At 70.7% G+C, this 45067-nt stretch carries 30 protein-coding genes and 1 pseudogene; 13 read left to right on the top strand and 18 right to left on the bottom strand.

Annotated features, from left to right (window positions below; all coding sequences use genetic code 11):
• Positions 1–30: 30 nt before the first annotated feature.
• Positions 31–2427 carry a heavy metal translocating P-type ATPase gene (locus ACFOGJ_RS27650; protein ID WP_379906520.1) on the bottom strand — a complete coding sequence of 799 codons (2397 nt, stop codon included), beginning with the start codon at positions 2425–2427 and terminating at the stop codon, positions 31–33.
• A gap of 79 nt (positions 2428–2506) precedes the next feature.
• The gene (gene cueR / locus ACFOGJ_RS27645) at positions 2507–2911 is read right to left on the bottom strand and encodes a Cu(I)-responsive transcriptional regulator (RefSeq protein ID WP_379906519.1); all 405 of its coding nucleotides are present in this window, start codon (positions 2909–2911) and stop codon (positions 2507–2509) included.
• A gap of 173 nt (positions 2912–3084) precedes the next feature.
• Here cueR and ACFOGJ_RS27640 point away from each other — a divergent pair, with 173 nt between their 5' ends.
• From ACFOGJ_RS27640 to ACFOGJ_RS27625, 4 genes are all read left to right on the top strand, one after another.
• On the top strand, positions 3085–4398 hold the full coding sequence (locus ACFOGJ_RS27640) for an acyl-CoA dehydrogenase family protein (protein ID WP_379906518.1): 1314 nt from the start codon (positions 3085–3087) through the stop codon (positions 4396–4398).
• Entirely contained in the window at positions 4398–5495 is a 1098-nt protein-coding gene (locus ACFOGJ_RS27635) for a phosphotransferase family protein (protein ID WP_379906517.1), read from the top strand. Before ACFOGJ_RS27640 ends, ACFOGJ_RS27635 begins: the two co-directional genes overlap by 1 nt.
• A gap of 35 nt (positions 5496–5530) precedes the next feature.
• Positions 5531–6355: an SDR family NAD(P)-dependent oxidoreductase gene (locus tag ACFOGJ_RS27630; protein WP_379906516.1), complete on the top strand. Its 825-nt coding sequence runs from the start codon at positions 5531–5533 to the stop codon at positions 6353–6355.
• 80 nt (positions 6356–6435) lie between these two features.
• Positions 6436–7452: a methionine synthase gene (locus tag ACFOGJ_RS27625; RefSeq protein WP_379906515.1), complete on the top strand. Its 1017-nt coding sequence runs from the start codon at positions 6436–6438 to the stop codon at positions 7450–7452.
• A 13-nt stretch (positions 7453–7465) separates the two neighbouring features.
• Here ACFOGJ_RS27625 and ACFOGJ_RS27620 read toward each other — a convergent pair whose 3' ends face one another.
• From ACFOGJ_RS27620 to ACFOGJ_RS27585, 8 genes are all read right to left on the bottom strand, one after another.
• Positions 7466–9283 carry an ATP-binding protein gene (locus ACFOGJ_RS27620; protein WP_379906514.1) on the bottom strand — a complete coding sequence of 606 codons (1818 nt, stop codon included), beginning with the start codon at positions 9281–9283 and terminating at the stop codon, positions 7466–7468.
• A 58-nt stretch (positions 9284–9341) separates the two neighbouring features.
• Complete coding sequence (locus ACFOGJ_RS27615) at positions 9342–11225, bottom strand: ATP-binding protein (RefSeq protein WP_379906513.1); 1884 nt, start codon at positions 11223–11225, stop codon at positions 9342–9344.
• Between the two features lie 39 nt (positions 11226–11264).
• Entirely contained in the window at positions 11265–12989 is a 1725-nt protein-coding gene (locus tag ACFOGJ_RS27610) for an ATP-binding protein (RefSeq protein ID WP_379906512.1), read from the bottom strand.
• A gap of 107 nt (positions 12990–13096) precedes the next feature.
• Positions 13097–14902, bottom strand: a complete 1806-nt coding sequence (locus ACFOGJ_RS27605) for an ATP-binding protein (RefSeq protein ID WP_379906511.1) — start codon at positions 14900–14902, stop codon at positions 13097–13099.
• A gap of 105 nt (positions 14903–15007) precedes the next feature.
• Positions 15008–15559: a cyclic nucleotide-binding domain-containing protein gene (locus tag ACFOGJ_RS27600; protein ID WP_379906510.1), complete on the bottom strand. Its 552-nt coding sequence runs from the start codon at positions 15557–15559 to the stop codon at positions 15008–15010.
• A gap of 17 nt (positions 15560–15576) precedes the next feature.
• Entirely contained in the window at positions 15577–18279 is a 2703-nt protein-coding gene (locus tag ACFOGJ_RS27595; RefSeq protein ID WP_379906509.1) for an NHLP bacteriocin export ABC transporter permease/ATPase subunit, read from the bottom strand.
• 101 nt (positions 18280–18380) lie between these two features.
• Positions 18381–20582, bottom strand: a complete 2202-nt coding sequence (locus ACFOGJ_RS27590; protein WP_379906508.1) for an NHLP family bacteriocin export ABC transporter peptidase/permease/ATPase subunit — start codon at positions 20580–20582, stop codon at positions 18381–18383.
• 1 nt (position 20583) lies between these two features.
• Positions 20584–21975 carry an NHLP bacteriocin system secretion protein gene (locus tag ACFOGJ_RS27585; RefSeq protein WP_379906507.1) on the bottom strand — a complete coding sequence of 464 codons (1392 nt, stop codon included), beginning with the start codon at positions 21973–21975 and terminating at the stop codon, positions 20584–20586.
• Positions 21976–22334: 359 nt separating this feature from the next.
• On the opposite strand from ACFOGJ_RS27585, the gene ACFOGJ_RS27580 reads away from it, so the two are divergent.
• A complete protein-coding gene (locus tag ACFOGJ_RS27580; protein WP_379906506.1) occupies positions 22335–23252 on the top strand; it encodes a hypothetical protein in 918 nt (305 codons plus the stop codon).
• Positions 23253–23355: 103 nt separating this feature from the next.
• Here the strand turns inward: ACFOGJ_RS27580 and ACFOGJ_RS27575 are convergent, their stop codons facing one another.
• The 3 genes from ACFOGJ_RS27575 to ACFOGJ_RS27565 all read right to left on the bottom strand — a co-directional run bounded on the left by ACFOGJ_RS27575 (position 23356) and on the right by ACFOGJ_RS27565 (position 29126).
• A complete protein-coding gene (locus tag ACFOGJ_RS27575; protein ID WP_379906505.1) occupies positions 23356–25203 on the bottom strand; it encodes an ATP-binding protein in 1848 nt (615 codons plus the stop codon).
• 83 nt (positions 25204–25286) lie between these two features.
• Positions 25287–27923 carry an HWE histidine kinase domain-containing protein gene (locus ACFOGJ_RS27570; protein ID WP_379906504.1) on the bottom strand — a complete coding sequence of 879 codons (2637 nt, stop codon included), beginning with the start codon at positions 27921–27923 and terminating at the stop codon, positions 25287–25289.
• Positions 27924–28235: 312 nt separating this feature from the next.
• Positions 28236–29126 carry an AraC family transcriptional regulator gene (locus ACFOGJ_RS27565; RefSeq protein ID WP_379906503.1) on the bottom strand — a complete coding sequence of 297 codons (891 nt, stop codon included), beginning with the start codon at positions 29124–29126 and terminating at the stop codon, positions 28236–28238.
• Between the two features lie 223 nt (positions 29127–29349).
• Here ACFOGJ_RS27565 and ACFOGJ_RS27560 point away from each other — a divergent pair, with 223 nt between their 5' ends.
• Positions 29350–31512, top strand: coding sequence for a molybdopterin-containing oxidoreductase family protein (locus tag ACFOGJ_RS27560; protein ID WP_379906502.1), 2163 nt, complete (start codon positions 29350–29352; stop codon positions 31510–31512).
• 34 nt (positions 31513–31546) lie between these two features.
• On the opposite strand, the gene ACFOGJ_RS27555 is transcribed toward ACFOGJ_RS27560, so the two are convergent.
• Entirely contained in the window at positions 31547–32482 is a 936-nt protein-coding gene (locus ACFOGJ_RS27555; protein ID WP_379906501.1) for a calcium/sodium antiporter, read from the bottom strand.
• Between the two features lie 170 nt (positions 32483–32652).
• Between ACFOGJ_RS27555 and ACFOGJ_RS27550 the strand changes: the two genes are divergently transcribed.
• The 5 genes and pseudogenes from ACFOGJ_RS27550 to ACFOGJ_RS30360 all read left to right on the top strand — a co-directional run bounded on the left by ACFOGJ_RS27550 (position 32653) and on the right by ACFOGJ_RS30360 (position 36810).
• Complete coding sequence (locus ACFOGJ_RS27550; RefSeq protein ID WP_379906500.1) at positions 32653–33090, top strand: VOC family protein; 438 nt, start codon at positions 32653–32655, stop codon at positions 33088–33090.
• Between the two features lie 234 nt (positions 33091–33324).
• Positions 33325–33765, top strand: a complete 441-nt coding sequence (locus tag ACFOGJ_RS27545; RefSeq protein WP_379906499.1) for a tellurite resistance TerB family protein — start codon at positions 33325–33327, stop codon at positions 33763–33765.
• 156 nt (positions 33766–33921) lie between these two features.
• Positions 33922–34917: a calcium/sodium antiporter gene (locus ACFOGJ_RS27540; protein ID WP_379906498.1), complete on the top strand. Its 996-nt coding sequence runs from the start codon at positions 33922–33924 to the stop codon at positions 34915–34917.
• 285 nt (positions 34918–35202) lie between these two features.
• Positions 35203–36273, top strand: a pseudogene (locus ACFOGJ_RS27535) (DEAD/DEAH box helicase); the annotation flags it as partial.
• A 342-nt stretch (positions 36274–36615) separates the two neighbouring features.
• Entirely contained in the window at positions 36616–36810 is a 195-nt protein-coding gene (locus ACFOGJ_RS30360) for a cold-shock protein (protein ID WP_449288615.1), read from the top strand.
• An 82-nt stretch (positions 36811–36892) separates the two neighbouring features.
• Here the strand turns inward: ACFOGJ_RS30360 and ACFOGJ_RS27530 are convergent, their stop codons facing one another.
• Positions 36893–38287, bottom strand: a complete 1395-nt coding sequence (locus ACFOGJ_RS27530) for an adenylate/guanylate cyclase domain-containing protein (protein WP_379906496.1) — start codon at positions 38285–38287, stop codon at positions 36893–36895.
• Between the two features lie 35 nt (positions 38288–38322).
• Between ACFOGJ_RS27530 and ACFOGJ_RS27525 the strand changes: the two genes are divergently transcribed.
• A complete protein-coding gene (locus ACFOGJ_RS27525) occupies positions 38323–39210 on the top strand; it encodes an SPFH domain-containing protein (RefSeq protein ID WP_379906495.1) in 888 nt (295 codons plus the stop codon).
• A gap of 16 nt (positions 39211–39226) precedes the next feature.
• Positions 39227–39544: an NfeD family protein gene (locus ACFOGJ_RS27520; RefSeq protein ID WP_379906494.1), complete on the top strand. Its 318-nt coding sequence runs from the start codon at positions 39227–39229 to the stop codon at positions 39542–39544.
• 346 nt (positions 39545–39890) lie between these two features.
• On the opposite strand, the gene ACFOGJ_RS27515 is transcribed toward ACFOGJ_RS27520, so the two are convergent.
• The 3 genes from ACFOGJ_RS27515 to ACFOGJ_RS27505 all read right to left on the bottom strand — a co-directional run.
• Positions 39891–43010, bottom strand: a complete 3120-nt coding sequence (locus tag ACFOGJ_RS27515; protein WP_379906493.1) for a bifunctional diguanylate cyclase/phosphodiesterase — start codon at positions 43008–43010, stop codon at positions 39891–39893.
• Between the two features lie 83 nt (positions 43011–43093).
• On the bottom strand, positions 43094–44599 hold the full coding sequence (gene cysG / locus ACFOGJ_RS27510) for a siroheme synthase CysG (protein ID WP_379906492.1): 1506 nt from the start codon (positions 44597–44599) through the stop codon (positions 43094–43096).
• Positions 44586–45067 (bottom strand): (2Fe-2S)-binding protein (locus ACFOGJ_RS27505; protein WP_379906491.1); only part of this gene is annotated, 482 nt, incomplete at its 5' end. The genes cysG and ACFOGJ_RS27505, both read right to left, overlap by 14 nt.

The raw sequence follows: 45067 nt of genomic DNA, 5'->3' as shown, positions 1-45067 counted from the left end.
GCGCCCCCCCGCTGACAGGGGCCGAACCCGTCAGTCGCGCAGCTTCAGGCCGCGCAGCCGCAGCGCATTGCCGATCACGGAGACAGAGCTGAAGCTCATCGCCAGGGCGGCGATCATCGGGCTCAGCAGCAGGCCGAAGACCGGGTACAGGATGCCGGCGGCGATCGGCACGCCGATCGTGTTGTAGCCGAAGGCGAAGACCAGGTTCTGGCGGATGTTGCGCAGGGTCGCGATGCTCAGCTGCCGCGCCCGCAGGATGCCGTGCAGGTCGCCCTTCAACAGGGTGATGCCGGCGCTCTCGATCGCCACATCGGTGCCGGAGCCCATGGCGATGCCGACATCCGCCTGCGCCAGGGCCGGCGCGTCGTTCACCCCGTCGCCGGCCATCGCCACCACCCGGCCCTGCGCCTGCAGCGCCTTCACCACCGCCTGCTTCTCGTCCGGCAGGACCTCCGCCTCCACCCGGTCGATGCCCAGGCGGCGGGCGACCGCTTCCGCCGTGCGGCGGCTGTCGCCGGTCAGCATGACGACCTCCACCCCGGCCTGCTGCAGCGCCTTCACCGCCGCGGCGGCATTCTCCTTCGCCGGGTCGGAGACCGCGATCAGGCCGGCGGGCGCGCCGTCGACAGCGGCGAACATGGCGGTCGCGCCCTCGTCCCGCAGCCGGTCGGCCTCCGCTTCCATGGCGGCGGTGCCGACCCCTTCGTCCGCCATCAGGCGGGCATTGCCGAAGGCGACCCGCCGTCCGTCCACCCGGCCGGTGATGCCCTTGCCGGTGACCGCCTCGGTGCCTTCCGCCGCCGGCAGGGTCAGGCCGCGGGCCTGCGCGCCGTCCAGGATGGCAGCGGCCAGCGGGTGCTCGCTGCCGCGCTCCAGGGCGGCGACCATCGCCAGCAGCTCGTCCTCCGCCAGGTCGCCGGCAGGCACCACCCGGTTCAGCACCGGCCGGCCCAGGGTCAGGGTGCCGGTCTTGTCCACCACGATGGTGTCGACCTTCTCCAGCCGCTCCAGCGCGGCGGCATCCTTGATCAGCACGCCGGCCTGCGCGCCCCGGCCGACGCCGACCATGATCGACATCGGGGTGGCCAGGCCCAGGGCGCAGGGGCAGGCGATGATCAGCACCGAGACCGCCGCGACCAGAGCGAAGGGGAAGGCCGGCGCCGGGGCGAACAGCATCCAGGCCACGAAGGCGATCACCGCGACGGCGATCACGATCGGCACGAACCAGGCGGCGACCCTGTCGGCCAGGCCCTGGATCGGCGCGCGGCTGCGCTGCGCCTGCGCCACCATCTGCACGATCCGCGACAGCATGGTGTCGGCGCCGACCTGGTCGGCCCGCATCACCAGCGCGCCGGTGCCGTTGATGGTGCCGCCGATCAGGCGTTGGCCGACCGCCTTCTCCACCGGCACTGGCTCGCCGGTGACCATGCTCTCGTCGACGGAGCTGTGGCCCTCCACCACCTCGCCGTCGACCGGCACGCTCTCGCCCGGCCGCACCCGCAGGCGGTCGCCGACAGCGACCTGGTCCAGCGGCACATCCTCGTCGTCGGCCCCTTCGGCGGCGCCCTCACGGATCCGCCGCGCGGTCTTCGGCGCCAGGTTCAGCAGCGCCCGCAGGGCGGCGCCGGTGCGGTGCCGCGCGCGCAGTTCCAGCACCTGGCCCAGCAGGACCAGGGCGATGATCACCGCGGCGGCCTCGAAATAGAGGCCGACTCGGCCATGATGGCCCTGCATGGCGGCGGGGAAGATCCCGGGCGCGATCACCGCCACCACCGAATAGAGGTAGGCGGCCGCCACGCCGACGGCGATCAGGCTGAACATGTTCAGGTTCAGGCTGCGGAAGCTGTCCAGCCCGCGCTGGAAGAACGGCAGGCCGCACCACAGCACCACCGGGGTGGCCAGCGCGAACTCGATCCAGTCCAGCCAGACGGTCGGGACTCCCTCCAGCACGCCGGGCAGGAAATGGCGGCTCATCGCGATCACGAAGACGGGCGCGGTGAAGACCAGGCTGGTCCAGAAGCGCCGGGTCATGTCGACCAGCTCCTCGTTCGGGAGCTCCTCGGCGGTGACGGTCATCGGCTCCAGCGCCATGCCGCATTTCGGGCAGGAACCGGGTCCCTCCTGCACGATCTCCGGATGCATCGGGCAGGTGTACAAGGCGCCCGGCGGTGCCTCGGCCGGGGCCTGGGGCACCGCCGTGCCGCTGGCATCGACATAGCGCGACGGCTCCGCGGCGAACCGGTCCGCACAGCGGCCGGAGCAGAAATGGTAGGTCCGGCCGTCATGCTCCAGGCTGTGCTTCGCCGTCTGCGGGTCCACATCCATGCCGCAGACGGGATCCTTCACCGTTCCGCCGACGCCATGGTCATGGCCATGCCCGTGTCCGTGGTGCTGGTGGCCGCAGCCCTGCGTCTCTGTGCCGGCCATGTCGCTGGCTCCCTCTGTTCCACCCGGATCCGGGCGATGCTCCGTCGGACGGGATGTAGGTCTTCCAGTTACTGGAACTTCAAGAGGTTCGTGCCGGCTTTTTTCCCGCCAGTTCGTCGATGATCGGGCAGTCGGGGCGCGCGTCGCCGTGGCAGGCTTCGACCAGGTGGGTCAGCTCGGCGCGCAGCAGCCGCAGCTCCTGCAGCTTCGCCTCGATCTCCGCCAGCCGTTCGGTGGCCAGCGCCTTCACGTCGGCGCTTGACCGGTCGCGATCCTCGTAGAGGGAGAGCAGGCTGCGGCAATCGTCGATCGAGAAGCCCAGGCTGCGGGCGCGCTGGACGAAGCGGAGCTTGCGCACCGCCTGGTCGTCATAGTCGCGGAAGCCGTTCGGCCGCCGCTCGGCAGCAACGAGGCCGATCTCCTCGTAGAACCGGATCGTCTTCGCCGGCAGGCCGCTGGCCCGTGCCGCTGCGCCGATGTTCATGTCCCCCACCTCCGGTCGCAGCCCGGATCTTCCCCCAGGCCCGCGAGTATAGCGGCCTTTGCCTCGATCCGGCAGCGATGCGGCCGGTGATGAATGGTCTGGCCAAACCCCGGGGGTCCTGCGCTACAGTGCGCATCAAAATTGTCGGACAATCCTGGTGAGGAGGAAGCGCCATGGCATGGGATTTCGAAACCGATCCCGAATTCCAGAAGGAACTGGACTGGATCGAGGATTTCGTGCGGCGGGAGGTGGAGCCGCTGGACCATGTCCTGGGCAGCGCCTGGGACGTCCATGACGACAACCGCAACCGGCTGGTGCGCCCGCTGCAGCAGCAGGTGAAGGAGCGCAAGCTCTGGGCCTGCCATCTGGGCCCCGACCTGGGCGGCCAGGGCTATGGCCAGGTGAAGCTCGCCCTGATGAACGAGATCCTGGGCCGGTCGCGCTTCGGGCCGTCGGTGTTCGGCTGCCAGGCGCCCGACAGCGGCAATGGCGAGATCCTGGCCCATTACGGCACCGCGGCGCAGAAGGAGCGCTACCTCTTCCCGCTGCTGAACAACGAGATCGTCTCCTGCTTCTCGATGACGGAGCCGCAGGGCGGCGCCGACCCGAAGGTGTTCACCACCCGGGCGGAGAAGCATGGCGGCGAGTGGGTGATCAACGGCGAGAAGTGGTTCTCCTCCAACGCCCGCTTCGCCTCCTTCTTCATCGTGATGGCGGTGACCGATCCCGACCATCCGGATCCCTATCGCCGGCAGTCGATGTTCATCGTGCCGGCGGAGACGTCGGGTGTGAACATCATCCGCAACACCGGCATCGGCTCGGAGCGGATCGGCTCCCACGCCTATATGCGCTACGAGAATGTGCGGGTGCCCGAGGACCATATGCTGGGCGGCCGCGGCGACGGCTTCGTGGTGGCGCAGACCCGGCTGGGCGGCGGCCGCATCCACCATGCGATGCGCACCATGGGCCAGGTGCGCAAGGCCTTCGACATGATGTGCGAGCGCGCGCTGAGCCGCGAGAGCCAGGGCCAGCGGCTCTCCGAGATGCAGATGACGCAGGAGAAGATCGCCGACAGCTGGATCGAGATGGAGCAGTTCCGCCTGCTGGTGCTGCGCTCCGCCTGGCGGATCGACAAGTACAAGGACTATCGCAAGGTGCGGAAGGACATCGCCGCCGTGAAGGTGATGATGTCCAGGGTGCTGCGCGACGTCGCCTCACGGGCGCTGCAGCTGCACGGTTCCCTGGGCCTGTCGACGGAGATGCCGTTCGGCGACCAGGTGCTGGAAAGCTTCCACATGGCGCTGGCCGACGGCCCGACCGAGGTGCACAAGATCACCGTCGCCCGCCAGGTGCTGCGCGACTACCAGCCGTCGAACGAGATGTTCCCCGCCTATCACCTGATCAACCAGCGCCAGCAGGCGGTGGAGCGCTTCGGCGGCCTGATCGACCCGGTGGAGGCGGAGTTCGAGATCGGCGAGGCGGTCTGATGAGCGCCTCCGCTTCTGCCGGCGCGGACCGCGACCGCCTGGAGGATCTGGGCGAGGTCCGCGCCGACGAACAGATGGACTGGCCGAAGGTGGAGGCGCTCTTGCGGGCGGAGGTGCCGGACCTGCCGCCTGCGCCGATGCAGGTGCGCCAGTTTCGCGGCGGTTCCGCCAACCTGACCTACCTCCTTCTGTTTGGGGAGCGGCAAATGGTGCTGCGGCGGCCGCCGCTGGGGCCGGTGGGCAAGGGCGCACACGACATGAAGCGGGAGCATCGGGTGCTGTCGCGCCTGCACCGGGCGCTGGCGACTGCGCCGCGCGCCTTCCTGTTCTGTGACGATCCGGCGGTGATCGGCGCCGACTTCTTCGTCATGGAACGGCGCACCGGCGTGGTGGTGCGCGATGCCTTCCCGCCGGAGATGACCGGCTTCGCCGACCTGGAACGGCGGATCAGCCTGGCGGTGGTTCGGGCGATGGCCGACCTGCACCTGGTCGATCCCGACGCGGTCGACCTGGGCAGCCTGGGCCGGCCGGAAGGCTTCATGGAGCGCCAGCTGTCCGGCTGGAAGATGCGCTGGGAGGATGCCAAGGATGCCGACATCCCCCTGTTCTACGACCTGCACGACCGGCTGGCGGCGGAAATCCCGGCGCTGCAGCGGGTCAGCCTGGTGCATAACGACCTGAAGATCGACAACTGCCAGTTCCAGGCCGACGACCCTGATACCGTCACCTCTATCTTCGACTGGGACATGACCACCCGCGGCGATCCGCTGGCGGACCTGGGCACCCTGCTGGGCTACTGGAACGAGCCAGGCGACCCGGCGCAGCGGATGGTGATGCCGCCGCCGGTGGGCGGCTCCTATCCCAGCCGCCAGGAGATCGCGGCGGAATATGCCGACCGGATGGGCGGCTTCGACCTGTCGCGGCTGCACTGGTACGAGGCCTTCGCGATGTGGAAGACCGCGACCGTCGTGCAGCAGATCTACATCCGCTATGCGCGCGGCCAGACGAAGGACGAGCGCTTCCGCGACATGAACGGCCGCATCCCGCCGCTGCTGCAGATGGCGGAACAGACACTGGACGCGGTTCGCTACGGCTGAACCCGCCGGAAGACCGAATCCCGGGAGGAAGAAAGATGGACTTCAAGGGCAAGACCGCCGTCATCACCGGCGGTGCCAGCGGCATCGGCTTCGCCACCGCGGCGGCGCTGGGCCGGCGCGGCATGAACCTGGTGATCGCCGATATCGAGCAGGGCGCGCTGGACACCGCCAAGGGGGAACTGGAGCGCACCGGCGTGAAGGTCGCCGTGCAGCGCTGCGACGTGTCGAAGCGCGACGAGGTGGCGGCGCTCGCCGACATGGCGTTCGGCGATTTCGGCGGCGTGCATGTCGTGTTCAACAATGCCGGGGTCGCGGTCGGCGGGCCGATCGCGGAGATGAAGCATTCCGACTGGAAATGGATCATCGACGTCGACCTCTGGGGGCCGATCCACGGCACCGAGCTGTTCCTGCAGCGCATGCTGGACCAGGACGAGGACGGCCACATGCTCTACACCGCCTCCTTCGCCGGCCTGGCGCCGAACAAGGGGCTGGGCCCCTATTGCGTGGCCAAGTACGGCGTCGTCGCGATGGCGGAGGTGCTGCAGAAGGAGCTGCGCGGCACCAAGCTCGGCGTCTCCGTCTTCTGCCCGATGCGGATCGCCACCAATATCGAGAAATCGCAGCGCAACCGTCCCCAGGACTTGGGCGGGCCGGACGCCTCGCCGCCGGTGCTGGACCAGGGCGAGGGCAACCAGGACCTCGCCGGCCGGGTGCTGAAGGTGGAGGATATGGGCGAGCGGGTCGCCGCGGCCGTCGGCACCGACCAGCTCTACATCCTCAGCCATCCGGAAAGCCGCACACCCGTCCAGCGCCGCTTCGCCCGCATCGAGAAGGCGTTCGACGCGCTCGGTGACGGCTGACCCTGGGGGAAGGCTGACGTCCTTGCCGTGCTATCCTGCCCGGGCCGCCGGAAGAGCGGCCTGGAAGGGAGGATCCTCGCATGCTTGAGACCGCGATCGCCGGCAGCCTGCCAAAGCCGGCCTGGCTGGCGGAGCCGGAGAAGCTCTGGGCGCCGTGGCGCCTGTCGGGTGCCGACCTGGAGCAGGGCAAGCGCGACGCCGCCCTGGTCTGGCTGAAGGAGCAGGAGGATGCGGGCATCGACATCGTCGGCGATGGCGAACAGTTCCGGACCCATTTCGTCCACGGCTTCCTGGAGCGCATCGCCGGCATCGACTGGAACCTGAAGACCCCGATGGGGATCCGGAACAACCGCTACACCGTGGAAGTGCCGACGGTGACCGAGGCGGTGCGGCGCACCGGCCCGGTGCACGGGCCGGAGGCCGCCTTCGTGCGCGGCCATACCAGGCACGCCGTCAAATGGACCCTGCCCGGACCGATGACGATCTGCGACACCATCGCCGATGGCCATTACGGCCGCCGCGCCGACATGGCGATGGCCTTCGCCGAGGTGCTGAACGAGGAGGCGCGCGAGCTGCAGGCCGCCGGGGTCGACGTGATCCAGTTCGACGAGCCCGCCTTCAACGTCTTCATGGACGAGGTCGCCGAATGGGGCGTGCCGGCCCTGCACAAGGCGATCGAGGGACTGACCTGCAAGACCGCGGTGCATATCTGCTATGGCTATGGCATCGAGGCGAACATCAGGTGGAAGGAGACCCTGGGCGGCGAATGGCGGCAGTACGAGGCGATCTTCCCCGCCCTCAACGCCAGCCGGATCGACCAGGTGTCGCTGGAATGCGCACGCAGCCATGTGCCGCTCGAGCTGCTGGGCCTCCTGAAGGACAAGCAGGTGATGGTGGGTGCGGTGGACGTCGCTGGCCAGGACATCGAGAGCGCCGAGGAGGTTGCCGGCACCATCCGGGCGGCGCTGAAACATGTCGATGCGGACCGGCTGCTGCCGTGCAGCAATTGCGGCATGGCCCCGCTGCCGCGCAGCGTCGCGGAGGGCAAGCTGCGGGCGCTGGCCGCCGGCGCGGCGCTGGTGCGCGACGGCCTCTGACGGGGGAGTCGGGTCAGCCCTTCGGCGGCTCCTCCTCGGCCGTCCCGGAGGGGATCGTCGCCGGCACCCGGCGGCCCATCCACAGGTCGACCTTCGCCAGCATGCGCTGCGGTTCCACCGGCTTTGCCAGCTGGTCGTTCATGCCGGCCTTGCGGTAGCCGCCATTTTCCACCGACAGGGCGTCGGCGGTGATGGCGATGATCGGCAGGCTGGCATAGTCGCGGCCGGAGCCGCGGATCGCGCGGGTCGTGTCATGCCCGCCCATCACCGGCATCTGCCCGTCCATCAGCACCAGGTCGAAGGGCCGGCTGTCCAGGGCGTCCAGGGCCGCGCGGCCGTTCGGCGCGATCTCCACCACATGGCCGGCGCCGGTCAGCACCGCACGGAACAGCTCCTGGTTGGTCTCGCTGTCCTCGACCAGCAGGATCCGGCCCGGATGCTCCGCCCGCCGCCGCAATGCCTGCGGCGCAGCGGCCGCGGGCAGGCCCTGCGCTTCCGGCAGGGTCAGCAGCACCGTGAAGCGGCTGCCCCGGCCGGGCTCGGACTCTACCGTGACGCTGCCGCCCATCAGCTCGACCAGAGCATGCACGATGGCCAGGCCCAGGCCCGACCCGCCATAGCGGCGGGTGGTCGAGCTGTCGGCCTGGGTGAAGCGCTCGAAGATCCTGGCGAGGGCCTCCGGCGGGATGCCCGGCCCGGTATCGCTGACCGTGAAGGACAGGCGGTGGGTGCCGTCGGCCGTCTTCGTCGCCCCGACGGCGAGGTCCACCCGCCCTGCCTCGGTGAACTTGACGGCGTTGTCGAGGAGGTTGCCGATCACCTGGCGCAGGCGGAGCGGATCGCCGCGCAGGGCCCGGGGCACCTCCGGCGCGACCGCGATGTCCAGGGCGATCCCCTTCTGCTCGGCACGGAAGCCGACCCGGCCGCGCAGTTCCTCCAGCAATTCGCGCGGGTCGAAGGCCACCGCCTCAAGGGTCATCGCGCCATGTGCGGCGCGGGTGAAATCGAGCACGTCGTTGACCAGCAGCAGCAGGTCGCCGCCGGCCGTGCGGATGTGGCGGAGATAGGCTGCCGCCTCCGGCGGCAGGTTCATGGCCGACAGCAGGTCGGCGAAGCCGAGAATGCCGTTGAGCGGCGTGCGCAGCTCGTGGCTCATGTTCGCAAGGAACTGCGTCTTGGCCTCGTTCGCAGCCTCGGCCTCGTCGCGGGCCCGCTTCAGCGCCCGGTTCGTCGCCTCCACCACGCCGTGGAAGGCGCCGACCGCCACGGTGAGGCCCAGCACCAGGATCGCCAGCGCATAGCCGATCGAATAGGCCATCGCGTCCGGGTCCATGGCATGGACGGGAAGGCCGGTGCGGGCGCGCCAGAAATAGAGGCCCAGGACGGCGAGGAACACCACCGCCCCCACCCCGAGGGCGGGGCGGAGGCCCAGCAGCATGCCGGTAATCACCGGCGCCGCCAGAAGGTAGAGGGCGGACCCGGCCAGCAGCCCGCCGGTCGGCAGGATCGTGACGAGGATCGGCGCCACATAGAGCAGGATCAGGAGCCAGGCACAGCGCCTGAAACCCAGCCCCAGATGGAAGCAGACCGGCACCGTGAACAGCAGCAGCGCGCCGGCCAGGCCGCCGGCGCTGATCAGCGGCTGCTGCGGAAAGAGATGGAGCGACGACAGGGCGGTCGTGGTGCCGCCGATGCCGGCGATCAGGGCGAAAAGGATCAGCAGGCGTTCCCGCGCGGCGCGCAGCAGGTCGCCGCCGCGCGGCGCGGGCCAGAGAAAGGCGCGCAGTGCGGCGGCAGTGCGGCGGGGCAGGGTGAAATGGCGGTCGGACAAGGTCGCGATCCGGACTCTGGCAATGGGGCCGTAGTCTAGCAGACCCGGAATGCCCGGATCAGTCCCTGCGACGTTGCAGCCATTCCGCGACCTTTTCCTGCAGCTGCCGCAGGCTCACCGGCTTGGCGAGGAAATCGTCCATGCCGGCGGCTCGGAACGCGGCCGCATCCCGCGCCATGGCATTCGCCGTCAACGCGATGATCGGGATGCCGGCATGGGGCGCGCCAGAGGCGCGGATCGCGCGTGCCGCGTCCGTGCCGTTCATGACCGGCATCTCGCCATCCATCAGGACCAGGTCGAAAGGCTCCTGCTGCAGGGCCTCCAGGGCGGCCCGCCCGTCGCCCGCGATCCGGACCTCGTGGCCCGCCCGTTGCAGCCCCGTGGCGAAGAGATGCTGGTTCGCCTCGCTGTCCTCCACCAGGAGGATGCGGCCGGGGCGGGCTGCGGCAGCGGCCGCCGCCGGCGCCGCATGCGCGGCCGGCATGGCCATGGCCGGTTCCGGGGCGGTCCGCGCGATCGCCGCCCGCCCCGGCATCGCATCCGCCGCCTGAGGTGCCGCCGCCGGCTGCACGACAAGGGTCACCCGGAAGCGGCTGCCCTCACCCGGCCGGCTGGCCACCTCGACCTGGCCGCCCATCCGGTCCGCCAGGGTCCGCACGATGGCCAGTCCCAGGCCGGATCCGCCAAAGCGGCGGGTGGTGGAGGCGTCGGCCTGGGTGAAGCGGTCGAACAATGTGGGCAGCGCGGCTTCTGGGATGCCGATGCCGGTGTCGGTGACGTCGAACTGCAGTCGCAGGGGGACCGTCTGCGGGTCGGGGCAGGCGATGTCGAGGGCGATGTGGCCCCGTTCGGTGAACTTCACCGCATTGGCCAGCAGGTTGCCCAGCAGCTGCCGCAGGCGCAGCGCGTCGCCGTGGATCCAGCGCGGCGCCTCCGGCGCCACCGTCACCTGCAGGGCCAGCTGCTTGTGGTCGGCGAGAGGCTGGAAGCGTTCGCGCAGGTCGTCCGCCACCGCCAGCAAATCGAAGGGCTGCACCTCCAGGACCAGGCCGCCCGCCTCCGCGCGGCCATAGTCCAGCACGTCATTGACCATGGCGAGCAGGTCGCTGCTGGCGTTCCGGATCTGCTTCAGATGCGCCTGCGTCCGCGGCGGCAGGCCTTCCTCGTCCATCAGTTCGGCGAAGCCCAGGACCACGTTGATCGGTGTCCGCAGCTCGTGGCTCATATTGGCCAGGAAGCGGGACTTGGCCTCGTTCGCGGCCTCTGCCGCGTCGCGCGCCTCCTTCAGCTGGCGGCTGGTCCGGTCGATCACCCGGTGGAAGGCGCCGACCGCCAGGGCCAGGCCCAGCGCCATCATCACCATCACGAAGGCGAGGTTGCCCTGCCAGGGCTGGGGCTGTGGTCCCGGCGGCAGGATGCCGGCCTGCGGCAGCAGGACGGCGTGCAGGACCACGATGCCGGTCACGGCGGCGCCCACCGCCAGGGCCGGACGCATGCCCAGCAGCAGGCCGGTTCCGACCGGCGCGGCCAGCAGGTAAACGGAATAGACGGTCAGCAGCCCGCCGTTGAGGCTGTTGATCAGGACCACCGTGCCCATCTGCAGGGTCAGGGCGATCCAGACGCTGCGCCGGAAGGCGCCGGTCCGGTGGAAATAGACCGGCACGGCCAGGATCGCCAGGGAGCCCGCCAGGCCGACGGCGGTCGAGACCGGGAAGCGGTCGATCGTGGCCAGGCCGTTCAGGGCGCTCAGCGTTCCGCCGAGACCGGTGATCAGCGCGAACAGGACCAGCAGCCGTTCCCGTGCGGCCCGCACGATGTCGCCGTCGCGTACCGCCGGCCAGACGAATGCCTGCGCGCGCCGGCGCAGGTGCCGCCAGCCGACCGGCCGCCCGTCGGCGGCGCGCTTCCGGGCTTCCGCCCCCGGAGCTGTGACTCCGCCCATGTCCTGCCGGTTTCCGTAGCGGCCTGCGCGTGATCGCCGCTAAGCCTGCCGGCGACCGATCCAGCTGTCCACCTTCTCGAGCAGATGCTTCAGGTCGACGGGCTTGCCCAGGAAGTCGTCCATGCCGGCCGCGTCGAAGCTCGCGCTGTCGCGGTCCAGAAGGTTGGCCGTCAGGGCGATGATCGTCACATCCGCGAACGGCGCGCCGGAGGCGCGGATCGCGCGGGCCGCATCCAGGCCACCCATTACCGGCATCTGCCCGTCCATCAGCACCAGGTCGAAGGGCGACCGCTGCAGCGCCTCGAGCGCGATGCGGCCGTTCTCCGCCACTTCCACCCGATGCCCGGCGCCCGCCAGGACGGTGCGGAACAGGATCTGGTTGGTCTCGCTGTCCTCCACCAGCAGCACCCGGCCGGGATGGCGGGCGCGCGGCAGGCCCTCGGCTGCGCCGGGCGGCGGCGGCGCCGTTGTCGCCGGCTCGGCCGGTGTGGCGGAGACGGCAGTTTCGTCTTCAGCGGCCTGCAGCGGCAATCGCACCTGGAAGCGGCTGCCCCGGCCCGGCTCGCTGCTGACGGTCACCTCTCCGCCCATGCGATGCACCAGCGCCCGGACGATGGCGAGGCCCAGGCCGGAGCCGCCATAGCGGCGGGTGGTGGAGCTGTCGGCCTGGGTGAAGCGGTCGAACAGGGTGGGCAGCGCCGCGGCCGGTATGCCGATGCCGGAATCCGCGACTTCGAGCAGCAGCTGCGTCGGCCGGTCCGCATCGTCGCAGGCCACCGACAGCCGGATTGTACCGCGGTCGGTGAACTTTACCGCGTTCTCCAGCAGGTTGCCCAGCACCTGCCGCAGGCGCAGGGGGTCGCCCATGACCTGCCGCGGCACCTGCTGGGCGATCGCCGTTTCCAGGCGGAGCCCCTTTGCCCGGATGCGGGGCGCGAACCGCTGCCGCAGATCCTCCACGAGTTCGGCCAGGTCGAGCGCCAGCCGCTCCAGCGGCAGGGCGCCGGTTTCCGCCCGGCTGAAGTCCAGCACATCGTTCACCAGCGCCAGCAGGTCCGCCCCGGAGTTCCGGATCTGCCGCAGGTGCAGGCGGCCGTCGGCGGTCAGCGGCTGGTCGCCCAGCAGGTCCGCGAAGCCGAGGATGCCGTTCAGCGGCGTCCGCAGCTCGTGGCTCATGTTCGCCAGGAACTGGGACTTGGCCTCGTTGGCCGCCTCCGCCTCGTCGCGCGCCTGGCGCAGGCGGCGGTTGGTGCTGTCCATCACCGCATGGAAGGCGCCGGCAACCAGGGTGAGGGCGATGGTCAGCAGCGCCAGCACGAAGGCCAGGTCCCGGCTCCACAGGTCCGGGTCCAGCCCATGTGCCGGCAGGCCGAGATGATCGCGCAGGCGGTCGAAGGCCAGGAAGATCGCGATCGTTGCCGCCCCGACACCAAGCGCGGGCCGCATGCCCAGCAGCAGGGCGGTGCCGATCGGCGCCGATAGCAGGTAGAGTGCCGGCGCGGCCAGCAGCCCGCCCGAGAGGGCGGCGGCGGTGGCGATGGTCGCCAGGTAGACGGCGACCAGAATCCAGGCGCTGCGCGCGAACGCCCCGGTCAGGTGGAAGTGCAGCGGCACGACAAGCATGGCCAGGGAGCCGATGACGGCGACGGCGGCGACCTCCGGGATCTCGCGCCAGCGGTCCAGCTGTCCCAGCGCGGTGATCAGGCCGCCGCCGCCGGCGAACAGCGAAAACAGCACGAGCAGCCGCTCGCGGGCAGCGCGCACCAGGTCGCCATCGCGGACCGGGGGCCAGGTGAAGCGCAGCAGCGCCGCGGCCGCGCGCCGTCGGGCACCGCCTTTGGCGCCCTGCGGCGGAGGCGGTCCGCCGGCGCTCAGTTCTGCCCCCAGTCGATCCAGTCCTCGACCATGTCGAGCAGCCGGTTCAGGTCGACCGGCTTGGCGAGATAATCGTTCATTCCCGCCTCGCGAAAGTCGGCTACGTCGCGATCCAGGGCATTGGCGGTGAGGGCGATGATCGGCACGTCGGCAAAGGTCTCCCCCGAGCCGCGGATGGCCCGCGCTGTCTCCATGCCGCCCATCACCGGCATCTGCCCGTCCATCAGCACCAGGTCGAAGCGCTGGTCGCGCAGGCAGTCCAGCGCGGCCTGGCCGTTGGCGGCGATGCGAACCCGGTGGCCGGCCCCGGTCAGGACGGTGCGGAACAGGTTCTGGTTGGTGATGCTGTCCTCCACCAGAAGGACCTCGCCCGGCTGCCGGGCCCGTCGCCGGGCCGGGGCGACCGGCGCCGGCTCTGCCGCTGCGACGGCCGGGTGCAGGCCGGCCGCCGGCGGCAGGCTGGCGGTGAACCAGAAGCGGCTGCCGGCGCCGACCTCGCTGCTGACCCCGACCGCGCCGTCCATCAGCTCGACCAGGGCCTTGACGATGGCGAGGCCCAGGCCTGAGCCGCCGTAGCGCCGGGTGGTGGAGCTGTCGGCCTGGGTGAAGCGGTCGAACAGGCTGGGCAGCGCGGCCTCCGCTATCCCGCTGCCGGTGTCGGTGACCTCGAAGCGGATCAGGGCCGCGTCCGCCGGTGGGCCGTCGCCGCCTGCTGCCGGAACGGCCCTGACCGCAAGGGTGACGGCGCCGCGGTCGGTGAACTTCAGCGCATTGTCCAGCAGGTTGCCGATCACCTGCCGCAGCCGCAGCGGGTCGCCGCGCACCAGCCGAGGCACCTGCGGGTCGATCACGGTGGCGAAATCCAGCTGCTTGGTCGCCATGCGCGGCCGGAACCGGTCGCGCAGGTCGTCCACCAGGTCGTACAGGTCGAAGGAAGCCTGCTCCAGCCGTAGCGAGCCGGCCTCTGCCCGGGTGAAGTCCAGCACGTCGTTCACCAGCGCAAGGAGGTCGTGCCCCGCCGCCCGGATGTGCCGCAGATGGTCGCGGGACTCGGCGTCCAGCGCGCGCCCGGCAAGCAGGTCGGCGAAGCCCAGGATGCCGTTCAGGGGGGTGCGCAGCTCATGGCTCATATTGGCCAGGAAGCGGGACTTCGCCTCGTTGGCGGCCTCCGCCTGGTCGCGCGCCCGCTTCAGGTCCAGGTTCGTCGCCTCGATCACCCGCTGGAAGGTGCCGATGATGACCGTCAGGCCCGCCGTGAGCAGGATCAGCACGAAGCCCATGGAATAGTTCATGTGGGCGGGGTCCATGCCGTGCACCGGCACGCCGACACGATCCTGCAGCGCGTAGAACAGGGCAAAGACCAGGATCAGCAGGCCGCCGACCCCGATCGCGGCGTGGAGGCCCAGGAGCAGGCCGCCGACGATCGGCGCGGCCAGCAGGTAGATCGAGCCCGCGGCCAGCAGGCCGCCGGTCATCGCCATCGCCATCACGATCGGCAGGATGTACAGGACGACCAGCGCCCAGGCGCTGCGGCGATAGGCGCGGGTGAGATGGAAATGCACCGGCACCGCGAACAGCAGCAGGGCGCCGGCCAGGCTGCTGCTGATCGTCGCCGGCAACTGCGCGAAGCTGCCGATGGAGGCCAGGGTGGTGATCAGCCCGCCGGTGCCGGCGGTCAGCGAGAACAGCACCAGCAACCGTTCGCGTGCCGCCTGCACGAGGTCGCCATCGCGCGCCGCGGGCCAGGCGAAGGCACGCAGTCCCGCGATGCAGCGTCTGGGCAGGCGACGGCTTTGCGTCACGAAAGGCTCCGGGCGTCTTTTTGAGGTCGCCAGTCTAGCAGAGGCCCGCGCATCGGACATGCGGGACTGGGCCTGTTGCCGGGCGGCGTGCCCCTGGGCGGGGGGTCAGCGCCGCGCCGGAGCCATGACCCGCTTCAGCAGCCTGTCGAACCGCGCGCCCGCCTTGCTGACGGTGTCCAGTAGGTTGATGTCCACCTCGTCGGCCTGCGAGGCCATGTCGTCGATGGACGGTTCGCCGCCGCGCGCATAGCCCAGGGTCTGCACGGTGTAGCGCATGCGATGCGACAGGAAGGTGGCCACCGCCTTGTAGAAGCGTGCGGCGAAGGCGATGTCGCGCTCCAGCCGGGACAGCACCGCGGCCTTCGGCACGGCCAGCACGGTGGTGGGCTGCACGGCATGCACGGACGCCGACGGTGCGCGCGCGTCGACCAGCGACATCTCGCCGACGATCTCGCCTGCGCCGAGCCGGGCCAGCTCGCCGGCACCGGACACGCTGACCACCACCTGGCCGTCGAGGACGAAGAAGATCCACTCGATCGCCTCGCCCTCGCGCACCAGCGGTTCCTGCGGGGCGACGGACCGGCGTTCGCCGGCCTCGGCGAGCCAGTCGACATCCTCGTCGCTGAGCTGTCCCAGGACGTAGAGGACCTTGCGCATCCGGTTTCTCCTGCCGTTCAGATCATCTGCCGCCGCACAAGGTCGGCGAACACGCCGTCCCTGCGGATCAGCTCCGCGTAGGTGCCGCGCTCCGCCACGCGGCCGCGCGCCAGGACGTGGATGCGGTCGGCATTGACGATGGTGCTCAGCCGGTGGGCGATGACGATGCGGGTGACCTGGAGGCGGTCGAGGCTTTCCGTGACCACCGACTGGGTGCGGTTGTCGAGCGCCGAGGTCGCCTCGTCGAACAGCAGGATGCGCGGCCTGCCGATCAGCGCGCGGGCGATCAGCAGGCGTTGGATCTGGCCGCCGGACAGGGCGGCCGACCCCTCTGTCAGCACGGTGTGCAGGCCCATCGGCATGGCCCGGACATCCGCCTCGACCCCGGCCTGCCGCAGCGCCTCCCAGACGTCCGCCTCGCCGGCCTCGCTGACGCCGCGGACATTCTCGAAGATCGAGCCGGCCATCAGCCGGCTGGTCTGCAGCACCACGCCGATCTGCCGCCGCAGGGCTGGCAGGTCGAGGCCCTGCAGGTCCTTGCCGTCGTAGAAGATGGCGCCGTTCTCGGGCGTCTCGAAACCCAGCAGAAGGCGAACCAGGGTGGACTTGCCGCTGCCCGAGGCGCCCACAATGGCGACGAACTCGCCCGGCCGCACAGACAGCGAGAGGCCGGACAGCACAAGGGGGCCGCGGGAATTGTAGCGGAAGTCGACGCCGTTGATCTCGATGCCGCCCGAAAGCCGCCCGGGATCGCCCTTGTTCTCGTCCGCCTCCGGCACAGTGGCCAGGACGGGGCGGACCCGCACCGCCAGCGGCGCAACCCGGAAGGCGGCGATCAGGGCGCCCGAGACCTGGCTGCCCGAGGCGAGGAACGAGGCGAAGGCCATGACGAAGGCGAGGAAGCCGCCAGGCGACAGCGCCTCGGTGTCGATGGTGGCCAGCAGCCAGAACATGCAGGTCAAGGCCAGCACCTCGTAGCCGGCCTGGAACACCGTCAGGTTGTTGACGATCTTGCGGGCGCGGATCATCCGGGCGCGGATCTCGGCGAAGACCCGAGCCCAGCGCACGAACATCCGTTCCTCCGCCCCGGCCAGCCGCAGCTTGGCGATGCCGCCGATCACCTCCTGCACCAGGCCGAAGATGTTGGCGTCCAGCGCCTCGCCCTCCAGGATCGCCTTCACCTGCGCCAGGCCGGCCCAGATTGTGGCGCCAAGCAGGGACGCCAGCAGGCCGAACGCGACCAGGGCCGCACGCGGTTCGTAGTGCAGCATCACCAGCAGGCTGAAGAACGAGAAGCTGCCGGCCAGCAGGAGCGAGACCATCGCGCCGGTCAACGCCTTGCGGATCGTCTCGACGACCAGCACGCGGGTGGTCAGGTCGGCGGAGGAGAAGCCGCCGAAGAACGAGGACGGCATGCGCAGGACACGGTCCAGCACCGCGGCCTGCAGGCTGCTGGCGACCCGCCCCTCGACCCGCAGCAGGGCCAGGTCGGCCGCCAGCCGGAAGGCGGCGATGCCCAGCCCGGCTGCGATCAACGCGACGCAGACCTGCAGCAGCCGCCCGCGCTCGCTGCCGGGGACCAGGTCGTTGAAGATCAGTGCGGTCGCCAGCGGGATTGCCATCGCCAGGCCGCCGGCAAGCGCGCCCATCGCCAGCGCCAGCAGGATGTCCCGCGCGCCCAGCGACAGCCCGAAGCGCATCAGGTCCCACAGGCGGAGCGGCCGGTCGGGCAGCGGCGGGTGCAGTGCCGCGGCACTGGCGGACAGGGCGGCGGCCGCCTGCGGGTCGGCGATCCTGCGGGAGCGGCCGTCCGGCAGAACGGCGCGATAGCCGCCCCGCCGCTGCGGCAGCAGGGCAACGGGGATGTCGCGCTCGCCGTCGAAGCCGACCAGCGGCCCCAGATCCTCGCGCCACCACTCCCCCCGCAGGGTGACGGGGCGGGCCCGCAGCCGGGCGGCGCGGGCCACTTCGGCGGTTTCCGCCAGCCGGTCGTTGCGGGGCGCGGGCCCGTAGTGCAGGCGGAATTCGTGGCCCAGCGCGCCGGCGACCCGCCGGCAGGCCGCCATTGCCGGGCTCTCGCCGTCGACCGGCAGATCCTCGCGCCGACGTTCGTCCAGGATGCCGGCAAGCCGGCCGAAGACCCTGTCACGGTCTTCTGCCACCCGGTCCCGCAGGGCGGCCAGTCGCTCCGCCTCCGCGCTGGCGGCGCGGGCGAAATCGGCGGCCAGCGCCGTCACCGCGCGGGTGGTGAAGCCGACCAGTTCCTCCCACCAGCCCGGGTTGCGCAGCAGCCGGGCGACGCCGCGGCTGCGCTGCCGGGCGGGCCCGTCGAAGTGCCAGGCCGTTGCGCCTGCCGCGTCGATCCAGGCCTCTACCGCCGGTGCCAGCAGGCTCGCGCTGCGGGCGGTCAGGGCCTGCGGCGCCGCGGCGGGCAGCGCCCGCAGCAGCCGTGTCGCGCCCACCGGCACCGCCAGCAGGGTTACCGGCGCATCGGCGGGCCCCGGCGGCGCCAGCAGCAGCCCGCCTTCCGGAATCGCCGCCAGGAACCGCCGTGCCTCGGTGCGGCGGCAGAGCGCAAAGAGCTCGACGCGGCCCTCCAGTACCAGCCAGAGAGCCGGCCCGTCCGCCAGCGCCAGGGTCTCGCCGCCATCGCGGCAGAGGGTCTCGACGGCCAGCAGGTCGTCCTGCAGCGATGCCAGCGCCGCAGCGGTCGCCGGCATCCCGGGCGCCAGGAGCGGCTGCGGCTCCGGCGCCGGTGGCGCGTCCGGCGAGGAAGGCCGCGACGGCGTCGGCGCCCATGACGGGCTGTCGGCGGTCCGGCTCATGCCTCCACCAGGCGGTAATACGCGCCGCGCGCTGCCATCAGCGCGTCATGGCTGCCGCGTTCCACGATGCGGCCATGGTCCAGCACGATGATCTCGTCGCAGTCGCGGACGGTGCTCAGGCGATGGGCGATGATCAGGCAGGCACAGCCGCGGCGGCGGATATTGTCGATCACTGTCCGTTCGGTCGCTGCGTCCAGCGCACTGGTCGCCTCGTCGAAGATCAGCAGGGCCGGCTCGCCGACCAGGGCGCGGGCGATCTCGATCCGTTGCCGCTGGCCGCCGCTGAAATGGCGGCCCCCCTCGCCGACCCGGTGCGCATAGGCGCCGGGACGGCCGGCGACATCGTCATGGATCGCCGCATCCTTCGCGGCAGCGACCACGCGCGCCTCGGGCATCGTCGGGTCCCACAGCGTGATGTTGTCGGCGACCGAGCCGTCGAACAGGGCGATTTCCTGGTCGACCATCGCCACGGAACTGCGCAGCAGGTCGCGCGGGATCTGTCGCAGGTCCCTGCCGTCCAGCAGGACCTCCCCCGACCATGGATGGTAGAGCCCGGCGAGCAGCTTGCCGACCGTGGTCTTGCCGCTGCCGGAGCCGCCCACCAGCGCCACCCTGGCACCGGCCGGAACCGACAGGTCCAGGTCGCGGATCAGCGGCGGCTCGGTCGGGATGAAGCCGAACGTGACGCCGCGCAGCTCCGCCCTCCCGGTCAGCCTGGCGGCGACAGGGGGCTGCCCGTCGGCGGCCTGCGGCCTGCCATCGGACGGCAGGTCCGGGGCCGTTCCGGTGGCGAATTCGGCATCCGGCGGATGGGACAGGACATCGTCGACGCGACTCAGATAGCCGCGCGCCTCCTCTGTCTGCGCGCCCAGGGTGACCAGCCCGGCGATCGGCGCGGAGAAGCTGATCAGCAGCGCCTGGAAGGCGAACAGGGTGCCGATGGTCAGCGCACCGTCCATCACCGAGAGGCCGCCCACGGTCAGCACCAGGGCGGTGGCCGCGACCCCCAGGAACACCGGCACGGCATTCAGCAGGTGGCGCACCCGTTGCAGCCGCTGCTCGGTGCTGACCACCTTGGCGTGCTGGCCGGCCCAGCGCCGGAAGAACTGGTCGTCGATGCCGGACGCCTTCAGGCTGTCGATCATCGCCAGGCCCTGCATCGCCACGCCGGTCAGGCGGCCGCGGTCCATCAGCAGCTTCTGGTTGGCATCGGCCAGCCGGCGGGAGACCACCAGGAAGACGGCCAGGTTCAGCGCGGCGACGCCGATGCCGACAAGGGTCAGGGTGACGTCGTAGTGCAGCATGACGACCGCATAGATCGCCATCGTCATCAGCTGCAGCGCGCCGTTGGCCAGATCGCCGCCGACCAGCAGCGCCAGCCGCTCGTTGTATTGCAGCCGGGTGCCGATCTCGCCGCTCTGGCGCTGCGCGAAGAACCGCATCGGCAGGGTCAGGACATGCCAGAAGAACTGGCAGGACGATCGCAGCGAGACCTTGGTCTGCAGGCGCAGGAGGTGGCTTTCGCGCAGGGCGGTCAGCAGCGCCCGCAGGGCGGCGGTGGCCACCATCACGCCGATCAGCGGATAGAGCCAGCCGCTCAGCCCCTCGATCAGCAGGTAGTCGATATAGACCCGGGTGAAGGCCGGCACCAGGAGGCCGGGGATCGCCAGCGCCAGCCCTGTGACCACCACGAACAGGAAGGCGCCCTTCGCGCCGGCCAGCAGGCGGGTCAGGCCGCGCCAGGGCGAGGGCGCCTGGCCGCCCTTGGCGAAGGCCGGCATCGGTTCGAAGGCCAGGGTGACGCCGGTGAAGGATTCGTCGAACTCGCTGCGGCTGATCCGGCGCGGGCCGGCGGCGGGATCGTTGATATGGGCCCAGCGCGCGTCCAGCCCGTCGAGGACCACGAAATGATTGAAGTTCCAGAACAGGATCTGCGGCAGCGGCAGGTCCATCAGGCCGTCCGGCTCCTTGCGGAAGCCCTTCACCCGCAGGCCGTAATGCTCCGCGGCGGCCGTCAGCGCACTGGCCTTGGTGCCGTCCCGCGACACGCCGCAGCGATAGCGCAGCTCTTCCAGCGGCAGATGGCGGCCGTGATGCGCCAGCACCATCGCCAGGCAGGCCGCCCCGCATTCCACGGCCTCCATCTGCAGGACCGTCGGCGTTCGTACCCGCCGCCATCTTGGTGCCGCACCCCTCACCTCAGCTCCCCGCGACCGCTTCCGGCGCCGCCCCGGCCGCGGGCGGATCGCTCAGCAGCGGCTCCAGCGCCGGGATCGCGAGGCTGATCAGCCGCACGTCGCGGACGGCGATGTTCGCCTCGCAGAGGGTGCCGGGATCGATATCCACATCGGGCCCGCCGGAGGACGACCAGAGGAAGCCGCTCGGCGTCGACGGGTCGCGGCGCAATCGCACGATCACCTGGAACGGCGCGCCGTCGCCGATCAGGGTCTCCACCAGCCGCGGGTTCTTGAGGATGCGCTGCATGCCGGCGGCCGTCGAGGGGATCTCGGCAACGCTCTCCACGGTGCCGAGGATGAAGCCGTATTCCTCCCGCTTGACGGAGGCGGGGGAGACCTGGACCGGCATGCCAGGCTGGATCTTCTTGCCATCCGCCGGTGCCGCATAGAGCACGGCGATCAGGCTGTCGCCGGCGATCGGCGCGTCCTCCGCCAGCTCCGCCGAGGCGCCGGACGCCGGGTCGTCGGGGAGCAGGCTCAGCAGCGCAAGGCCGACGGTCACGATCTCGCCCTCGTTCGCCTTCACCTCGACCACCCGGCCCGCATAGGGGCTGCGCAGGGTGGACTTCCGCCCCAGCTGGTCGGCGAGGTTGGCGATCTCGCGCCGGGTGGATTCGATCCTGAGGTCGAGCTCCAGCAGTTCCCGTTCGCGCGCGATGCTGGAGCTGCGCTCCTCCAGCGCCGCCTCCTTGATGGTGTTCTCTGCCCGCGAGATCGCCTCGTTGACGGTGTTGATCTCGATCTTGGTGTCGATGTGGCGCTGCCGGGTGATCTGGCCGCGCTTCAGCATCGTCTTCTCGAAGGCCTCGCGTTCGCCGAGCCATTCCAGCCGGGCGCGGAGAAAGCCGATCGACTGCTCCGCATTGGCGCGGCGCTGGTCGATCACCGCCGCCCGCGCCGTATTCTCGCGCTCCTGGAAGGCGGCGACCTTCTGCCGCTGCATCTGCAGTTCGCCCAGTTCCGCGCGGGCGGTGGCCAGCTGCTGCTCCAGGTCCGGCTGCGCGATCCGGGCTACGACCTGGCCGCGCCGCACCGGTGCGCCGGGGTAGACCAGCAGGCTGCTGATGCGACCCTGTGTCTCCGACACGATGTCCAGGACACCGGTCGGGGAGAGCAGGATGCCCTGCGCCGGCACTTTCACCGGGGCACTGCCCAGGATCCCCCACAGGATGGCCCCCAGGACCAGCGCCACCAGGGCCACAAGTCCGATCCAGCCCGCCGGCGCGGTCACCCGGACGGCCTGGTCCAGCTGCTCCGGGGTCGACAGGCGTTCCAGCGCCGCCTTGCGAAACAAGGATTGGCGAAACACAGGCTGGCTCACGACGGTGCGCCCCTCAAGGTTCGGCAAGTCCATGCGATCTTTGCAGATCGCCGGGGACGGATGTAACCGGCAAAAGGTCCACAATTCTTTAATTCATACTTTTGGCTAGCCAGTGCCAGGGGCATGGACCTGCGAGGTGCTGGTATTTGCGGCGGGAAAGTGGCGGAAGGTGTCACCCTGTGACCCGCATCACTTACGCCGGCAAGCACAGGCACCAAATTCAATCCTGTCAGGGCGGCGAACACACGGTCGGATTTGTTGGTCGAAAATATTCGCAAGACCTGATGGAGCGGGCCAAACATGAATACTGGTCCCGAGGCAAGGGTCCATTAACCATGTCGCTCCACTGTTGATCAGCCAGGCGCGAAGCCGTGAAGCGATGGGAGACGATCATGTCGAGCATGTTTGCAGAGAACGATCGGGACGAACTGCAGATCGACACGCTGAGGGACGTGGTCGGTGGGACCACCACCGAACCGCCGCCGCCGGAGGAAGAGGGCATGATGCCGCCGCCCCCCGAAGGTGACGGCAGCGCACCGCCCCCGCCCCCGATGGGCGACGGGTCGGAGCCGCCGCCCCCGCCGCCGATGGGCGACGGGTCCGAGCCGCCGCCGCCCTTCGAGGCCGGCGAGGCGCCGCCGCCGCACCCTGACGGTTATGTCAACGGCTTCATCGAACCGCTCTACGAGGGTCTGGAATACGATACCGAGGCCAGCACCTATAGCTGGACCCTGGAGATCGACCCGGAGAATGTGGACCTGGAGAATAACACCTTCGTGGTCTCGGCAGACCAGGTCGGCGAGTGGGAAGGCGGCATTCCGCCCGAGGCCACCGACAACGGCGATGGCACCTACACCATTCAGTGCTGGCCGATCGACAGCCTGGCCGACAACGGCGACGGTACGGTCACGCTCAATGGCAGCCTTGCCGACATGTTCGGCGGTGGCGATGGCGGAGAAACCGGCGAAGGCGGAGAGGGCGATGGCGGTGACGAGGGCATGCACACCACGCCGCCGCATCCGGACGGAGACGTCAACGGCTTCATCGATCCGCTCTATGACGGCCTGACCTACAACGAGACCGGGCTGAGCGAGTGGACCCTGCCGATCGACACCGGCGACGTTGACACCGCCAGCAACACCTTCGTGGTCTCGGCGGACGATGTCGGCACCCCCGATCCGCTGCCGGGCTGCGCGACGGACAATGGCGACGGGACCTACACCATCAACTGCTGGCCGATCGACAGCGTCACCGACAATGGCGACGGCACCGTGACCCTGATGGTCGATATCGGGCCGCTGGCGACCTGACCGGCCCTGCTCCGGGAACGGGCACCGGGGCAGCAACCAGGGCGACGAGGGCCGGGCACCGCGAGGGTGCCCGGCCCAAGCCCGTTGTAGCGGCCGTCTGCCGTCAGGAGCGCTGCCGACCGATCCAGCTTTCCACCTTGCCGAGCAGTTCCCGGAGGTCCACCGGCTTGGTCAGGTAGTCGTCCATCCCGGCCTCCAGATAGGCATTGCGGTCGCCGGCCAAGGCATCCGCCGTCAGGGCGAGGATCGGCACCGACGACCAGGAAGATCCCGCGGCGCGGATCCGGCGGGCCGTCTCCAGCCCGTCGAGGACCGGCATCTGGCCGTCCATGAGCACCAGGTCGAACCGGCTCTGTCGCAGGGCGTCAAGGGCGGCCTGGCCGTCCGCCACGACCTCCACCCGGTAGCCGGCGGCGGAGAGGAGGGTGCCGAACAGGCGCTGGTTCGCGGCATTGTCTTCGGCCACCAGGATGCGTGCTGGCACCGCACCGGCTGCCGCTGCCGCTGCCGCTGCCGCCGGCGGAGCGGCCGCACGATGCCGCAGCGCCGGCAGGTCGGCAGGATCGGCGGCCTGCAGCACCACCGTCGCGCGGAAGGTGCTGCCGGCGCCGGGCGTGCTGGCGACCGAGACCTGCCCGTCCATCAGCGCGACCAGGCTGCGGACGATGGCAAGGCCCAGGCCGGAGCCGCCATAGCGGCGGGTGGTGGAGTTGTCGGCCTGGGTGAAGCGGTCGAACAGGGTGGGGAGGGCCTCCGGCGGAATGCCCGCCCCGGTATCGGCGACCGAAAAGCGCAGTTCGACCGTCTGGTCCATCCGCGCCAATAGCTCCGCCGTCAGGGTCACCGTGCCGCGGTCGGTGAACTTCACCGCATTGTCCAGCAGGTTGCCCAGCACCTGACGCAGGCGCAGCGGATCGCCGCGCACGGCGCATGGCAGGTCGGGGGCCAATTCCGCCCGCACGGCCAGGCCCTTTGCCGCCGCGCGGGGCAGCGCGCGCTGCCGCAGCTGTTCCAGCAGCGCATGCAGATCGAACGGCACGATCTCCAGGCGGACGGCGCCCGTCTCCACCCGGTTGTAGTCGAGCACGTCGTTGACCAGGGCCAGCAGGTCGCTGCCGGCGCCGCGGATGTGCTGCAGGTATTCCCGCGCTTCCGGATCCAGCGGCCGCACCGCCAGCAGGTCGGCGAAGCCGAGCAGCCCGTTCAGCGGGGTGCGCAGCTCGTGGCTCATATTGGCCAGGAAGCGGGACTTCGCTTCGTTGGCGGCCTCCGCCGCATCGCGCGCCTCCTTCAGGCGGCGATTGGTCCGCTCCACCACCCGATGGAAGCTGCCCAGCATCACCGATACGCCCGCCGTCAGCACGACGAGCACGGTGATTGCGTCGTCGTTCATCCGCGCCGGATCCATGCCATGGACCGGCGGGCCGAGCAGATCCCGCCCGAAGTAGAAGGCCAGGTAGAGCAGGATCAGCGCCGCACCCAGCGCCAGCGCCGGGCGCAGCCCCAGGAGCAGGCCGCCCAGCACGGGGACGAAGAACAGCCACATGACGCCGCCGGCCAGCAGGCCGCCGGTCAGCGACAGGGCGGTCGCCGCCGGGATCGCATAGCAGGCCAGCAGCAGCCAGGCGCAGCCGCGGTAGTTCCGGGTCAGATGGAAGCAGGCCGGGACCAGGAACAGCAGCAGGAGCCCGACAAGGCCACTGGCATAGACGACGGTATCGGCGAAGCCCTGCCGGGAGGACACGATGCTGGTCGCAATCCCGCACAGGCCGGCCGTCATGGAGAAGACCAGGAGCAGCCGTTCCTGTGCGGTCCGCACCAGGTCGGCGCCGTGCTCGTCGGGCCAGACCCAGCGCCGCAGGATCTGCCAGGGGGGTGGATGATGCCGGCCGGCGCGATCGCCGTCGCGGACATCGCACCGGGGCGCGGCGGCGGGCTCGGTCGGCGACACGTCGATTGCTCCCGGATGCAGCTGTCGGATGCCCTTACTACGGGGCGCCGGCCGTGGCTACAACCGCAGCGGCGGGCGCTCCGTCAGGCCTGCGGCCGGGCAGCGCCGCTTCCCAGAAGCGCCTCGAGCGCCCCCCACAGGGTGGTCTGGTCATAGGGCTTGGCCACCCGCGGCCGCCCGCGATGCGCGACGGGGAAGTCGTCGGTCTCGCCATAGCCGGTGGCGAAGAAGAAGGGCACACCGAGGGCGCCGAGCCGATCGGCCACGGCAAAGCTCGACTCGGTGCCCAGATTGGCGTCCAGCACGGCGACGTCGGGAGGGTTGGCGCCGACCAGGCGCAGCGCCTCCGAGACGGAACCGGCCATGTCCACGTGGCGGATCCCAAGGCTCTGGAAGAAGCTCTCGATATCCATGGCAACCATCATGTTGTCCTCGACGATCAGGACCCGCTGCCACAGGCCTTCGGCGATCATCCGGCGCATCCGGGCAACGGAGGGGCTCTCGTCGCGGCGCGCCAGCCGCGCCTCCGCGCCGCTCTCGTCGTCGGACGAGCCCATCGCCACGTATTGCTCCGGCAATGTCAGGCTCGCGCGCAGGCCGTCGGGATGGAAATCCAGCTCGGCCGCGCCGCTCAGCTGGTGCGGGATCGCCCGCTCCACGATCATCGAGCCGAAGCCGCGCCGCTCCGGCGGCCGCACCTTGGGGCCGTCGAATTCGCGCCATTCCACGACCAGCGGCCGGGAATCGCCGCCATGCCAGGCGACCTCGACCCGGCCGGAGGTGTCGCAGAGCGCGCCGTACTTGGCCGAGTTGGTGGTCAGCTCGTGCACCACCAGGGCCAGGGTCGAGAACGCTTCCGGCTGCAGCAGGACCGGCGGTCCGTCGACCTTCACCCGGTCCGCCTTCTGGCCCAGATAGGCGGCGGCCTCCGCCGTGATCAGGGAGCGCAGCGGCGCCGCCTTCCAGTTGCGGTCGGTGATCAGGTCCTGGGCGCGGGCCAGCGCCTGGATGCGGTTGTCCAGGATCTCGACGAAGGCGTGCAGGTCGGTGGCCCGTTCCGCGCTCTGGCGCACCAGGCCCCGGATCAGGCTCAGCAGGTTGCGGACCCGGTGGTTGAGTTCCGCGATCACCACCTCCTGGCGCTCCTGCGCGGTCCGGCGGCCGCGTTCCACCCGGTCGGTCAGGCGCAGCATCACCTCCAGCAGGGTGATGCGCAGGCCTTCGGCCAGCGACCGTTCCGCCGGGGTCCAGGGCTGCGACTGGCCCTGCACCGTCTCCCGCCAGGCCTCGAAGCTCTTGCGCGGTGTCAGGCGGGGGCCGTTCGGGCCGCTTGCCATCGTCTTGTCCGGCTTTCCGCCCCAGGTGACGGTGTGGATCACCTCGCGCCGGAACAGCACCAGATAGTCGCGCGGGGTGCGTGAGATCGGGATCGCCAGCAGGCCGACCGCGTCTTCCGCGAACCCGCGGGCCGGTGGATGCACGGCGGCGATGTCGCGCACGGCATAGATCTGGCTGTTGGCGGCACGGTTCAGGAAGCGCACCAGGTCGGCGAACTGGTCGGGTTCCGGCGCCGCGCCCTGCAGGCTGCACGCGCCATCGATCCAGATGCCGATGCCGTCGGCAGGGACGAGGCCCTCGATCTCCTGCGCGATCGAGGCCAGGGCCTCGCTGTTGGTGAGGCCTTCGCCGCCCAGGGCGAGGTTGCGCATCAGCCGGTCGTGAACCGCGCGCGCGTCGCGTTCGCGCTCCGCCTCCTCGTCCCGCAGGCGGGCCTCCAGCAGCAGGGAGAAGGTCTCCCCGAACAGTTCCAGTGCGGCGCGCCGGCGGAACGACAGGCCATGCGGCGCGTAATGGTGGCAGGCGATCAGCCCCCACAGCTCGCCGCCCTGGATGATCGACACCGACAGCGACGCGCCGACCCCCATGTTGCGCAGATATTCCAGGTGGATCGGCGACACGCTGCGCAGCATGCTCATCGACAGGTCGAGCGGCGCGCCTTCCGGGTTGCGCGGCGGCTCGACGGGCACCGGCTCCGCGGCAACGTCTGCGATGCTGCGCAGCCAGTTGCGGCGATACAGGGCGCGCGCCTGCTTCGGGATATCGGAGGCCGGGTAGCGCAGCCCGAGATAGCGTTCATGGGCGCCGCGCAGGGCCTCCGACACCACCTCGCCCGAGCCGTCCTCGTCGAAGCGGTACACCATCACCCGATCGAAGCCGGTGATCGACTGGACCAGACGCGCCGCATCCCGCAGGAAGGCCGGGACCGTGCGGGAGCTGCGCAGCCGCGACAGCACGGTCTGGACCCGCCAGAATTCCGTATCGTCCTCGGCCGGGTCGCGCGGCTCGCATTCCAGGATGACGCTGCGGCCGCTGATATGGACGGCGGCGTCGAAGCTGCGGCCGTCGCCAAGCAGGTCGATGCCGAAGATCCGCTCCACGCTGTCGGGGCCGCTCAGGCCCTGCAGCCGGTTGCGGATCGCATGCAGCGCCTCGCCGTCGACCAGGTCGGTCAGCGGCAGGCCGAGGATGTCGCTCGCCGGACGCCCCAGCCAGCGTTCCGCATTGGCGGATGCGTGCTGGATGATCCAGTCGGAGGAAGCCGCCAGCAGGAAGCCGAAATCCTGGATCCCGCCCAGGAGGTGGATCGGCTCCCGGTCGCAATTGTCCAGGTCGACCGGGCCCTGCCAGTTCTCTACCTCTTCCGATGTCAGGGAAGACAAGCTTGCTCGTCCTTACGGTTTCGTACGCCGATGCTGCCGGGCCCTCGACCCCGGGGCACAGGCGGGTGCTGCAGGGACGCGTTGCCGGCCGCGCCGGGTCGCGATGCGGGCCGGAGGCCCGGAACGGGCGGCAGCTGCTGCCGTAAACCCGATTGCTTCACCATAGGTCAGAAGGCGCAACCTGCCATTAACCTATGACAGCGGCCCCCTGGAGCAGGCTTGCAATGTCAACATAGCGCCTTGGCCGATATTGCGGAAGCCGGCATCCCGCCGCCTGCGAGGGCCGGCGGGGTGGTCAGGCAGCGGGCCGGTTCAGTCCGACCGGCGCCAGCTGCCGGGCGGACGGCCGGTCGCCTGCTTGAAGGCGCGGGAGAAATGGGTCTGCGACGCAAAGCCGCAGGCCGAGGCGATCTCCGCCAGGCTCAGGTCTGGGTCGCGCAGCATCTGGCGGGCGCGCTCCAGCCGCTGCGCCTGGACGAAGCGGTGTGGCGGGCAGCCGAAGGCCGCCTTGAAGGCCCGCGCGAAATGGAAGCGGCTGAGGCAGGCCTGCGCCGCCATCTGCTCCAGGGTCAGGTCGGTGCCGAGATTGTCGAGGATGAAGTCGCGCACCCGGCGCTGCCGGTCCGGGTCCAGCGCGCCCTCCGCCCGGGCGACGGGCAGGGCGGCCGGGGACAGGTTGGAATGGTGCCGCAGGATGTAGACCGCCAGCGCGGCAGCCAGGCTCTCCGCCAGCAGGGCGCCGGCCGGTCCGGGCCGGCGCAGTTCCCCCAGTACCGCCCCCGCCAGCCCGGCGATGACCGGGTCGTGGAAGCCGCCGTCATAACGCAGCCGCAGGCGGTCGGGATCGATGTCGAACTCCTGCAGTGCCGCCGCGGAGAGCGGCGCGGCCGGCAGGTAGATGTGGATGCTCTCTTCCAGGTCGTTGTAGAGGCGGATCATGTCTTCCCGGATGCCGGCCGGGCAGAGCCAGACCGTGCCCGGGACCGCGGCGGTGCGCTGCAGCCGGCCGTCGCCGCGGCGGCGGACCCGCAGCCGGCCGCGGGTCAGGACGATAATCTCCGTCTCCCGCGGCTCGATGTCGGGCAGGTCGCCGGCGCGATGGCGCCAGGTCTCGGCGAGCAGGCCGGTCCAGCCGCGGCCGGCGCTGCTGTCCAGCCGCATGCTGTGGGGATATTTCGCCTCGCCATGCCCGCCCAGCGGCACCGGTGCATCCTCCGCCTCGTCGCACCGTTCCAGGGTAGCACCGATATCTCGCGTGCCGGAACGTCGTCCGGTCCGCGACCCGCCGGCCGCCGCTTTCAGCATTCCAGGGCAAGAGAACAGCAAGCCGGTGACGTGACCCCTGACTGTCGCCGATCTAGCCTGACGGGAAACGAACGATCGGCCGGCAGAGCCGGCGACGGACATTGGATCGCGGGAGCTTCATATGACAAACGGATCGGACGGCACGGAACGGATCGTGCTGGCGGCCTGCCCGCACGATTGCCCGGACACCTGTTCGATGCTCGTGACGGTGCGCGACGGCCGCGCCGTCGCGGTGCGCGGCAATCCCGACCACCCGTTCACCCGGGGTGGCCTATGCGTCAAGGTCAACAACTACCAGGACCGCACATACAGTCCCGACCGCGTGCTGCATCCGCTGCGACGGACCGGCCCGAAGGGCAGCGGCCGTTTCGAGCGGATCGGCTGGGACGAGGCCCTGGCCACGATCGCCAGGCGCTGGCAGGCGATCATCGCCGAGGACGGCCCCACCGCGATCCTGCCCTACAGCTATCTGGGCACCGAAGGCGTACTCAACGGACTGAATGTCGGCGACCCGTTCTTCAACCGGCTGGGGGCCACGGTCAGCGAGCGGACGTTCTGCGATTCCGGTTCCTCCACCGCCTATTTCATGACCATCGGCCCGACCGCCGGCGTCGATCCGGAAGCCTTCCGCTTCTCCCGCTACATCGTGCTCTGGGCCTGCAACACGATGAGCACCAATCTGCACCACTGGCCATTCATCGCCGAGGCGCAGGCGCAGGGGGCGAAGGTGGTGGTGATCGATCCGGTGCGCACCCGCACCGCGAAGAAGGCGGACTGGCACATCCCGATCCGCCCCGGCACCGATGCCGCCCTGGCGCTGGCGATGATGCAGGTGATCATCGCCGAGGACCTGGTGGACCACGACTATGTCGCGAACCACACGCTCGGCTTCGATGACCTGAAGGCGCGGGTGGCCGGCTTCACGCCGGAGAAGGCGGCCGCGATCACCGGCGTGCCGGCGGAGGATATCCGCACCCTGGCGCGGGAATTCGCCACCACCGACCCCGCAGTGCTGCGCATCGGCGTGGCGCTGGAACGCCATGCCGGCGGCGGCCAGACGGTGCGGGCGGCCGCCTGCCTGCCGGCCCTGACCGGTGCCTGGCGGCATCCCGGCGGCGGCATCCTGCAGCTGCCGGTCTGGGCTTTCCCCCTGGACTGGGGGCGGCTGATGCGGCCGGACTTCCTGACCCCGGGCACCCGGGTGCTGAACCAGTGGCGCCTGGGCCCGGCCCTGACCGGGGAAATGGCGCTGGACCCGCCGATCCGCGCCCTGTTCGTCTACAACGCCAACCCGGCGGTGGTCGCGCCCGAGCAGGCGAAGATCATCCGCGGCCTGTGCCGGGAGGACCTGTTCACGGTGGTCAGCGAACAGTTCCTGACCGATACCGCGCTGCATGCCGACATCGTGCTGCCGGCGACCACGCAGCTGGAGCAGGAGGACATCATGTACTCCTGGGGGCATTTCTACCTGTCCTACAACAATCCGGCGGTGGCGCCGCTGGGGGAGGCGGTGCCGAACACCGAGCTGTTCCGGCGCCTGGCCGCGACGATGGGCTTCGACGACCCGTTCTTCCGCCGCGACGACCGGCAGATGATCGAGGAGGCGCTGGACTGGGCCAGCCCGGCACTGGCCGGCATCACCCTGGAGGCCCTGCGCCGCGACGGCTATGCGCGACTGAACCTGCCGCCGGCGGCGGACTATGCGCCGCACCGGGACGGCAATTTCCCGACCCCTTCGGGCAAGTGCGAGTTCGCCGCCTCGATGGCGGCGAATGGCGATTTCGTGCTGCCGCTGTTCCGGCAGGGGTCGGAGGAGTTCCAGTCCTGCACCCCGGTCGACCCGCTGCCGCACTACATCCCGCCCAACGAATCGCCGTCGACCAATCCGGGCCTGGCGGCCAGCTATCCGCTGAACCTGATGTCGCCGAAGAGCCATGCCTTCCTGAATTCCAGCTTCGCCAACATGCCGCAGCAGCTGCACCATGCCGGCGAGCAGAGCCTGATGCTGCATCCCGCCGACGCGCGCGAACGCAATATCGGCGACGGCATGCCGGTGGTGATCAGCAATGGCCGCGGCAGCTTCCAGGCGGTGGCGCGGCTGAGCGAGGATGTCCTGCCGGGGGTCGTCGTCGCGCCGATGGGCCACTGGCGCTCCCGCAGCCCGGGCGAGGCGACGGTGCAGGCGGTCAATTCCGGCGCCTTCGCCGATCTTGGCGCCGCACCCACCTTTTCCGACAACCTGGTCGAGGTGGCCCCGCTGGCCGCGGCCCGGGCGGCCGAATAGGGCGCCGGGCAGGCGCGGCGGAGCCGGGCCCTCGTCAGGTGGCCTGCACGGCGAGGACGGTCAGGTAGGCCAGGTAGCCGCCCAGCAGGACCGCGCCCGCGCCGCGCCCTAGCCGCCGCCAGGTCAGCAAAAGCAGCAGCGCCAGGGTGGCGCCCAGCATCACCCAGATGTCCAGGAGCAGGATCTCGGCCGGGACCGGGATCGGCTGTACCAGCGCCGTGACACCCAGGATCGCCAGCACGTTGTAGATGTTGCTGCCCAGCACATTGCCGATGGCGATGTCGCCCTGCCGGCGCAGGGCGGCGATGATGGAGGTCACCAGTTCCGGCAGGGAGGTGCCGACGGCGACCAGGGTCAGGCCGACCAGGGTGTCGGAGACGCCGGCCGCGGCCGCGATCTCGATCGCGCCTGTCACCAGCCAGTCCGCGCCGAGGAAGATCAGCGCGAATCCCGCCAGGGTGAAGGCGGCCGCCCGGCCCCAGCCGGGCAGCGGGCTGTCGTCCTCCGCCACCCCGCCGTCGCCCCCGGCCGTCCGTTCGTGCCGGTAGGCGATGCCCAGATAGAGGGCCAGGCCCAGCAGCAGGGCGATGCCGGCCAGTCGCGGCAGCTCGCCATAGGCCACCAGCGCGGTGCAGGCCATGGCCGCGGCAAGGGTCGCGATGCCGTCCCGCCACTTGCCTGACACCGGCACCGCCAGCGGCCGCAGCAGCGCGGCCATCCCCAGGATCAGCAGGATGTTGGCGGTGTTGCTGCCGACCACGTTGCCGACCGCGATGCCGGGGGCGCCGTCCAGGGCGGCGGTGACGCTGGTGAACAGTTCCGGCGTCGAGGTGCCGAAACCCAGCAGGGTGAGGCCGATCAGCAGCGGCGAGACGCCGAGCCGACGCGCGATCGCCGTGGCGCCGCGGATCAACAGGTCGCCGCCGGCGACGAGCAGGACGAGGCCGGCAACCGTTTCGATAATGAACATGTGGGGGGATGGCTCCGTCGCGCCGGAAGAATTCGCGGTGCGCAACAAGAGGTTTGCGCCTTGCCGCCGTTTGCAAGGGGCGGGCGGACGGCACCGCGGAAAATTTCCGCTCTTAGCACGTCGCTGTCGCGGCGCTACTGTCGCCATACTGCCCCCGCCAGGAATCTCCGATGCCCGATGACAACCCCTCGATCCTGTCCCCCTCGATCCTCTCCCATGTTTCCATCGGCACGAACGACTTCGACCGTGCCACCGCCTTCTACGACAGGGTGCTCGCCACCCTTGGGTGCCGGCGGGTGCTGGAACATCCCGGGGCCGTCGCCTATGGCAGGGCCTTTCCGGAATTCTGGGTGCAGACCCCGATCGACGGCGCACGGGCGGCTGTCGGCAATGGCGTGCCTTTCGGCTTCTTTGCCGCCTCCAGGGCGGAGGTCGACGCCTTCCACGCCGCGGCCCTGGACACAGGCGCGCGGGACGATGGCGCGCCGGGCCCGCGGCCGGAATATGGCGCGCCCTATTGCGGCGGCTTCGTGCGCGACCTGGACGGCCACAAGATCGAGGCGGCCTACTGGGACCAGGCGATGGCGGCCGAGCCGGGTCTGGACTGACCCGCATCCGGCCGCATCTCTTCGACTGAGCCCCGGCGGGCCCCCCTGAGTCCGCGGCAGGTCCGGCCGGCGTGCCATTGTGGAACGCGACCGGGGCAGGGGCAGCCAGTCCTGTCGCAGACCGGTACGCTTTAGCCGCGACCGGCAGGTATGCGTCTTGCTGGAGCCGGTGGGGCTGATATCGCGACGGCACGGGCCGGGGGCCCGGGCCATGCTGCGGGGGAGTAACCAGATATGCCGGTGCGCTGGCTCAAGGCACGGCCGGAGCGGCTTGAGAAGGAAGCCACGGTCCATGGCACCCGGGAGTTCCTGCATGCCGTGGTGGCGGGCGGCGCGCTTGTGGCCGCCGCCGACGGCGTGATCCTGGCGGTGGAGCGCAAGCGGCTGCACGATTTCGTGCAGGCCAACCGGGCCCTGTCCGGCTTCGATGCCAGCGATGTCGAGCAGGCCTTCATGGCGATTGCCGACAGGCTGGAGCGCGACTTTGTCAGCGGCCGGAACGAGGCGCTGCAGATCATCGCCCGGTTGCGCGGCAATGCACCGGCCGCGCGGCTGTGCATGCGGGCCTGCTGTGCGATTGCCGCGGCGGACGGCCTGTTCGACGAGGACGAAACCCGGGCGGTCGCCGAGATCTGCCAGGCGCTGGGGCTGGATCCGGAAAGCTTCGAGATCTGAAAACACGAGCCCCGGTGCGCCGATCTCCGTTCGCGGCCGGCCGGCATGTCCAGTCTCGGAATCGCTGCCGCCTCATGCTAGGAGACGTGGGCAACCGGCCGGCACCCGTTCCGTGCGGCCGCTCCCTTCCCCACCGCACAGGGATTCCGCCAGCGCATGAGCGTCGACAGCGCGGTGCATACGCTTTCCAGCTATCAACTCGCCATCCTGGCGGTCGGCAGCATCGCCTTCGGGCTCTATCTGCTGTTCAAGGCCGGCGGCTGGACCGTCGGCGCCGCCATCTTCCTGGCACAGCGGCTGGGGCTGTCGCAGCTCTTCATCGGTGCGACCGTGGTGGCGTTCGGCACCTCCGTGCCGGAGCTGGTCACCTCGGTGAACGCCAATCTCTCCGGCTATCCGGGTCTCAGCCTGGGCAATGTCATCGGCTCCAACATCGCCAACATCCTGCTGGTGACCGGCGCCACGGCGGCGGTCTTCGCCCTGGTTGCCCGCCCGCGCAACCTGGTGAAGGACGCGGTGATGGTCTGCCTGGCCACCGGGGTGCTTATCGCCCTGATGCTGACCGGCGAGATCGTGCGGTGGCACGGCCTGGCGCTCTTTGCGGTGCTGCTGGCCTATGTCGCCTACGCTTTCTTCAGCGAACGCCGCGGTGGCGCGGAGCCGGAGCTGGAGGAGGAAGAACTTCACGTCTCCTCCACCTGGCAGGCGCTGCTGTTCCTCGGTGGCGGCCTGCTGGGCCTGATCATCGGCTCCGAGATCCTGGTGCAGGGCGCGGTGGCCGCCGGCACGGCGCTGCGGGTGCCGGAGGCGGTGATCGGCGTGACGGTGGTGGCGCTTGGCACCTCGCTGCCGGAGCTCGCGACCTGCCTGGTCGCCGCCCTGCGGCGGAAGGTCGACATGGTGGTCGGCAACATCCTGGGCTCCAACCTGTTCAACATCCTGTCGATCCTCGGCCTGACCGCGCTGATCAAGCCGCTGCCGGTCGAACAGGACATGTTCGCCATCGACATGTGGGTGATGGCCGGGACGACCCTGGTCTTCTCGCTGTGGATGGTGACGGTAGCCCGGCTCGGCCGCACCCTGGGCATCGCGATGATCCTGACCTACCTCGTCTTCACCCTATGGCAGTATCGCGGCGCGATGCTGCACTGACACCGGCCTCCGCCATGCTGCCCCCTTCTTCGCAATGTTGCACTGCGGCATTGCCCCTTGACATTGCGCCGCTGTGGGCGCATGTACCTGCCAGCCCCGCAGGACGGCGCAACGCCGGCATGTGCTGCGACCCCAGGCGATACGACCACAGGCCGCGACAAGGCCGCCCGGTCGGACGAATCCCAGGTGTCCCGTGACCGGTTGGTCCCGCTGAGGCTTCTTTATCCCTCCGTTAGCTCCAGCTGCGCGTGGAAGGCGGATTAAGCGCTGAAACGCGTTCGCCCCGTGCCGGAGTCCATCCGCCGCGGCCGATGCCTTGCGGCGCGAAGGAAGTTGTTTCTCTTGACTGAGTCCCAGTTCGATGCGCTCGGCCTTGCCGAGCCGATCCTGCTTGCCCTGAAGGCCGAGCAGTACGTTTCCCCCACCCCGATCCAGGCCGATGCGATCCCCCACCTGCTGGCGGGCCGCGACCTGCTGGGCATTGCCCAGACCGGCACCGGCAAGACGGCGGCGTTCAGCCTGCCGATCCTGGACCGGCTGTCCCGCCACCGGCCGAAGCTGCAGCCGCGCAGCGCCAGCGCCCTGATCCTGGCGCCGACCCGCGAGCTGGTGCTGCAGATCCTCGACAGCCTGGCGGCCTATGGCAAGAACCTGCGGCTGCGTCACACCGGCATCGTTGGCGGCGTGAACCAGCGTGCCCAGGTCAACGCCATGTCCCGCGGCGTCGACATCCTGGTGGCCACCCCGGGCCGCCTGCTGGACCTCGCCGGCCAGGGCCATGTGCGGTTCGACGGCGTGCAGACCCTGGTCCTGGACGAGGCCGACCGGATGCTGGACATGGGCTTCATCCGCGATGTCCGGAAGATCGTCGCCGCCTGCCCGGCCGAGCGGCAGACCCTGCTGTTCTCCGCCACCATGCCGACGGAGATCGACCGCCTGGCGGCGGAGATCCTGAACGATCCGGTCCGGGTGGCGGTCGCCGCCAAGACCGTGACCGCGGACAAGGTCAGCCAGCAGGTGATCCATGTCGCCGCGAAGGAGAAGACCAGCCTGCTGATCGAGATCCTGGAGGATCCGGCGATGTCGCGGGTGATCGTCTTCACCCGCACCAAGCACGGCGCCAACCGGGTGACGGAGAAGCTGAACAAGGCCGGCATCCCTGCCGACGCCCTGCACAGCAACAAGTCCCAGAATGCCCGGCAGCGGGCCCTGGCGCAGTTCCGCAATGGCGAGGCGCGGGTCCTGGTCGCCACCGATATCGCCGCGCGCGGCATCGACGTCGACGAGGTCACCCATGTGGTGAACTTCGAGCTGCCGAACATCCCGGAAAGCTATGTCCACCGCATCGGCCGCACGGCGCGGGCCGGCAGCACCGGCATCGCGATCTCGTTCTGCGATCCGACGGAGCGCCCCTATCTGCGCGACATCGAGAAGCTGACGAAGAACAAGATCCCGGCGTTGTACGACCGGGGCGCCAACGGTGACCGTGCCGTCGACGAGGACCGCCCGGCGGCGCCGCAGGGCCGCGGCGACAACCGCCGCCGTCCCTCCGCCCAGGCGAAGCGGCCGTCGCGGCCGACCGGCCGCGGCGAGGGCCGGCCCTCCGGCACGCCGCATCGCGGCGGGCCCGGCACGACCGGCAATGCCGCCGCGCCGCATGCCGGCAAGGCGGCCGGCGGCGGTGCGCCCCGCGGCACGGTGAAGTGGTTCAATGCCCGCAAGGGCTTCGGCTTCATCGCGCCGGACGATGGCGGCCAGGACGTGTTCCTGCACATCAGCGATGTGGAGCGCGCCGGCATCGCCCACCCGACCGAGGGGCAGGCGCTGAGCTACGAGCTGCAGCGCGACCCGAAGAAGGGCAAGGTTTCCGCCGGCAATCTCAAGCTGCTCTGAAGGGGCGGGCGGTCCGCCGCCCGGTCTCTCGGATCCGGAAGAACGCGGCCCGGCATGCGACGCATGCCGGGCCGTTCCGTTTTCAGCCGGCAATGCCCGCGGCCGGCGCATAGAGCCGCATGGCTTCGCTGCGGCCGGAGATCGCCTGCCGGCCCAGATCCTGCCAGCCATCCGCAGCCGACGCGCCGGCCGCCTCCAGCACCTCGGCTGAGGCCAGCATCGGCTTCTGCAGCGGCTTGCACATGGCTTCCAGCCGGGCGGCCACGTTGACCGCATCTCCCAGCACCGTGAACTCCAGCCGTTCGGCATCGCCGACCGTGCCGCAATAGACGGTGCCGGCATGAACCCCGACCCCGACGGCGACCGGCGGCTCGCCGCGCTGGGCGAGATCGCGGTTCCAGTCGGCGATGGTGTCCAGCAGGGCATGACCGCAGGCCAGCGCATCGCGGGCGCTGGCGGCGACGGGCCTGTCGGCGGGGCCGGTCGCCCCGAACAGCAGCATTGCGGCATCGCCGATGAACTTGTCGATGATCGCGTCATGCGCCCTGGCGGCGGCCTGGACCCGGCGCCGGTAGTCGGTCACGAATGCCGACAGCCGCTCCGGCGACAGCTGTTCCGCGCGTGCGGTGAAGCCGCGGATGTCCACGAACAGGATCGCTACCGTCCTGCGCTGGCTCAGATGCAGGCCGGCGCCGTCTCCTGCGGCCAGCCAGGGTGCCAGCTCTGCCGGCAGGTAGCGGGTCAGGGCGGCGCGCCGCCGGGCCTCCTCCAGCATCCGGTCCAGCAGCCGGTGGGTGCGCGCTACGGCCAGGGCGATGGTCAGGCCGGCGGCGACCAGCATGACCCAGCGCATGATGTTGGGGGGCAGGGCGAAGAACAGGTCCACCAGGCCATCGCCTTCGGCGAAGATCCGCCAGCCGCCCGCCAGGGCCGGCACCACGGCAAGGCCGATTGCCAGCGCGGCCGTGACGGCCAGCTGCAGGCTGGTGTTGAAGCGCTGCGCGCCCAGGCAGAGGATCAGCGGCAGCAGCCAGGCCGCCGGCATTGCGGCGATATAGTTCGTGCTAAGGCCGGTATTGGCCAGGCTGAACCACAGCGCCGACAGCACGAAGGCCACGTCCAGCGCCGATGAGGCCCAGGGGATCCAGGGGCGGAACATCGCCGGCCGGGCGACCGCCACGGCGGCGGCGCCCAGAAGGAAGTAGGCCGCCTGGGTGGCCAGCGCCACCGCGTACTGGCGGTGGAAGACCGGCTCCAGGCTGTCGCCGGTATCGGGGCCGGCGCCCGACACCGCCACCATGAGGGCGGCGGCCAGCAGCGCGGCGGCCGCCATCCGGACGATGCCGACGATGCGTTCGGCGGCGATCTCCGCTTCCCGCAGCGGGCCGCCGGGCGTCTGACGGCGCGCCGGTTGCGGGGCCGCTTCCGCGGCCGCGGAAACCGGGGTATCTCTGCCTGGGTTTGCGGGTCGGGCCATCGCGTCGGGCGCCTGTTCGTTGGGAGGATGCTGGGATGGATGCGGATTCGGGCGTGTCGGGCGGGTTGATCCTCATCCTCGTCCTCGCCCTGGTGATACTGGTCACCATCTGGCGGGGCATTAAGATCGTCCCGCAGAGCGAGAAATATGTCATCGAGCGGCTGGGCCGGCTGCACAAGGTGCTGGGGCCGGGCCTGAACCTGATCGTGCCCTTCCTGGACGTGGTGCGCCATCGCGTCTCGGTGCTGGAGCGGCAGCTGCCGCACATGCAGCAGGATGCGATCACCCGCGACAATGTGCTGCTGCAGGCCGACATGGTGGTGTTCTACCGGGTGCTGGAGCCGGAGCGCACGGTCTACCGGATCCGGGACATTGACGCGGCGGTCGGCACCACGGTCGCCGGCATCGTGCGTTCGGAGATCGGCCGGCTGGAACTGGACGAGGTGCAGTCGAACCGGTCGACATTGAATGGCGCGATCAAGCAGCACCTGGCGGAGGCGACCGACGACTGGGGCATTGCCGTGACCCGGGCGGAGGTGCTGGACATCAACCTGGATGCCGCCACGCGGGAGGCGATGCTGCAGCAGCTGAACGCCGAGCGCGCGCGCCGCGCGGCGGTGACCCAGGCGGAGGGCGAGAAGCGGGCGATGGAACTGAGGGCGGATGCCGAGCTCTACACCGCGCAGAAGCTGGCGGAGGCGCGCCGCATCTCCGCGGAGGCGGATGCCTACGCGACCGAGGTCGTGGCGCAGGCGATCCACACCCACGGCACCGCCGCCGTGGAGTTCGAGATCCGCAAGCGCCAGGTCGAGGCCTTCGCCAAGATGTCGGACAGCCAGGGCCGGCAGACGATCGTCCTGCCCGCCGACCTGGCGGAGGCGTTCGGCACCGCCGCCCGCCTGTTCGGCGGTACGCGGACCTGAGCGGCGGGGCGGGCCGATGACCTCCATCCTGCTCGGCGGCGAATATTGGCTGATCGCCGGGCTTGTGCTCGGCGCGGTCGAGATCTTCGCGCCCGGCTTCTTCTTCCTGGGCTTTGCCGGCGGGGCCGCGGTGACCGCCCTGTTCGTCTGGCTGTTCGGCGGCGCCTTCGAGGGGTCGGCGCATGGCTGGGCCTGGCCGGTGCTGGTCTTTGCGCTGTTCAGCCTCGCGACCACGTTCGCCCTGCGCCGGCTGTTCGGCACCAGGGGCGCGCGCAGCCGCCGCTTCGACGATGTCGATGTGAACGACACGCCCTACAGGGGCGACAAGAGCTGAACGCCGGCTGCCGGCTTCCACCATCCAACAAGCTGTCGTGTCGCCGGAGGGATGGATCCGCGCCTGAAGGGCGGCGGGGGTCAGATATGTCGCGGACGCGCCCTCCCTGCCGCGGTCGTCCTTGGGCCCAGAGTTCCAAGCCATCGGCCAAGGACCGTGACGGTACGGCGAAGCTGCGCGCCGGCATGGTCCCGTCGCGGCCATCGGGTCAGGCCCGATGGCGACGGCAACCGGGTAGGGCGGCGGGGGGATAGGCGTCCACCGGTGAGAACTGTGGATGCCGCGGCCTCGAGGGCGGCCGCGACGCTGAGGCGGGTGCAGGGGCGCCCCGATCCTTCCGCCGCCGTCAGGCGGCGGCCTGCTGCTGCGCCAGCAGGACGCGGAACTCCTGCTCCAGCATCGGCCGGGCGTAGAGGAAGCCCTGGCCGAAGTCGCAGCCGATGTCGCGCAGCATCGCGTGCTGGGCATCGGTCTCCACCCCTTCGGCGACGGTCTTCAGGCCCAGCTTGCCGGCCATCACCACGATCGCTTCGGTGATCGCCTTGTCGTGGTCCGAGGTCTCGATGTCGCTGATGAAGGAGCGGTCGATCTTCACATAGTCGATCGGGAACCGCTTCAGGTAGGACATGGCGGAATAGCCGGTGCCGAAATCGTCGATGGCGATCGCCATGCCGGCATCGGAAAAGGCCTGCAGCTTGCGCAGGGTCGCGGGGTTGCCGTCCAGCAGCAGGCCTTCCGTGATCTCAAGGGTCAGCGCTTCGGCGGGCACATCGGCCCGCTGCAGGTGGGACAGCCATTGCTGTACCGTGTCGCGGGTCATCAGGTGGCGCGGCGAGACGTTCAGGGTCAGGCGCAGGCTGTCCTCCGCCAGACCGCTGCCGCGCAGGTCCTGCAGCACCGCCACGACCTTCCGGAACACCCATTCGCCGATATCGATGATCAGGTCGCTGTTTTCGGCGATCGGGATGAAGCGGGCCGGCGGCACCAATGTGCCGTCGGGCCGGCGCCAGCGGATCAGCGCCTCCGCCTCCGCGATCCGGCCGGTGCGCAGGTCGTAGATCGGCTGGAAGCAGAGCAGGAACTCGTCGTTGCGGATCGCCCGACGCAGGCGCAGCAGCATGTCGTTGCGTTCGCGCGATTCCTGCTGCAGGTGCAGGGTGTGGAAGCGGAAGGTGTTGCGACCCTCCTCCTTCGCCAGGTACATCGCGCGGTCGGCGCTGGCCAGCAGGGTGGCGGCGTCCTCCCCGTCGGTCGGGTAGCAGGCAATGCCGACGCTGGCGGAGATCTGGACCTCCTGCCCGGCGCACTGGATCGGCTGCGCCAGGGAACGGATCAGCCGCTGGGCGACCGACACGGTGACCGGGTCGCCGGCGCCGTCCCGTGCCGGGCCGCGGTCCATATGGGTCAGGATCACGAACTCGTCGCCGGCCAGGCGGGCAACGGTGTCGCCGGCGCGGACGCAGGATTCCAGGCGGCGGGCGGTCTCCGTCAGCACCTGGTCGCCGGCGACATGGCCGAGCGAGTCGTTGATCTCCTTGAAATGGTCCAGGTCCACGAACACCAGGGCGAAGGCGCCGCCTTCCGCGGCGCCGCGCAGCACTTCCTGTTCCAGGCGGTCGAGAAGCAGCCGCCGGTTGGGCAGGCCGGTGAGCGCGTCGTAATAGGCATGGCGCTCGATCAGCTCCTCCTTCTTCTTCTGGTTGGTGATGTCGGAGAAGATGCCGACATGGCGCACCACCTTGCCGGCCGCGTCATGCACCACGCTGATCGACAGCCATTGGGCATAGACGGTGCCGTCCTTCCGCCTGTTCCAGACCTCGCCGCGCCAATGGCCCTGCTGCTCCAGCCTTTGCCACATCGCCTGGTAGAAGGCACGGTCCTGCCGGCCGGCGCCGATGAAGCCCGGGTTGCGGCCCAGCACCTCCGCCTCCTCGTAGCCGGTGATCCGGGTATAGGCCCTGTTGATCTTCACCACCCGGTTCTGGTCGTCGGTGATGACCACGCCTTCCGCCGCCTGGGAGAGGACGGTCGCCGCCAGCCGGGCCTCCAGGTTGGCCTGCTCCTCCTCCGTCACGTCGGCGAAGGTGCCGATGATGCGCTGCGGTTCGCCGTTCCGCGCGGCGGCCAGCGCCATGCCGCGCAACACCAGCCAGCGCCAGCTTCCATCGCCGGCACGGATGCGCATCCGGTGCTCCAGATGGGGGATCTGGCCGTCCAGAAAGGCGTCCAGGGCCTGCTGCGCGGCGGCACGGTCGTCGGGATGGAACAGGGCGAACCATTCCTCGACCGCCATCTCCTCCGCCCGGTCGGCATAGCCGAGCAGGTCGCGGCCCAGGCGCGAGATGAAGATCCGGCCCTGCGGCCGGTCCCAGTCCCAGACGCCCTGGCGGGAACCCTCGACGGCGAACTCCCAGCGGCGGCGGAACTCCTCGTGCTGGCGGTGCAGGGTCTCGCGGCTGTCGAGGTAGCCGAAGAAGAAGCGCCGGCTGACGCCGCAGGCAAGCAGCAGGGCGAGGGTCAGCGCACCGAAATTGATCGTCATGCGCTCATGCTCGGCGGCGACCATCGCATCGACCCGGTCGTGCAGATAGCCCACCGCCAGGACCAGGGGCAGGTCGGGAAGCCCGGCATAGGCATTGATCCGAACCTTGCCGTCCACGGGGGAGACGCTGGTGATGGTTCCTTCGGTCCGGCGCCGCCAGGCGCGCGCGAACACGCTGGCCCGGCCGAGCGAGCGGCCGGTCTGACCCTGCGCGTCGGGGAATCGGGCAAGGATCGTACCGTCGGTATCGGTGAGCACCGCGAAATCGATGTCCAGGGATCGCAGGAAGTCGTTCACGAAGCCGCTGCGCAGCAGGGCGATAGGCCCGTCGCAGCCGCGGCCGAAGGCGGAGGTGCGGGTCAGCGGGATCAGCCACTCGCCCTGCGGACCGTCGCGCAGCGGCGGCAGGGTGGTGGCCTCCGTCGTCTCCCCGCCGCGAAGCCCGTCACAGGCCGCCGCAAGCTCCGCCAGGGTCTCGTCGTGGGGCCGCCTGCCGCGCAGAAGACGCGGACCGTCCGCGCCCGTCGTCAGCACCGACGTCAGGAAGCCGTCGGCGGCCAGCGGGTCGTGGACCGGTCGGCTGCCCGCCGCCTCGGCATCGGGGCGGGTCGTCGCCAGGTCCTGCACCGCGCGTCCGATCCGGTCCTGCAGCGTGGCCGCGAGGGCAAGCCGGATCGCTTTCGCGCTGGCGGCATAGCCCGCGGCGAGATCCTCGCCCTCGGCCTCGGTGGCCCGCCAGGAGATCGTGGCGGCCAGGGCGACGGCGAGAAAGGCAAGCGCCCAGCTTCCCCAGAACAGGCGGCCGGACAGCCTGTGGCTCAGGCCGCCACCGAATGCGGGCGGCAGGGCGGGCTCCGACGTCCCGCCCCCTGGGCCGGGATCGGTGGCGTCGCCACTCTTTGCGTCGGGCTCTGGCCTGTTCATGAAGGGCGACCGGGTCACATCTCTGCCGCGCCGGAATCGCGCCGGCATGGCAGGAGAATGGGGCCATCGCCGTAAAGGAAGCTTTAAGCGCCCGCCGCCGTCATGGCCGGCGGCAATGCGATGTCCGCCGCCCGGCTGTCGGAGGTCGCCAGGACCGCCTGTGCCAGTACCTGGCCGATGGCCACAAGGACCGGCGCATCCGCCGCCGGCGGCGCCTCGCGGGCCGCCAGTGCCGCCAGGTCGCCCCGCCAGATATCCTCCCCGTCGCGGCCGATGGCGACGGCAACCACGGCCGGGGTCGTCGCCGGCAGGCCTTCCGCCAGAAGCCGCGCGGCCAGCGCGGCCGCGGTGCGGCCAGCCATGTAGAACAATGTCGTGGTTTCCGGGTCGGCAAGGCCCCGCCAGTCCAGGTCGTCGGGCAACTGCCCAAGCCGCGAATGGCCGGTGACGAAGCGGACCGAATGCGCCATGTCCCGGTGGGTCAGCGAGATGCCCAGCCGGGCGGCAAGCGCCACCCCGGCGGTGATGCCGGGCACAACGGCGACCGGGATTCCCGCCGCGGCAAGGTCGGCGATCTCCTCGCCGCCGCGGCCGAAAATGCCGGGATCGCCCGATTTCAGCCGCACCACATGCCGGCCCTGGCGTGCCAGCTTCAGCATCAGGGCGTTGATGTCCGCCTGCTGGCAGGTCTTCCGGCCCGCCCGCTTGCCCACCAGCATGCGCCGCGCCTCGCGCCGGGCCAGCTCCAGGACGGCGTCGGAGACCAGGTCGTCGAACAGGATCACGTCGGCCGATTGCAGGGCCCGCACCGCATCCAGGGTCAGCTGCCCGGCATCGCCCGGCCCGGCGCCGACCAGGGTCACCCGCCCGCCGGGCGTGGCACAGGCATCGGCGAGCAGCGCCGCCATGCCGGCCTCCTCCGGCGGCGGCGCGCCGGCCAGGGCCCGCTCCGCGAAGCGCCGCCAGAAGGCGCTGCGCAGGCCTGGCAGGGGCAGCCGGCCGGCGATCCGGGACCGCCAGAGCCGGGCTGTTGCGGCCCAGCCGCCGAGGCTGCGGGGCAGGGCGGTCTCGATCCGCTGGCGGATCGCCTGTGCCAGGGCCGGGGTGGCGCCGCCGGTGGAAATGCCGACCACCACCGGTCCGCGTTCGACGATGCTGCCGAAGGTCACGTCGCTCAGCGACGGCCGGTCCACCAGGCTGACCGGCACGCCTGCCGCCCGTCCCGCCGCGGCGAAGGCTGCGGCAGCCCCGTCGTCGGCGGTGTGGCAGACGGCCAGCGACAGGCCCGCGAAATCCTGCCGCTGCCAGGTGCGGGGCAGATGGCGCAGGCTGCCGGCGGCAGGCCCGCGGGCCAGCAGCGCCGCCAGCGCCGCGCCGGGCGCGGGGGCACAGAGCAGCACCTCCGCGCCCGCCGCGGCCAGCAGTTCCGCCTTCCAGGCGGCGCCGTCGGCATCGCCGGCGACCAGGGCGCGCCGGCCGTGCAGGTTCATGAACAGGGGCAGGGCGGCCAGCGGCCCGACGGCCCGGCCCCGGGCAGGCGGCTTCCCCGCCGGGATCGCCGGCCCCGCCGGCAGCTCAGCGTCCGGCATGGCGAATCAGCTCCCCGATCTCGGCGCGGCACGAGCCGCAATTGCTGCCGGCGCCCAGGCTGGCGCCGATCGCATCGACGGTGGCGCAGCCGCGGCCCACCGCCTGCAGGATGGTGTTGGCACCGACGGCGAAGCAGGCACAGACGGTGGCGCCGGGATCGGGCCGGTCGCCGCCCGGCCGGCCGGCCAGCAGCGCCATGCGGTCCTGCGGCGACGGCATCTCGCGGCCCAGCAGGTCGGCGAGCCAGGCCCGCGACACCGCGACCGGGCCCGGGGCGAGATAGAGCGCCGCCACCAGCCGGTCGCCGGCGAAGCGGGCGAGGCGGTAGCTGCCGCTTGCCGCATCGGCATAGACCTGCTCGCCGTCGCCGATACCGCCCAGGACGGCGGCGGCAATGGCCGCCGGGTCCCCGGCCGGGCCGTCGCCGGCCAGTTCCAGCCGCCAGCCCCGGCGGCAGCGCGCCAGCG

The sequence above is a fragment of the Marinibaculum pumilum genome (assembly GCF_042646425.1).
In the GTDB taxonomy this organism is placed as follows: Bacteria; Pseudomonadota; Alphaproteobacteria; order Ferrovibrionales; family Ferrovibrionaceae; genus Marinibaculum; species Marinibaculum pumilum.
Note: the sequence above shows the minus strand (reverse complement) of the source record. Positions and strands in the feature narration are given on the sequence as shown.

Bases quoted from the DNA above. Each gene is read 5' to 3' on its own strand.
- ACFOGJ_RS27545 (WP_379906499.1), top strand. From the start codon at position 33,325: ATGCCGGTGCGCTGGCTCAAGGCACGGCCGGAGCGGCTTGAGAAGGAA.
- ACFOGJ_RS27530 (WP_379906496.1), bottom strand. From the start codon at position 38,287: ATGGCCCGACCCGCAAACCCAGGCAGAGATACCCCGGTTTCCGCGGCC.
- ACFOGJ_RS27650 (WP_379906520.1), bottom strand. From the start codon at position 2,427: ATGGCCGGCACAGAGACGCAGGGCTGCGGCCACCAGCACCACGGACAC.
- cysG (WP_379906492.1), bottom strand. From the start codon at position 44,599: ATGCCGGACGCTGAGCTGCCGGCGGGGCCGGCGATCCCGGCGGGGAAG.
- ACFOGJ_RS27550 (WP_379906500.1), top strand. From the start codon at position 32,653: ATGCCCGATGACAACCCCTCGATCCTGTCCCCCTCGATCCTCTCCCAT.
- ACFOGJ_RS27635 (WP_379906517.1), top strand. From the start codon at position 4,398: ATGAGCGCCTCCGCTTCTGCCGGCGCGGACCGCGACCGCCTGGAGGAT.
- ACFOGJ_RS27580 (WP_379906506.1), top strand. From the start codon at position 22,335: ATGTCGAGCATGTTTGCAGAGAACGATCGGGACGAACTGCAGATCGAC.
- ACFOGJ_RS27560 (WP_379906502.1), top strand. From the start codon at position 29,350: ATGACAAACGGATCGGACGGCACGGAACGGATCGTGCTGGCGGCCTGC.
- ACFOGJ_RS27515 (WP_379906493.1), bottom strand. From the start codon at position 43,010: ATGAACAGGCCAGAGCCCGACGCAAAGAGTGGCGACGCCACCGATCCC.
- ACFOGJ_RS27525 (WP_379906495.1), top strand. From the start codon at position 38,323: ATGGATGCGGATTCGGGCGTGTCGGGCGGGTTGATCCTCATCCTCGTC.
- ACFOGJ_RS27630 (WP_379906516.1), top strand. From the start codon at position 5,531: ATGGACTTCAAGGGCAAGACCGCCGTCATCACCGGCGGTGCCAGCGGC.
- ACFOGJ_RS27520 (WP_379906494.1), top strand. From the start codon at position 39,227: ATGACCTCCATCCTGCTCGGCGGCGAATATTGGCTGATCGCCGGGCTT.
- ACFOGJ_RS27595 (WP_379906509.1), bottom strand. From the start codon at position 18,279: ATGCCGGCGACCGCTGCGGCGCTGGCATCGCTGCAGGACGACCTGCTG.
- ACFOGJ_RS27555 (WP_379906501.1), bottom strand. From the start codon at position 32,482: ATGTTCATTATCGAAACGGTTGCCGGCCTCGTCCTGCTCGTCGCCGGC.
- ACFOGJ_RS27615 (WP_379906513.1), bottom strand. From the start codon at position 11,225: ATGGGCGGAGTCACAGCTCCGGGGGCGGAAGCCCGGAAGCGCGCCGCC.
- ACFOGJ_RS27540 (WP_379906498.1), top strand. From the start codon at position 33,922: ATGAGCGTCGACAGCGCGGTGCATACGCTTTCCAGCTATCAACTCGCC.
- cueR (WP_379906519.1), bottom strand. From the start codon at position 2,911: ATGAACATCGGCGCAGCGGCACGGGCCAGCGGCCTGCCGGCGAAGACG.
- ACFOGJ_RS27585 (WP_379906507.1), bottom strand. From the start codon at position 21,975: ATGGACTTGCCGAACCTTGAGGGGCGCACCGTCGTGAGCCAGCCTGTG.
- ACFOGJ_RS27600 (WP_379906510.1), bottom strand. From the start codon at position 15,559: ATGCGCAAGGTCCTCTACGTCCTGGGACAGCTCAGCGACGAGGATGTC.
- ACFOGJ_RS27640 (WP_379906518.1), top strand. From the start codon at position 3,085: ATGGCATGGGATTTCGAAACCGATCCCGAATTCCAGAAGGAACTGGAC.
- ACFOGJ_RS27625 (WP_379906515.1), top strand. From the start codon at position 6,436: ATGCTTGAGACCGCGATCGCCGGCAGCCTGCCAAAGCCGGCCTGGCTG.